Below are 55,747 nucleotides of genomic sequence, written 5' to 3'. Positions count from 1 at the left end.
AACGGCTTGTGGATCGACTTGGTGTCCTGCTCCACGTACAGGTCGACACCGCCGAGCGCGTCGGTGACCTCCTTGAAGCCGCCGAAGTCGATCGCCATCACGTGGTCGATGCGCACGTCGGTCATGCACTCGACGGTGCGGACCGCGCGGGGCAGGCCACCGAAGGCGAACGCCGCATTGATCTTGGCTCGGCTGCCGGAACTGCACGGCGCGTTGTTCCCGCTCGGGATGACCACCCACAGGTCCCGCGGAATCGAGATGAGCTGCGCGGATTTGTGGTCGGCCGGCACGTGCATGAGGATCAGCGTGTCCGCGCGCCACTGGTTCGCCTGGTCCTGCTTGGCGTCCGGGTCCCGGGAGTCGGTGCCGACCAACAGGATGTTGAAGGCGCCCTCGACCGTCTTGGCCGGCCGGTCCGTGGTGATGTCGGAGAAGGCGTTGGTGCGCTTCAGGTCGTCGTCCAGACCGGAGACGTAGCCCCACGCCGTGACGCCGGCGACCAGGGCGATCACCACGATCACCGCGCCGACCACCAGAGCGATCCGGCCCCAGCGGGGCCGCGGTCGGCGGCCGCGGTAGGAGCGGCCCCGGCCGGGACCGGCCGGGCCGCGCGGACCGCCCGGTGCGGCGGGCCCGGATCCACCTCGCGGGGGCCAGTCCCGGGAGTCGGGCCGGCCGGGCACGGACGCTCGTCCGGAAGAGTTGCCGCTGGGGGAGGTGGTGGCTGACATGACTCCAGGTTACGGAGTAAGAGCCGGTGATCTGTGACTCCGAGGCGCTTCGGCACGAAGGTGGGAGGAGAGTGACGACACGGTCACGGGCCGGCGTTGGCGACTACGCCGGCCCGTGCACTGGGATGAAGTCAACTGAGGATCGTTCGCGACGGTGGAGACGTGTTGCCTTCACACGCGCCGATCCCGGGTCAACGTAGGTCGCGAACGACCCTCAGTGCGCGCCGTGCCCGGTCAGGGACCGGACCTCCAGCTCCGCGTACTTCTCCGGGTCGGTCTCCTTGCTGATGACCGTGCCGAGCCAGCCGAAGAAGAAGCCGAGCGGGATGGAGATGATGCCGGGGTTGGACAGCGGGAACCAGTGCCAGTCCTGGTCCGGGAACATCGCGGTCGGCGAGCCGGAGACGACCGGCGAGAAGAACACCAGGACCACCGCGGTGGTGAGGCCGCCGTAGATGGACCAGAGCGCGCCCGCCGTGTTGAACCTCCGCCAGAACAGGCTGTAGAGGATCGCCGGCAGGTTCGCCGACGCCGCCACCGCGAACGCGAGCGCCACGAGGAATGCCACGTTCAGGCTCTGCGCGAAGATCGACAGGGCGATCGCGATGGCGCCGATGATCAGGGCGGCGATCCGGGCGACGCTGACCTCCTGCCGCTCCGACGCGGTGCCCCGCTTGATCACGCTGGCGTAGAAGTCGTGCGCGAGGCTCGACGACGATGCCAGGGTGAGGCCGGCGACCACGGCCAGGATGGTGGCGAAGGCGACGGCCGCGATGACGGCCAGCATGATCGCGCCGCCGGTGTCGCCGCCCAGGTAGTCGATGCCGAGTTGCTGGGCGAGCTGCGGGGCGGCGGTGTTGCCCGCCTTGTCCTGGGCGGTGATGTTCTTGCCGCCTACCAGAGCCGCCGCGCCGAAGCCCAGGGCCAGGGTGAACAGGTAGAACGTGCCGATGATGCCGATCGCCCAGAGCACGCTCTTGCGCGCGATCCGGCTGGTCGGCACGGTGTAGAACCGGGTCAGGATGTGCGGCAGGCCGGCCGTGCCGAGCACCAGCGCGAGGCCCAGCGAGAGCAGGTCCATCTTGCTGTAGAAGGTCTTCGCCGCGTCGCCGGCCGTCTCCACGCCGTACCGGAGTCCGGGTTCGAGGAAGGCGTCACCCTTGCCGGATTGCGCGGCCGCGTCGCCGAGCAGCGCCGACAGGTTGAACTTGTAGTGCGCCAGCACCAGCAGCACCATGATCAGGGCGCCGCCCATCAGCATGAACGCCTTGACGATCTGGACGTACGTGGTGCCCTTCATGCCGCCGACCGTCACGTAGATGATCATCAGGGCGCCGACCAGGATGATCGTGGCGACCTTGGCGGTGTCGGCGTCCATACCCAGGAAGGTGGCGCCCGGCTTGATGCCCAGCAGCAGCGAGACCAGCGCGCCGGCGCCGACCATCTGGGCGATCAGGTAGAAGACCGACACCACGATGGTGGAGACGCTGGCCGCGGTACGGACCGGGCGCTGGCGCATCCGGAAGGCCAGCACGTCGGCCATCGTGTAGCGGCCCGAGTTGCGCAGGAACTCGGCGACCAGCAGCAGCGCCACCAGCCACGCGACCAGGAAGCCGATCGAGTAGAGGAAGCCGTCGTAGCCGTACAGGGCGATGATGCCGGCGATGCCGAGGAAGGACGCCGCCGACATGTAGTCGCCACCGATGGCCATGCCGTTCTGGAACCCGGAGAACTGACGGCCACCGGCGTAGAAGTCGGTGGCGGTCTTGGTCTGCCGGCTGGCCCAGACGGTGATCCCCAGGGTGATCGCCACGAAGATCAGGAACAGCGTGATGGTCAGCGACCGGGAGCTGGACGCGGCCTCGGCGGCCAGGAGCTGTGGAGCGGCCATCAGTCCTGGCTCCCCTCGGCGGCGGTGGCGGCGGCCGCGGGCTTCTCATCGATGTCGTGCAGGATCTTGTCGGCCAGCGGGTCCAGCTTCTGCGCCGCGTACCGCGCGTAGTACCAGGCGATCAGGAACGTGGAGACGAACTGGAGGACGCCGAAGACCAGCGCGACGTTGATGTTGCCGACCAGCTTGATGGCCATGAAGTCCCGCGCGTACGCGGAGAGCAGCACATACAGCGCGTACCAGACGATGAACGCGACCGTCGTCGGGAAGATGAAGCTGCGCAAGCGGTGGCGCAGTTGAGCGAACTCCTCGGAGTTCTGCACTTCGAGATATCTCTCGGCGGATGCCGGCACGGGTTTTCACCACCTTCGTGGGGGCGGACTTTCCGGCACCGTACGAAGGAGTGAGCCGTGTCACCGGCCGCCGGTCGAGGTCTGCGCTGAGTGGCGGCCTGACTGCGCTGAGCGGCAATCAAGCCAGTTCGGTGTACCTGCCCCGATAGTGGATCAGAGGTGATCCCGCGCTTCCGGTCTCGACACGTTCGATCACCCCGTCGAGTAGCAGCGCCCACCCGCACGGACGGGTCTCCGTGAGCCGGCAGCCGGCCCAGGTGGCGGCGTGTGCGGGGACCGGCCCGAACTCGGTCCGGCGCCACTCCCCGGTCGCGAACGGGCCGCCCGGGGCGGGGAAGAGCCCGGCGAACCGGTCGGCCAGCTGCCGGTCGCCCGGCCCGAGCGGCGTCACCGCGAACCGGCCGGCCGCGGAGGCCGCCGCCCAGAACTCGCTCTCCTCGTCGATCAGCCCGAGCACCCGGCCGGGGTCCCCGTCGGCGACCACCGCGGACGAGACGGTCAGCCCGGCCGGTCCGGGCGTCGTCCACAGCGTCACGGTCGACGCGAACCGGCCCCGCAGCCGCCGGACCTGCGACTTGTCGGCATCCGGAACGGCGAACGGATCGGTGGAGTGGATGCGGCCACCCGGCGCGTCGGGATTCATCCGATCATTCTCCCGTTTACAGATTGCGCACGCCGCTATCCGCATTTATTGATCAACTACTATTTTTTTAGGCATGACTCAGGTGGTGCTGCGCCCGGGTGACATCGTCCACGTCGGTCCCGAGGCGAGCGTGCAGTTCTCCGGTGACCGGGCACTGAACCTGCGGATCATCCGGGTCGACCCGCGGATCACCTACGACGGGTGGATGTGGATAGACGGTTATGTGCTCGGCCCCGCAGGCAACGCGTTGCAGCGCCGCCGGATCTTCGTCCGCCGGGACGGACTACGGCCGGAACGCGTGTAGCGTTCCGGCCGCAGTGCCGAGGACAGCTTGGGCGGTCAGCCCACCCGTTCGATGACGGCCCGCCGGATCAGGAACTTCCCGGGCTCCCGAACCTCTTCGAAGGCGGCGTTGTTGAGCAGCACGCAGCTGCCGGAAACGCTTGTCACGGTCACCGTGATGCTCTTGTTGTTGTCCAGGTTCCGGACCCTCAGGACGGTGCCGACCGGGTGGGTGCCGCTGGACGCGGCGGGCGCGCCGCCCTCGCCGGAGAGGGTCACGGTCGAGCCCGGGCAGACGACCTGGCCGTTCCCGGCCGGAGCAGCCGGAGCAGCCGGAGCGGCCGGAGCGGCGGTGGTCGGCTTCGCGGCCGGTGCGGCCGTGGTGGGCTTTGCGGCCGGAGCGGTGGTGGTCGGCTTCGCGGCCGGGGCCTGAGCCTGGGCTCCGCCGCAGCCGCCCTGCGCCTTCTGCACGTTGATCAGATCGATGACCGCCTGCCGGTTCGCCAGGATCGCCTCGGTCTGCGAGTTCGGGTTGGCCCGCTGCTGGGCCATGAACTGCTGATTCTCCCGGATCCGCTCGTCCAGGCCGTCGCAGAAGGTCGAGGCGCTGCTCAGCCCGGTGCCGACCGCCAGGCCGCCACCGACCAGAGCGGCGACCGCCACGCCGATCACGATGTTGCGCTTGCGCTTGTCTTGACCGGGCCGCCGGTAGGTACGTGTCATGACCGGATCTACGAACGTGGTTCACCATCGGGCCGGGTGTTCTACCTTAAAGATCCTTAAATCAGGTCCGGAGCGACTCGGGGGCGTGCAGCCGCAGCATCGTGGCGCCCACGTCCGGCGGCACGCGGCGGCCGGTCATCAGCGACACACCGACCATGACCAGGAACGCCAGCGGCACGGTCCACGCCGCGGGCTGGCCCACGAACTCGGCGAAGGAACTGGGCAGCGGCGGGCCGAGCACCGTCACCAGCACCGCCGCCATGGCCGCGCCGCCGCCGGTGACCAGCCCGGCGATCGCACCGGCGTCGGTCAGCCCCCGCCACCAGATGCCGAGCACCAGCAGCGGGCAGAAGCTGGAGGCGGCCACCGCGAAGGCCAGGCCGACGACGCGGGAGACGTCCATGTCGGACACGTACAGGGCCAGGGTCGTGGGGACCAGCGCGGCCAGCACGGTGGCCAGCCGGAAGTCGCGGATCGAGCCGCTGCGGCCGGATCTGAGCACGTCCGTGAAGATCACCCCGGCGACGCTGGTGAGCAGGCCGGACGAGGTGGACAGGAAGGCGGCCAGCGCGCCCGCGGTGACCAGCGCGCCGAGCAGCCGGCCCAGGTGGCCGCCGCCGAGCGCCGCCTCGGGCAGCAGCAGCACCACGGCGTCGGTGTTGCCGGTCATCAGCAGTTGTGGGGTGTAGATCCGGCCGAGCACCCCGTACAGGGTGGGTAGCAGGTAGAACAGGCCGACCAGGGCGAGCACCACGAGCGTCGTGCGGCGGGCCGAGGCGCCGTCCGGATTCGTGTAGAACCGCACCAGCACGTGCGGTAGGCCCATGGTGCCGAGGAAGGTGGCCAGGATCAGGGAGTAGGTCGCGAAGAGGCCGGTCTTGCCGGGCAGGAGCCACTGGTCCCCGAACTCGGCGTCCACAGTGCTCACCGTCGGCACCGGGTCGCCCGCCGCGAAGTGCAGCGTCTCGCCCGCCTCGACCGGGCGGACACCGTCCAGGACCGCGTCCTGCTCCACCACGACGGTGGTGGCGGCCGGGAAGACTGCACCGGCCGGCGGCGTCACCTGCGGGCGGCCGTCCGACTGCCACTGCAGGATCAAGAAGATCATCGGTACGGCCAGCGCGGTCAACTTCAGCCAGTACTGGAACGCCTGCACGAAGGTGATCGCCCGCATCCCGCCGAACGCCACGTTCGCGGTCACCACCACGCTGACCACCAGCGCGCCCCAGGCGTAGGAGCCGCCGGTCAGCGTGCTGAACGTCAGCCCCGCGCCCTGCAACTGCGGCAGCAGGTAGAGACAGCCGATGAACAGCACGAAGGCGGTCGCCAGCCGCCGCAACGGCCGCGACCGGAGCCGGACCTGGCAGAAGTCGGGCAGGGTGAACGCACCGGAGCGGCGCAGCGGGGCCGCCACGAACAGCAGCAGGGCCAGGTAGCCGGCGGCGAAGCCGACCGGGTACCAGAGGACGTCGACGCCGTAGCGCAGGACCAGGCCGGCGACACCGAGGAAGGACGCGGCGGACAGGTACTCGCCGCTGATCGCGGCCGCGTTCCAGGACGGGCTCACCGACCGGGACGCAACCAGGAAGTCCGAGGTGGTCCGGGCGAAGCGCAGGCCGTACGCGCCGATCGCCACGGTCAGCAGCAGGACCAGGATCAGGCCGGGCGCCAGGTACGGGTTCACCGCTCCGGCCTGCGGATCAGCGCCGCGAAGTCCTGCTCGTTGCGCTCCGCCCAGCGGACGTACGCGGCGCCCACCCCGACCAGGAACGGGAACGACAGCAGCCCGAGCAGAACCCACGGCAGGTGCACGCCGAAGACCTTGAAACCGCCCACCGCCGGGGCCACGGCGAACAGCAGCGGCAGCGTCCCGAGGCCGGCCGCGACCACCAGAGCGAGCCGCAGCGCGAGCGCCAACTGGGCCCGCATCAGACCCTTGACCAGCGCCTCCCCGATCGGGGTCTGCTCGGTCAGGTCGGTGCCGGCCCGGTCGGCCCCGTCACGCCGGGGCGCGGCGTCAGCCAGCACCACCCGGGTCCGGGAGCGCGGGGACGGATCGGCGGCCATGTTCGGCAGTCTGTCCGTCCCGCGCTGATTGTCAATACCGGTTCACCTGTTCCCAGCACCAGGTGGGGCTGTCCTCGGGGTGCTCGGCGATCACCTCGCGGGCCGTCTCCCGGGCCAGGTTCCAGCCGCGCCAGGAGTCCTCCGGGGTGCGCTCGCCGATCACCATCAGCAGGCAGGACCGGTACGCCTCGTTCTCCAGCCCGGCGAGGGCCGGCACCGCGTCCGGGGACAGGTCGGACAGGTAGGGCAGGTCGATCCGCTGCGTCTCCTCGTACCGTTGCACGTGGTTCTCGGCGATCAGGCCGTCCGGGTTGGCCACCGACAGCCCGAGCAGGGCGAGCACACCGGCGGCGATCGCGACCCGGGGCAGCCACGGCGCCCGGATCCGGATCCCGGCCACCAGCACCATCACCAGGACCAGCCCGAACCACGCCTCGCAGCAGGCCACCAGCAGGCGCAGGCGGGTCAGCCCGTACGTGTCGGTGTAGACGTTCATCCGGTGCAGCGCCGAGGCCACGATGACCAGAGTGAGCGCGGCCAGGGCGCCGAGCACCACGCGCAGCAGGATCCGGTCGGCCCGCTCGGTGCGCGGCGCCCACCGGGCCGCCCCGGCCAGCACCACGAGGGTCAGGGCGGTCACCACGCAGAGCTGCCAGAAGCCGCTGCGGGCGTACTCGGCGTAGGTGAGGCCATCGGTCTCCACCACGTGCTGGTTGCCGCCGAACAGCACGGTCAACTGGATCACCACGAACGCCGCGAACAGCAGCACCAGGAGGCTGAGCGGCACCGCCCACTCCAGACGGTTCACCTTGCGGCCCTCGGTGCGGTCCAGGTCGCCGGTCGCCGGCGGGGCGGCGCGCAGGAAGGCGGCGGCGGTCAGCAGGACCGCCGTGACGCCACCCACGAACGCCCACCGGAAGATCGTGATCGGGCTGATCTCCGGGATCGCCGCCTCGAAGACCCGGGCGAACGCGGCGTCCGCCGAGATGAAGAGCCCGCCGAAGACGGCGAGCAGGGCGATCGAGACCGCGGTGGTGGCCAGCACCCGGATCGGGACGCCCGCCGAGCCCTGGCCGCGCATCCGGGTCACGCCGCGCAGGATCCACAGGCCGCCGCGGGTGGCGGCCGCCGGCGCGAGCAGGTAGGTCATCGCCACCGACCGCAACGACCGCCCGTGGGTGATCGCCAGCGCGCCGGTCAGCGTCGCCGTCAGCAGGCAGAGCGTGAACAGCCAGCCGGCCGCCCGGAAGGTGCCGGTCGCCAGCAGGACCACGGTGGCCGTACCCCAGAAGAAGCGGTCCCACGAGCCGTGGCCGGTGTCGCGCCGGACCGCGGCCGGGATCGCCTCGGGAACCCGGATGACCCGGGCCACGACCAGGGCCCCGGTGCCGGCCAGGGCGGTGACGAACCAGCCGAGGCCGGCCCGGTCCAGCGGGACGCTGAGCGCGGCCACGACGGAGGCGGTGAGGATCGCCACGACGGTGGCGGACGAGGCCGGGCGCCCCGGTCCCGGCCAGCGCCGGCCGAGCAGGGTGTAGGGCGGCCACGGGCCGTTAAGTTGTCCCAATTGTCCGGTAACGGGTTCGTTGGTGGCCGTCGACATGTTCCACTCCTCAGAGCGCTTGCAGCGGGAGTCGTACCTGGATGTGGCAGCCGCGCCGGTCGTCGGGCTCGACGACGGCGATCGTGCCGCGGTGCAGCTGCACCACCCAGCGGGCGATCGCCAGGCCGAGCCCGGTGCCGCCGCCGGTGGCCCGCTCGCCCCGGGTGAAGCGTTCGAAGACCCGCTCGCGCTCCGCGGGCGGGATGCCGCCACCCTGATCGGTGACGGCGAGCACCACGTGATCGCCGTGGCGCTCGGCGCGGACCGTCACGAGCCCACCGCGCGGGCTGTGCCGGGCCGCGTTGTCCAGCAGGTTCGCGAAGACCTGGTGCAGCCGCTCCCGGTCGCCGTGCATCAGCAGCCGGGGCGCGGACACCTCGAAGCGCACGTCGTGTCCGGTGCCCTCGGCGTTCACCGTCGCCTCCCGGACCACCTCCCCGAGGAAGGCCGGCACGTCGATCAGATCGCGGTCCATCGGCACCACCCCGGCGTCCAGCCGGGACAGGTCCAGCAGGTCGGCGACCAGGCGGCTGAGCCGCTCGGTCTGGGCCAGGGCGGTCTTCATCGTCTCCGGCTCGGCCTCGGCCACCCCGTCGACGATGTTCTCCAGCAGGCCACGCAGCGCGGTGATCGGCGTACGCAACTCGTGCGAGACGTTCGCGATCAGCTCACGCCGCTGCCGGTCCGCGGCGGCCAGGTCGGCGGCCATCTGGTTGAACGCGGTGGCCAGCTCGCCCACCTCGTCCTGTGACCGGGTCTCGATCCGGTGCGTGTAGTCGCCGCGCGCCATCTCCCGGGCCGCCACCGTCATCTCGCGCAGGGGCACCGTCGCGCCGTGCGCCATCACCTGGAGGGTGACCAGGCCGAGCGCCGCCGCGATGGCGATCCACAGCACGTCGACCCGGTAGAAGTCGATGCTCCACAGGAACACCAGCAGGCCGACGCCACCGGCGAAACCCAGGGCCAGGGAGAGCTTCGCCTTGATCGACCGGACCGGGTCGAGCGGCCGGGGAAGGTACGCGAAGACCGGCGCCACCAGGTTGTGGACGAACACCATCAGGCGGGTGATCACTTGTCCACCTCCAGGGCGTACCCGACCCCGTGCACGGTGCGGATCAGATCGGCGCCCAGTTTCCGGCGGAGGCCCTTGATGTGGCTGTCGACCGTACGCGTACCCGAAGTGTCCGCCCAGCCCCACACCTCGGCAAGGAGCCGTTCCCGGGGCAGGACCGTGCGCGGCCGCCCGGCCAGATGCACCAGCAGATCGAATTCGGTCGGGGTCAGATGCACCTCGGCCCCGCCCCGCAGCACCCGCCGTTCCGCCTGGTTGATCTCCACGTCGCCGAACCGCAGTGTCGGGGGCTGTGGACGAGCGGCGACCTGAGCCTTCTCGGCCCGTCGCAGCAGGGCGTGCACCCGGGCCGCCAGCTCACGCATCGAGAACGGCTTGGCCATGTAGTCGTCGGCGCCGACCGCGAGCCCGACGAGCAGGTCCGTCTCGTCGCCGCGGGCGGTCAGCATCAGCACCGGGACCGGCCGCTCCGCCTGGATCCGGCGGCACACCTCCAGGCCGTCAAAGCCGGGCAGCATGACATCCAGGACGATCACGTCCGGCGGCGTCTGCCGGGCCGCCGCGACCGCACTCGGCCCGTCGCCCACGACCTGCACCAGGAAGCCCTCGGCACGCAGCCGTGCGGCCACGGCGTCGGCGATCGCCCGCTCGTCCTCCACGACGAGAACCCGTCGCTCGACAGTCTCCACGCCGCCGTCACCCCATCCCAATAGCCCTGGTCCCGGTCGGTGCGCCCCCGTGGCCCACCGGCCGGTGCCCAGCAGCTTATTGACCACCTGGGCAGGCCAGGCGGTGGAGTTGTGAACAACCTGTGGAGATGGATCTTTGTGCCGGGAACGCCGGTGCGCCCGGGACCGGACAGTGATTGGCAGGAATTGGTGAGATACCGCGGAAGCCTGTGGATAACTCTGTGGAGAAAGCTGTGGGGCTGTGGATAACCGTGTGGATTAACGGGTCCAGTCGTGCTTCGCCGCGCGGATCAGCCGGTCCTTCAGCTCCCGGGTGTGCCGTCGGCTGACCGGCAACTCCGCCCCGTCCACCGCCACCACATAGCCCGAACCGGTCAGCCGCAGCTCGGTGACCAGGCGCAGCTGCACCAGATAGGACCGGTGGATGCGGACGAAACCGGCGTTCGCCCAGCGCTCGGCCAGCGTGGCGAGCGAGACCCGGACCAGATGCGAGGCGTCCCCGGTGTGCAGGCGGGCATAGTCGCCCTGCGCCTCCACCCAGCGCACCGACGAACGCGGCAGCATCCGGGTGGTGCCGGCCAGCTCGACCGGGATGGCCGGCTCGTCCGGTGGGGGCGGCGGCACCGACCGCAGGCCGGCCACCCGGCGCAGCGACTCGCCGAGCCGCTCGGCCCGGACCGGTTTGCGCACATAGTCGGTGACACCCAGGTCGAAGGCGTCCACGGCGCCGTCGTCGTACGCCGTCACGAACACGATGGCCGGGGGCTGGGCGAACCGCCGCAGGATTCGGGCCAGCTCCATGCCGTCCAGGCCGGGCATCCGGATGTCCAGGAAGACCGCGTCCACCTCGGTGTCGCGCAGCACCCGCAGCGCCTCGGTGGCGTCGCCGGCCCGGTGCACGTGCGCCACCCGGCCGTCCGCGTTCAACAGGTACGCCAGCTCGTCCAGCGCCGGAGGCTCGTCGTCGACGGCCAGCACCACGAGGCTCATGCCGTCACCTCGGCTGCGCTCCGGCGCCGGCATGATTTGCTCGCAAGCTCGCTCATTGCGACGCCCGGACCTGAGGATGGAACTTCGGCACCCGCATGCTCACCTTCGTACCCGCTCCGGGGGCCGTCTCCACGATCAGGCCGTTGTGGTCACCGAACACCGAACGCAGCCGCTCGTCCACATTGACCAGGCCGACGTGCTGCCCGTCCTCACTCTCCGAACCGTCCCGCCCGAAGACCGCCGGATCCATGCCGACCCCGTCGTCCTCGACCGTGATGTGGCACTCGGCACCAGCGTCGCGCGCCTCGATGCTCACCATACCGACGCCGGGCTTTCGGGACAGGCCGTGCCGGACCGCGTTCTCCACCAGCGGTTGCAGGCACAGGAACGGCAGACCGACCGGCAGCACCTCGGGCGCGATCTGCAACCGCACCTGGAGCCGGTCACCGAACCGGGCCCGCTCGATGGTCAGATAGCGATCGATGCTGCGCAGCTCCTCGGCGAGCGTCGTGAACTCACCGTGCGCCCGGAACGAATAGCGTGTGAACTCGGCGAACTCCAGGATCAGCTCCCGGGCCCGCTCCGGGTCGGTGCGCACGAACGAGGCGATCGCGGTCAGCGCGTTGTAGATGAAATGCGGGCTGATCTGGGCGCGCAGCGCACGCACCTCGGCCCTCGCCAGCCGCTCCCGCGACGAGTCGAGTTCGGCCAGCGCAAGCTGCGATCCGGCCCAGCGGGCGGTCTCCAGCGTCGCCTGCACCAGGCCCGGCGCCGGCGGCTCGTCGGCCACCGCGACCAGCGCGGCGTCCGCCTGACCGGCGGGCCCGGTCAGAGGCGCCACCACGGCGCCGCGGACCACACAGTCCACCCGGTCACAAACCAGATCAGACCCATTGAGTACGACCGAGCGCTGCGATCTCGTGGCCCGCCGGGCCGCCGCCGCGAACTGTTCGGTGTGGTGCCCACCCCGCCCGTCGAAGGCCAGGCAGTCCGTCCCGTCGATGATCGCCAGCCCCACCGCGCCGACCAGCACCCGCAGATGCCGGATCGCCTTCCCCGCGGATGCTGTCGAAAGCCCGGCACGCAGCGGTTCGGCGGCGAGAGAGGCGGTGTGCAGCACGTCGTAGGTGGCCCGCTGCATGGCCGTGGCGATGCCCCGCCGGGCCCGCAGGCGCAGGACGGCGACCACCGCGGCGGCGAGCGCGGCCAGCACGGCGACGACCGCCACCGCGCTTCCGATCTGACCCGCCACGGGACAGATCCTGACGCGTGGACGCCCGCCGCGCCATCCCCGAAAAAGTGTCGTACCCCGGTGGCAGTATGGCCTCCATGACGGACACGGGGTTCTGGAGCGCGACCACTCACGCACGTCGCACGGCGCGGCTCGCGTCATGGACGCGTCAGCGGCCAGCGAGCCGTGCCGGGCCCTCGGCGGGAGCGACGGTCCGCACCCACCACCCCGCTACGACCCCAAGCCTTTGATCTTGAAGGTTCGAGGTCTCGACGCCCGGAGGCTTAATACGCGCCCTTGCGCTTCAGGACCACCCAGATGGTGCGCCAGAGGATGCTCAGGTCGTAGGTGAGGGACCAGTTGTCGACGTAGTAGAGGTCCAGCCGGACCGCCTCGTCCCAGGACAGGTCGGAGCGGCCGCTCACCTGCCACAGGCCGGTCATGCCGGGGCGGACCAGTAGACGCCGGCGGACGTCGCCCAGGTAGTCGCCGTCGTCCGCGGGCAGCGGGCGCGGTCCGACCAGGGACATCTCACCCTTGAGCACGTTGATCAGCTGGGGCAGCTCGTCCATCGAGGTGGCCCGCAGCTTCGCGCCGAAGGTGAAGATGCGGGGGTCCTGCTTCATTTTGAAGAGCATGCCGTCGGACTCGTTGAGTTCGTCCAGCGTGGCCTTGCGCTCCTCGGCGTCCACGTACATGGTCCGGAACTTCCACACCCGGAAGGTGCGGCCGTCGTGGCCGACCCGGGTCTGCCGGAAGAAGACCGGACCGGGGTCGGAGAGGCGGATGCCGAGGGCGATGAAGGCCAGGATCGGGCTGATCATCAGCAGGCCGAGGCCCGCCGCGACCCGGTCCATCAGGTTCTTGACCAGCCAGCCGGGGCCGGAGAGCGTCGGCTCCTCGACGTGCAGCAGCGGCAGACCCTCGATCGGGCGGATGTGCACGCGCGGCCCGGCGATGTCGGTGAGCTGCGGCGCGACCACCAGGTCGACGCCGGTGCCCTCCAGCTGCCAGGCCAGGCGGCGGAGCTCACCGGGCTCGGCGCTGGCCGAACCGCAGACCGCGATCGTGTCGGCGCCGACCTCGCGGACCAGGGAGAGCACGTCCCGTCCGGCGTAGACCGGGACCGGCGTCTCGATGCCGCGGGCGGCCGCGTAGCCGTCGGTGAGGTGGATGGCGACCGGGATGAGGCCGGCGGCCGGGCTGCGGGTGACCGCGGTGTAGACCTCGAGCGCCTCGGGCAGCGTGCCGACCAGCACCATCCGGTGCGCGCCGTGCCCGGTGCTGCGCCGGGCGAAGTGCAGGAACTGCCGGGCGGTCACCCGGCAGATGAGGATCAGCAGCAGGGCGCTCAGCGACACGGTGGCGACGGTCCCGCGGGACAGGTCGGCCTTGGTGGCGAACGCCAGCAGCGACACGCAGGCCACGACGGTGACCGACGCGCGGACGACGCGCTTGAACTCCTCGCTGCCCAGCCCCAGGTAACGGCGGTCGTAGGTGCCGTTGGTCCAGAGCACCAGCAGCCAGCCGAGCGGCAGCACGATGTAGGCGTAGAGGAGGAACGACTCGGAGGTCGAGAAGCCGGCCCGCGACTTCTCGAGGAAGCTGGCGATGTAGCTGGCGCCGACCACCGAGAGCAGGTCGAGCACGATCAGAGCCAACGTGTAGGGCCGGTGCCAACGGGAGAGGCGACGGCTCGTGCGGCTCCAGACGTTGCGGGGCACCCCGTTGCTCGGTGGCTGTTCCTGCCACTCGAAGCTTTCGTACCGCACGGGTTTGCTCCGGCTGCTGTTGTCGGTAGATGGGCGATGCAGGCTAGTAGTCACTTCGCCTACGTCCTCCCGCATCCGGAAAAAGATTACGCACCGCCACGACCTTGGGATCGTCGGCGGGTCCGCCGCTACCCGTTCGCGTCACAACGGTTGCCATGGACCGGGCCACTATACCGATGGATCGGCCGGAGAGAAGGTGACGTTGCGGCCGCAATCCTTACATGTACGCACAGTGATGATTTCGTGGCAGGATCACCGCACCAGCTTGGAGAGCCGTCGATCAGCCAGCGGTTTTCCGCCGGTCTGACAGGTCGCGCAGTACTGCAGGCTCTTGTCGGCGAAGGACACCTCCCGGACCGTGTCGCCGCAGACCGGGCAGGGCAGGCCGGTTCGCGCGTGGACCCGCATCCCGGCTCGTTTCTCGCCCTTGAGCTCAGCGGCCTTCTGCCCCACCGACCGCTCGACGGCGTCGGTCTCGATCTCCCGCATCGCCGCGTAGAGCGTGTCGATCTGCTCGTCGGTCAGCTTTCCGGTAAGTGCGAAAGGGGACAACTTGGCCGCGTGCAGGATCTCGTCGGAGTAGGCGTTGCCGATCCCGGCGAGCACCTCCTGATCGACCAGGACACCCTTGATCTGCCCGTTGCGGCCGCGGATCCGCTCGGCGAACTCGTCCCGGGAGACGGCCAGCGCGTCCGGGCCGAGCCGGGCCACGCCGGGCACCTCGGCCGGGTCCCGCACCAGGTAGACGGCGAGGGACTTCTGGGTGCCGGCCTCGGTCAGGTCGAACCCGGAGCCGTCGTCCAGCCGCACCCGGACCGCGATCGGCCCGCTGCCCGGCTTGAGCGGGGCCGGCGACTTGAACGAGTCCCGGTAGTGCAGCCAGCCGGCCCGGGCCAGGTGGACGATCAGGTGCAGGTCGTCACCGAGGCCCACGTCGAGGAACTTGCCGTGCCGGCCGGCCGTGGTCAGCGGCATGCCGGCGAGTGCGGTGGGCGCCGGATCGTAGGTCTTCAGGGCGCTGAACGAGGCCACTTCGAAGCGCTGCACGGCGTGGCCGACGGCCCGCTCGCGCAGGTATGCCGCGAGCGCCTCGACCTCGGGGAGTTCGGGCATTCCCTCACGGTAGCGTTTGCCGGCATGAAGGTGGTGGTAGCGCACAACCGGTACCGCGAGGCGATCCCCTCCGGCGAGAACGTCATCGTCGACACGGAGATCGGTCAGCTCCGGGCGGCCGGGGTCGACGTGGTGCCGTTCCAGCGCAGTTCCGACTCGATCGGCTCGCTGTCATTGGCGGGGAAGGCGCTGCTCCCGATCTCGCCGGTCTACGGAGCCGAGGCCCAACGTGACCTGGCCGCACTGCTGGCCGCGGAGAAGCCGGACGCGCTGCACCTGCACAACCCGTACCCGTTGCTCTCGCCGTGGGTGATCCGGACCGCCCACGCGCAAGGCGTCCCGGTGGTCCAGACCGTGCACAACTACCGGCAGGTCTGCTCCTCGGGGCTGTACTTCCGGGACGGGCACAACTGCCAGGACTGCCGCGGCAAGCTGCTCGGCTGGCCGGCGGTCAAGAACCGCTGCTACCGCGGCTCGGCGGCACAGAGCGCGATCATGGCGACCACGCTGGCCGTGCACCGGCCGACCTGGCGCTCGGTGGACCGCTACATCGCCCTCACCGACAAGATCGCCGCGCACCTGGCCGACTACGGCATCCCGGACGACCGCATCGTGATCAAGCCGAACGGCCTGCCTGACCCCGGCACCCCCGCACCGCTGGGCGAAGGCTTCCTCTACGGCGCCCGGCTGTCCCCCGAGAAGGGCCTCGGCCTGCTCCTCGACGCCTGGCGACGGCACCCCGACGGCAGCCTCGGCACCCTGCGCATCGCCGGTGACGGCGAACTTCGGCCGCTCGCCGAGCAGGCTGACCGGGATCGGTCCGACGTCACCTACCTGGGCCCGCTGGACCGGGCCGGGATGACCGCGGCCCGCCGTGACTCAGCCGTGGTGATCGCTGTCCCCACCTGGGAAGACGTCCTGCCCACGGTGATCCTGGAGGCGATGTCCACCGGCCGCGCGGTCCTCGGCACCGCGGTGGGCGGCATCCCCTACATGGTCGGTAGCGGTCCCGACGCCGCCGGCTGGCTGGCCGAGCCCGACCCCGCCGCCCTGGCCGCCGCGCTCCCGCTGGCCCGGGCCGGCGCCCCCGCCGCGGCGGTCGCCGCCCGTGCCCGCTACCAGCAGCACTTCCACCCCGACGTCCTCACACCCCGCCTGATCTCCATCTACGAGGACATGTCCCGCCACGCCCACAAATAACCCCATCCCCGGTACGAGGAAGCCCGCGCCCACCGAAACGCCCGCCGCCGTCACACGCTCCCCTCCCCGTGTGCGCGGGCTGCGGTTGTCGCGTGAGTGGGCGCGCACGGGTGGGGGATTGTGTGGGCTCGGCTCAGGCCTTTAGGGACTCTCGGCCGGCGAAGGCGATGCTTGCCGCGAGGAAACCGCCGTTGATCAGGGTGAAGAGGGCGACGAACCACACCGCGAACTGGGGTGCCACCGTGAGCACCACGCCGGCCAGGGCGATGACCGCGCCGTAGTCGCGGACCAGCTTGGCCGCGCGGATCGGCAGCGACCTGCCGGTCACCATGCTGGCGGCCTGGCTGCCGGTCTGCATGACCGAGGTGACCAGGTTGACCATCCAGGTGGCGGCGAAGGCGGCGAGCAGCCACGCCGGGGTGTCCGGTTCCTGGGCGGCGGCGGTCGCGGACAGCGCGGCCACCAGCGACGCCTGGACGGCCACGTCGCAGAGCACGTCCAGCCGGCCACCGGCGGGGCTGCTCTGCCCGGTGACCCGGGCCAGCTGGCCGTCGGAGCAGTCGAACGCGTACGCCATCTGCCAGCCGATCAGCGCGAGCAGGCCGATCGGCGCGGCCCAGACGCGGCCGTCGGCGACCGGGCCGGCGGCCGCGATGACGATGAACGACGTCAGGCAGCCGAGTCCCAGGTTGAGGATGGTCAGCACGGTCGGCGTGAGGCGGCGCTTGTGTGCGCTGACCGCGATCCGCGCGCCGATGCGCTGGCTGATCGCCTCGCTGAAGAGGCCGCCGCCACGGTTGACCGCGTAGTAGTCGGCGGCGGTGGGCGTACCGGTGAAGGGTTTGCCCGAAGGCCCGGGAGAGCCGGCGTTCGGCGTACCGGTGAAGGGTCTGCCGGAAGGTCCGGGCGGCCCGGTGGCGGGAGACGGCGCGGGATTGTCGATCCGGGTGGGATTGACCGGAGCGGACCGGGCCGTCGGCGGCCGGCCACCCTCGACGGGAGGGTGACCGGCGCCGTGGCCGGACTCAGAGGGTCGCGAGGGCATCGTTGTATTCGGCCAGCTTCTGCCGGGTCTGCTCCGGCGTCATGGCGAGGTGTTCCAGGATGGTGTAGCGGTCCGGCCGGGTCCGCGGCGCGAACTCGATGGCCTGGACGAACTGCTCGACGTCGAGCCCGACGTCGGACGGCGTACGCGGAAGCTGGTGCCGCAGCAGGCAGTCGGACATCTGCTTGAGCCGCCGCTCGTCGCCGCGCAGGAAGGTGCAGAACAGCGCACCGAGCCCGGCGAGCTCACCGTGTGAGGCGGTGGCCGGGAAGAGCGAGTCGATGGCGTGCATGATCTCGTGGCAGCCGCCGCTGGACGGCCGACTGCTGCCGCACACCGCCATCGCCAGACCGCTGGAGATCAGCGCCTCGGCCAGGACGGTGACGAACGCGTCGTCGGACATGTCGCCGGGCATGGTCAGCACCGCCTCGGCGCCCATTCGGGCGAGGGAGGCGGCCAGGCCGTCGACGGGTTCGCCGCGGACCCGGCGGGCGAGTTCCCAGTCGGCGAGCGCGCTGATGTTGCTGATCACGTCGCCGATGCCAGCCCGGTTGACCAGCTCCGGCCCGTTCTCCACGAAGTCGAGGTCGACGACGACGCCGAACGGGATGTGCACCCCGTACGACCCCTTGATGCCGTCGTTGATCAGGCTGGCCACCGGCGAGGCGATGCCGTCGTTGGCGAGGCTGGTCGCGACCGACACCATCGGCAGGCCCCAGCGGCTCGCCGCGTACTTGGCGGTGTCGACGGTCTTGCCGCCGCCGATGCCGACGACCGCGTCGAAGTGGCCGGAGCGCAGCTTGCCGGAGAGCTCCAGCGCCGCGTCGAGGGTGCCGCCGCCGGTCACGAAGATCTCGGCCGAGGTGAGCGACGGGCGGAGCAGGTCGACGACCTTCTCGCCCAGGCCCGGCCCGACCACCACGGCGACCTCGCCACCGGAGGAGATCCGGCCGTCGGCGAGGATCTTGCCGAGGTCGGCGACCGCGCCCCGCCGCACCTCGATGTGCAGCGGGGTCTGGACGCTACGGGCTAGTAGCGGCATGCGATGTCCCGGGCCTTCGCCAGGTCCTCGTGGTTGTCCACCTCGACCCAGGGCACGTCGCCGATCTGTGCGGCCCGGACCTCGCCGCCGCGGTCCGCGTACAGCTGGAAGCCGTCCTCGTAGAACTGGTTGGGGTCGCGCTCGAAGGTCGCCTTCAGCGCGTCGGCCAGCTTGCCGGCCGCGGCCGGCTCGATGATGTTGGCGCCGATGTACTCGCCGTACGCCTCGGCCGGGTCCATCAGCTTCGTGATTTTGGTGAGCTGTCCATCTTCATTGAAGATGGTCTTCATCTCCTCGTCAGCCAGCTTCTTCACAGTGTCTACGGCGAGGAGGATGCTCGAGCCGCGCGCGGCCAGCAGGGTGTGCTCCACGCTGACCGGGTGGACGGTGTCGCCGTTCACCATGAGCGCGCCCTGGGCGAAGTGGTCCCGGGCGAGCCACAGGGAGTAGGCGTTGTTCCACTCCTCGGCCTTGTCGTTGTGCACCAGGGAGATCTTCACGCCGTACTTCTGCTCGAAGCCCTCGACGCGCTCCTCGACCGCGCCGGCGCAGTAGCCGACGACGATGGTCACGTCCTTGAGGCCGGCGGCCGCGAGGTTCCGGAGCGAGATGTCCATGATCGTGGTCTCCCCGTCAACGGGGACCAGCGCCTTCGGGAGCGTGTCGGTGTACGGGCGAAGCCTGCGCCCGGCCCCGGCGGCGAGTACCAGACCGATCATGGGGTGGTTCCTTCCAGCGATGTGAGGGGTGCCCAGCGAGGATAGCGGCAGGTGTCCCATCCGTAGGACTCGCGAGGGCCGCTGGGGAAATGGTATAGACCCGGCTTCTAAGCTGATGGGCATGACCGCTGAGCAGCTGATCTCCTTCGCCCGTGGAGCCCCTTCCCTGGACATCGTCGACGTGGAGGGCCTGAAGGCCGCCGCCGCCCGTGCCTTCGACGCCGACCCGGCCGGTGTGACCGCGTACGGCACCTCCGTCGGCTACCTCCCGCTGCGGAAGTGGATCGCCGACAAGCACAACGTCTCCCCGGACCAGGTCATCGTCACGAACGGCTCGCTCCAGGCGGACGCCTTCCTGTTCGGCCACCTGGTGAAGCCGGGTGACGACGTCGTGGTGGAGAAGCCGACGTACGACCGGACGCTGCTCAACCTCCAGAACCTGGGCGCCAAGGTGCACCAGGTGACGGTCCAGCCGGACGGTATCGACGTCGAGGAGCTGCGCGCGCTGCTCGAGTCCGGGGTGCGGCCGAAGCTGGCGCACATCATCCCGAACTACCAGAACCCGGCCGGTGTCACGCTCTCCGAGGAGAAGCGGCGTGTACTGCTCGCCCTGGCCGAGCAGTACGAGTTCATCATCTTCGAGGACGACCCGTACGTGGACATCCGGTTCCGTGGCGAGCCGCTGCCCTCGATGCTGTCGCTGGACTCGAACAGCCTGGTCGTGCACGCCTCCAGCTTCACCAAGACGGTCTGCCCCGGCGTCCGCGTCGGCTACCTGGTCGGCCCGGCCGCGCTGATCGACGCGATCGCGAAGAAGGCCACCAACCTCTACATCTCTCCGGGCATGGTGTCCGAGGCGATCGTCCACCAGTTCTGTGTGTCCGGCGACATCGAGGAGTCGGTCCAGACGGTCAGCGCGGCGCTGGGCGAACGGGCCCGGGTGCTGGCCGAGTCGATCCGCAAGCACATCCCCGGCGCCACCTTCACCGAGCCGGACGGTGGTTACTTCCTCTGGGTCGACCTGCCGTCGGACGTCGACGTGGACAAGCTGTTCCCGGCCGCGATGAAGAAGGGCGTCGCGGTCGTGAAGGGCAGCGACTTCCTGCTCGAGGGCGGTAAGAGCTCGCTGCGGCTGGCGTACTCCGCGGTCACCGTCGACCAGATCGACGAGGGTGTGCGCCGGATCGCCGAGGCGATCGAAGAGGTACGCGGCTGACGGACCCGCACGCCGGGTGGGCCGTCGTCCACCCGGCGTGGGTACCCTCGGTTGGTTTGTCGTCGCCGGGGGAGGTTGGCATGACGGAACGCAGTTGGACCCGTGGCCGGCCCCTGGGCGCCGCCTGGGCGGCCCGGATGCGCGGGCTGCTGAACAACGGCGAGCACACCGAGCCCGGCGCCGCGGACACCGGCGAGCCGACCTCGGTGGTGGACTGCGGGGTGTACGCGGACGGCCGCCGGATGCCCGGTGAGTTCACTCCCGTCCAGGCGCTGGCCGAGGCCCGCCGACGGGACGGCGCCTTCGTCTGGCTGGGCCTGCACGAGCCGTCCGAGGCGGAGATGGCCGCCATCGCCAGCACCTACGGCCTGCACGAGCTGGCCGTGGAGGACGCGGTCAAGGCGGAGCAGCGGCCCAAGCTGGAGCAGTTCGGCGACGTGCACTTCCTGGTGCTGCGCACCGCCCGGTACGTGCCGCACACCGAGCTGACCGAAAGCTCCCAGGTGGTCGAGACCGGCCAGATGATGATCTTCATCGGCGAGCAGTTCGTGATCACGGTCCGGCACGGGGACGCGTCCGAGATGGCGCCGGTCCGGGCCGACCTGGAGAGCCAGCGGGCGGTGCTGCTGGAGCAGGGCCCGTGGGCGGTGGCCTACGCGGTGACCGACCGGGTCGTCGACCACTACCTCGAGGTGGCCGACGAGGTCGAGGCCGACCTGGACATCATCGAGGAGGGCGTCTTCTCCCGCGAGCGCAGCGCCCCGATCCAGCAGGTCTACCAGCTCAAGCGGGAGCTCGTGGAGTTCCGCCGGGCGGTGGTGCCGCTGCAACGGCCGCTCGCCTCGATCACGTCGAGCCAGGGCGTGGTGCCCAAGGAGATCCGGCGCTACTTCCGGGACGTTCAAGACCATTTGACGCGTACGGTCGAGCAGGTCTCCTCCTACGACGACCTGCTCAACTCGATCCTCCAGGCCCGGCTCGCCCAGGTGACCGTCGACCAGAACAACGACATGCGCAAGATCGCCTCGTGGGCCGCGATCGCCACGGTCTGGACCGCGTTCGCGGGGGTCTACGGCATGAACTTCGACTACATGCCGGAGACCGATTGGCGGTACGGCTACCCGGCCCTGATCGCCCTGCTGTCCGGCGTCACCGTGCTGCTCTACCGGGCGCTGCGGCGCAACGGTTGGCTTTGAGCCCCACGAGGGCCCCACGAGAATTGCCCGGAACCCCTAGAGTGTCGGGGTGCCGTCGCGTCAGGATGAGCTGCACTCGTATCAGTACTCGGTGCAGCGTGTGGTGGCGGCGCTGGTGTCGCATGACCCGGACCCGCATCGTTCGCCGCTGCGCAGGGCCGGTGTCACGGCCCTGATCGGGCTGCTGGTCGCGGCGCTCGCGGTGGGCGGTTTCGCGGCGTACGGGCTGTTCAACGGCCACACCATGGCGAAGGCCACCGACGCCACCTCGGTGCTGGTCGAGAAGAAGACCGGAGCGAGGTATGTCTACCTGCCCGCCGACGGCAGGCTGCATCCGGTGCTCAACTACACCTCCGGCCTGCTGCTGGCCACCGGCAACCCGCCGCAGCTGAAGACGGTCCCGGCCGACGAGCTGGCGAAGGTGCCGCTCGGCGCGCCGCTCGGCATCCCGAACGCCCCGGACGCCCTGCCCGCCTCGGGGGACCTGATCACCGGCGCCTGGTCGGTCTGCACCGACACGTCCGGCGGGCGCCCGCGCAGCACCCTGCTGATCGGCACGGCCCCGGCGGGTGGCACCGCTCCGACGGCCGGGCTGCTGGTTCGGGACACCGCCGGGCGTACGCATCTGGTGCACGGCGGCAAGCGGTTCCTGATCCCGGCCGCCCGGGTGGACGCCGTCCAGCGGGCCCTCGGGTGGTACGGCACCCGCCCCTGGCAGGTCTCCGCGGCCTGGGTCGACGCCGTCCCGGCCGGTCCCGACCTGGACGCCCCGGTCATCCCGAACTTCCGGCGGGCCTCGACGGCGGTCACCGGCCGCAGGGTGGGACAGGTGCTCACCGCGGACGGCAAGACCTTCGCGCTGGTGCTGTCGGACGGCATCGTGCCGCTGACGGTGATGCAGGCGCGGCTGCTGGCCGCCGTCTACAACCTGTCGGCGCCGGTCACCGTGGGCGCCGAGTTCCTGGAGCTGCCCGAGTCGCGTACCGGGACGAGCCGGTTCGCCGACGGCCTGCCGGCAGGAGTGCCGACGCTGGCCGAGGCCCCGAAGAGCGCGTGCATCGCCGCCACCGGCGACACCCTGCGGGTGAACAGCACCTACCCGGCCGGCAGCGCGCCCGGCACCGGCGCCCGGGTCGACCTCGTGCACATCGCCCGAGGCAAGGGGGCGCTGGTCGAGGCGGCCGGATCACCGGACGCCCCGGCCGGCAGCGGCACGGTCAGCCTGGTCACCGACGCGGGCCGGTTCTATCCGCTGGCGAGCCGCGAACTGCTGGGCCGGCTCGGGTACTCGAGCGCCCGCCCGGTACGCGTTCCGGCCCAGTTCATCGCCTACCTGCCGGCCGGACCGGCGTTGGATCCGGTCCGGGCCGCCAAGTCGTAGCGCTACCGAGGGGTCTGCTTGGTCTGATCCGACACGGTGCCGTTGGACGTCGTGTAGACGGTCGGCTCCATCGGCTCGAAAGCGGCGTCGTCGGCCCCGCCGGAATGCGGGCCGGGCTCGTACTCCGCCCACTGCGCCTCACGGCGACGGCGGACGAGGTACGCGGCGCTGATCCCGATCGCGGTGCCGAGCAGCGCCCAACCGGCCAGTTGGCCGCCCCGCCTCTTCTTGTGCCCGACCGCCTTGTCGGCCTTCTTCTGTAGCTTGCGGGCCTGCTTCATCTCCTTGCGGCTGGAATTCTTGGCTGTCTTGCCGGCGTTCCGGACGTTCTCCGACGCGGCGACCAGCGCGGCGAGCGCGCTGTCCCAGCTCTGTGTGGCGGCGTCCCGCGCGGCCGTGGCGGCCGGCTGGACCTTGTCCCGGGCGGCATTGATCGTGGGTGCGACGGTCGCGCTGGTCTCATGTGCCGCGATCGTGGCTGCGCGCTTGAAGTGATCCACACTCTGCCCGAGCTCGTTGCGCATCCGAGCCCTCCGGCTCCGACGGCGAATGGTTGCGAACACCAGTGCCCACCTCCTGTGGTCTCTCCAGCCATGTTGCCTTCTCGGGTACCCCCGCGCGACCGGATCCACGACATGGGGGAGGATCCGAATTGCACGAGATAAGCCCATCACCGCAGACGGGAGTACCCGTGGCCGAGAACCTTTACGCCACCCTTCACACCAATCACGGCGCGATCCGGGTCCAGCTCTTCCCGGATCACGCCCCGGCGACCGTTCGCAACTTCGTGGAGCTGGCCGAAGGCACCAAGGAATACAAGGACCCGCGCACCAATCAGCCGGGCAGTGGGCCGTACTACGACGGCACCATCTCGCACCGGGTCATCGCCGGGTTCATGGTCCAGATGGGTGACCCGACCGGCACCGGCCGTGGCGGCCCCGGCTACCAGTTCGGCGACGAGTTCCACCCGGAGCTCTTCTTCGACCGGCCGTACCTGCTCGCCATGGCGAACGCGGGACCGGGCACCAACGGCTCGCAGTTCTTCATCACGGTCGCGCCGACGCCGCACCTGAACCGCCGGCACACGATCTTCGGCCAGGTGGCCGACGAGCAGTCCGCCAAGGTCGTCGACTCGATCGCGAACACTCCGACCGGCCCCGGTGACCGTCCCCGTGAGGACGTCGTCATTCAGCGGGTGGAGATCTCGCGGGACTGAGCGCTCAAGGTACCTTTGGGTCATGAGTGAGGCTCCGTCGACGGCACCGGTGTGCTACCGCCATCCGTCCCGGAAGACCCTGCTCAGTTGCAGTCGTTGTGACCGTCCGATCTGCACCAGTTGCATGAACGACGCGGTCGTGGGCCACCAGTGCCCCGAGTGCGTCAAGGAGGGTCGTCGCAGCCAGCGGTCGGCGCGGACCGCCTTCGGGGGCAGCCGCGCCGGCCAGCTGGGCTATGTCACGACCGCCATCATCGCGGTCAACTCGCTCGTCATGATCGCCTCGGCCGTCCTCGGTGGCCCGCGGGCCATCATCGGCGGTGGCGGGGGCGGCTTCGGCAGCCTGCTCGGCAGCGGCACCCCGCTCACCGACTTCGGTGCGGTGCTCGGCCACGCCATCTACGGCGGCGAGATCCACGGTGTCGCCGAGGGCGAGTGGTACCGGCTGGTCACCGCCATGTTCCTGCACTACGGCGTGGTGCACCTGCTGCTCAACATGATGCTGGTGGCCCAGGTCGGCCGCTATCTGGAGGCCCAGCTCGGCCCGATGCGGTTCGCCGCGCTCTACCTGCTGGGCGGGTTGGGTGGCAACGTGGCGGCCTACGTCTTCCAGCCTGCCAACCAGGCGTCCGCCGGCGCCTCCACGGCCACGTTCGGCCTGGTCGTCGGTGCCATCGTGATCAATCGCCGGCTGGTGAAGGACAACAGCGCGTTCACATCGCTGCTGATCATGAATCTGATCTACACCTTCTTCATCCCGAACATCTCGATCGCCGGGCACCTCGGCGGCCTGGTGGCGGGTGGCGCGACGGCCGTCGTGCTGGCCTACTCCCACCAGCCGCACAGGTCCATCAAGCAGGCCGCCGGCTGCGCGGTCATCCTGGCGCTGATCGTGGCCGCCGCGATCGCCCGGACCGCGTCGCTGCTCAGCTGACGGGGCGCAGGGTGGCCAGCTGGGCGGCCACGTCGTCCGGGTCGGCGCCCAGCTCGTTCGCGCCGAGCATGTAGATGGCGTCGCCGGTGTCGATCTCCAGAAGGGCGCCGCGGAGGATTCGCCGGTGGGCGCGATCCACCCGTACCCTCTCGATCTTCGCCCAGGGCACCTGCCGGCGGCGGGCGACTCCGGTGACCACCGTGATGCCCTCGTCGTCCGCCGTGAGGCGGACCCGCACCACCAGGTCGCGGATCGCCCAGAGGACCAGGATCGCCGCGGTGACCGCGGCGACCGCCCAGCGTGACGGGTCACCCCCGGCGAACCCGGCGGCGAGAGCGAGCACGGCGCCCGCGGTGATCAATTTTGCGGCCGGGAGGGCCGGTTTGGCGCGCCATTGCATCGCACCACTATCCCAGAATGATCAGCATTAAATCGGAGCTACCGCTGTAATTCGATATTCAGTGGCGACGGCCGACTCCTTGCTCATTCATCTTCCGTTAACACTTGCATGGACGTGTTCGCCAGTACGTTTCACGCCGCGGCCCTCCCGGGCGCCAACCAGCACCTGCCGATCTTCCGGAACTGTGTGGACCCGGACGATCCCGCCATCCTGGTGGCCCGGTGTGTCCGCCCCGGAGCGCCGCTCTCCGGCGACTGGTTCCTGCTGCTGACCCGGCGCCGGATGGTCGTCACCCAGGACACCCGGCCGCTGCACCGGACCCGCCTGCACCTGAACGCCCACCTGCGCCAGGTGAGCAACGTGACCTGGCGGCTCGACCTGTCCAAGCCGGGCATCGAGCTGGCCTTCACCGCGATGGACGGGGTCCGGGAGCGGCTCCGGATGCGGCTGGGCGACTCCGACACGGTGTGGCGCGTCGAGCAACTGCTCCGCGACACGTTCGTGAACAAGCCCGCCCTGGTTTAGAGCAGGAACGCACTGATCGAGCGGCGTAGCCCGGCCGGATCCAGGCCGTGCGCGCGGGCGTGGTCCCGCCAGTCGCCGTAGCGGCGGACCTCGGCCCGGCCCACGCCCAGGTGCAGCGCCCGGTGCGGCATCCCGTTCAGCGCCTGGCCGACCAGGTGCGCCGAGGTGCCGGCCAGGTACGGCTCGACCACCACCACCTCACCCTCGACGAGCGCCCGCAGCCCGTCGGTGTCCAGCGGCCGGGGCGTGTTCGTGTACGCCACCGTCACGTCCATCCCGAGAGTCGCCTCCAGCACCGGGTCCAGCATCGGCCCGACCGCCACCACCAGCGGCCCACCCCGGCGCAGCACCCGCAGGCCACCGGCGTCCGGGTGGGCGTGGGCGTTCTCCTGCGTGGAGAGGCGCACGTAGACGCGGTCGTCGTGCCGGGCCGCCGCCCGCAGCAGCGCGGCCACCTCGTCGCGGTGCCCGGGCACGTGCACGGTCCAGCCGTCGAGGGTGTCCAGCAGCGCCACGTCACCCGGTGACTGGTGGGTGTAGCCCTCGGCCGCGGCGTCGTACGAAGCGCCGATGCTGACCAGCACGGCGCCCGTCTCCTGGTGCCCGAGGTCGAGCTTGATCTGCTCGTACGCCCGGTCGATCAGGAACGGCGCGTACGAGTGCAGGTAGGGCCGCATCCCGGTGAGCGCGAGCCCGCCGCCCACCCCGGCCATCAGCTGCTCCCGGATGCCGACGTTGAAGACCCGGTCCGGGTGCCGGCGCCGCGCCGCGGTGAACGACGCCGCCGAGATGTCCGCGACCACCAGGGCGGTACGCGGGTCCTCGTCCAGGATCGCGGTGGTCGTGTCGATGAACGTCTCCCTCATACCGACGCCACCACCAGGCGCGGCCGGTCGGAAACGACCCGCAGGGCCCGCTTGATCTCGTCGTGATCCCGCCCGTTCACCACGGACACGCTCCAGTTCGGGAACCGGACAGGGATTCCTGCGTATAGTCCGGCGCGCGGTTGGTTGCCCTGGCCGGAAACGTCACTGTGTGCGTTGCTCCCGGTAGGCGCCCCGGACCATTCGCCCGGCCCTCCGTGGGTCGCGGACCGGTTGTCGATGACGATCGCGGTGATCGGCAGGCGGATCGCGGCCGCGTACGCGATCGCCTCGTGATTCGATCCCTCGTCCAGCTCCGCGTCGCCGAGCAGCACGAACGTCCGGGTGTCGAGGAATCCCTGTGCCCGCAGCCCGAGCGCGGTGCCGACGGCGAGGCCGAGCCCGTGGCCCAGCGAGCCGGTGCCGATCTCGACGCCCGGGATCAGCACCCGGTCCGGGTGGTGGCCGAGCGGGCTGTCCCACCCGCCCATGTCGTCGAGCCACTCCTCGGGGATGAACCCCTTGGCGGCCAGCACCGCGTAGTAGGCGGCCGGCCCGTGACCCTTGGAGAGCAGGAAGCGGTCCCGGTCCGGCGCGTCGACCGTCTCCGGGGTGATGCGTAACACACGATCGTAGAGAACCCACAGGACGTCCAGCGTGGAGTGCGCGCTGGGCGTGTGTTTGACGTCGGCGGTCACTCGGCTGAGCAGCTTCATGTGCATAGACTGCAACTTGAAGTTCACTTCAACTCAAGGGAGTGGGGATGGAGCACCTCACCATCGGGGAACTCTCCGCCCGCAGCGGTGTGGCGCCCTCCGCGTTGCGCTTCTACGAGCGGGAGGGCCTGATCCACGCCTCCCGCACCAGCGGCAACCAGCGACGGTACGACCGGGCCGAACTGCGCCGGGTCGCCTTCATCAAGATCGCCCAACAGGTCGGGGTCTCGCTCGACGAGATCCGCGAGGCGCTCGCCTCCCTGCCGGAGAACCGAACCCCCACGAAGGCCGACTGGTCCCGGCTCTCGGCCCGCTGGCGTTACCGCCTCCAGGAGCGGATCGGCGTACTGGAACGCCTCCGTGACCAGCTCAGCGGCTGCATCGGCTGCGGCTGCCTGTCGCTGCAACGTTGCAAGCTGGTCAACCCGAGCGACCGTCTCGCGGTCAGCGGCGCCGGCCCCCAGATGATCCTCAACCCGCCAACAGAGTGACCGCCGCCCGGCGATCGAAGCCGTGGTGACCGCACACGAACGACGTCGCGTGCGTGGCCAGCATGGCTGTATGCCACGTCGGCGACCACGACGCTGCCATCGTGTGCGCCGGCCTCGAGGGCCAAGACGAAGCGGCCCGCCGTCGCGTTGAAGCGGCGCTGAACAGGGAGGAATGGCCCACCGCGTGACGTGAGGCTGCCTGGCTTCGTGGTCGCACTATGGTCGCGACGAGCGAGATCGAGCGGTCCGGAGCGAGATCGAGTGAAACTCGGCGTCTCACACAGAAAACCCCCGTCTTCCTGCATTCGTGCAGGTCGGCGGGGGTTATTGCTGCTCATGATCGAGCGGAGGGCGTGGGATTCGAACCCACGAAGAGTTTCCCCTTACCGGTTTTCAAGACCGGCGCCATCGGCCACTAGGCGAGCCCTCCCGTAGTGCCGCTCCAGTCTGCCACCCGCCTCTGGTTCTTGTCGTACCGGTGGGGCAGAGTCGGCCCCATGCACGCGATCGTGATCGAGGACAAGGGTCTGAGCTGGGCTGAGGTGCCGGATCCGGAAGCCGGCGCCGGGGAGGTCGTCGTCGACGTGACGGCGTCCGCGGTGAACCGGGCCGATGTGCTGCAACGGCAGGGGTTCTATCCGCCGCCACCGGGTGCGCCGGAGTTTCCGGGGCTGGAGTGCTCGGGGGTGATCAGTGCGCTCGGGCCGGGCGTGACCGGGCACCACGTGGGTGAGCGGGTGTGCGCGCTGCTCGCCGGTGGTGGCTACGCCGAGCGGGTGGCCGTCCCGGTGGGGCAGCTGCTGCCGGTCCCGGCCGGGTTGTCGCTGGTCGAGGCGGCGGCGCTGCCCGAGGTGGCCTGCACGGTGTGGTCCAACGTGGTGGATCGGGACAGGCTCCGCCCCGGCGAGACGCTGTTGGTGCACGGTGGCGGCAGCGGGATCGGCACCTTCGCGGTGCAGCTGGGTGTGGCGCTGGGCGCGTCGGTGCTGGTGACGGCGCGGGCGGACAAGCACGAGCGGCTGCGTGCGCTGGGCGCCGCGCTGACCGTCGACTATCAAAACCACGATTTCGTACGGGCGGTGCTGGACCACACCGGCGGCCGTGGCGCGGATGTGGTGCTGGACATCATCGGCGCGAAGTACCTGGCCCGCAACGTGGAGGTGCTCGCGCCGGAGGGGCGGATCACGGTGATCGGGATGCAGGGCGGCCGGAGTGCCGAGCTCGATCTCGGGCAGTTGATGGCGAAGCGGGGCCGGGTGTCGTCGACGTCGTTGCGGGCCCGTCCGGCGGCGGACAAGGCGCGGATCGTGGCCGGTGTCCGGGACCAGGTGTGGCCGCTGGTTGCCGCCGGGCTGGTGAAGCCGGTCATCAACAGCACGTTTCCGCTGGCCGAGGCGGCGCGGGCGCATGAGCTGATGGAGTCCGGCGACCACTTCGGGAAGATTCTGTTGCAACGCTGACCACCCGTACGAGTGACCGATCGGGAGCTGTATGACCGATTAGTCAGGATATGCGGCGAGTCGCCAGCGTGTCGCGGTCCGGCGATCCCAGCATGGACGGACAGCGCGGCCGGTCCCCGGCCGCGCCCGTATCCGAACCACTGGGGGACACGTGACGTACGCACCGCATCGTTCCGCTCCGGCCCGGGATCTGCCGTCGATCGAGGACGACTGGGACGCGGGCCCCCACCGGCGGAGTAGCCGGTCCTGGATCGCCGGCGGCGTCGCCGTCTCGGCCGTGCTGGTCGCCTTCGGGGCGTGGGCGGTGGCGACCAGCCCGGCGGCGACGGTCACCGGCGTCCTCGCGGGCGCACCCCCGACCGCTCAGTTCACCGTCGCCCCCACCGGACTGCGGTGCGGCGTGTCCTCGGTCGGCCCGAGCGGCCTGGAACAGCGGGCCACGGGCCAGTTCTGCCTGCTCGACGTCATCGTGACGAACAACGGCCGGGAACCGGAGCTGTTCGACAGTGGCGCGCAGCGCGTTCACGACGCCAACGGCGAAGCCTACGCCGTCGCGGAACAGGCCGCGGTGTTTCTCAACGATCGCAGTCCGGCCCTGCTCGACCGGATCGGTCCGGGCCAGACCGTGGCCGGCGTCCTGCCCTTCGACGTGCCGGTGGACGCGCGGCTCAGTGCGGCCACCCTCGGCGGCGGGCGGTCCACTCCGGGCGTACGCGTGACACTGCCGGATCCGAGCTGAACACCGCGCCGACCAGTTCGTGATGGAGGATCAATTATGTGAATCACGCCCCGGCGGATTCGATGTTGTGTTGGCATGGTCCACGGAATACGCATGGTTGTCCGGGTTCCCATTGCCCACCTTCGACGGCGGCACAAACGTGACCAGCGGCATCGGCCACGTTCGGATGGGATTCGCGTGAGTGCCCCGGGCCAATTTCGGAGGCAACACTGCACGGTACGTCCACCCGCCGGGTCCTGGCAGTCGGCGCGCTCGCGCTGGCCGTCATCGCACCGGCCCTAGACTCCGTCGACCACGGCCCGGAGACGGTCACCGCACCAAGCGGCCTGCCGGCCACACCGGAACTCGCGGAGCGCCCGCAGTCCGGCGGGCTCCACACCCGACCGGCTGGCATCGAGCAGTTCGTGGCCGTCGTTCCACGCGAGATCGGGTCGGACGCGAGCACCGTGCCCGGGCCGGTGCACGCCGGCCTCCTGCACCGCCGGGCGAACGCCGAACGCGCCTCGCGAACGCTCCCGCGGCGGATCGTGGGTCCCGCGCCGGGTGTGCGCCGCCCGGCGGCCACCGTGGTCCGGCTGGTGGCCCGCACGGTCGAGCGCCCGGTGGCCCGGGAAGCGCGCACCGTCCGGGCCCGGATGCCGCGGTCGGCCCCCAAGAACATCCGCGGCGCCACCGAGCGGCGGCCGCAGACGGCCAGTGACCGAGGGAGCCTGCGGGCGGTGGTCGCGTTCGCCAAGTCCCAGGTCGGCAAGCGCTACGTCCGCGGCGGTGAGGGGCCGGGCGGCTTCGACTGCTCCGGGTTCACCAAGCGCGCGTACGCCCGGGCCGGTTACCGTCTGCCGCACTCGTCCGGTGCCCAGGCGCGCCGTGCCCGGTCCGTCTCCCGCTCGGTGGCCCGCCCCGGCGACCTGGTGGTGGGCCGTGGACACGTGGGCATCTACATGGGCGACGGGATGATGATCGACGCGGGGAACCGCCGTACCGGGGTGGTGTACCGCAAGCTCTACCGGGGGCTCAGTGTCGCGCGGCTGGGCTGACGGCGGTGATCCGTGCCCGTACAGCAGTCAGCACCCGCCGGTCTGACGGGTGCCGACTCGCTGTGGCCACCGAATGCCTCACGGCAGCCGATCGCAACCGGGCGCGGGGATCTCGGCCGCACACACCCGGTCGGATGTCTGACAGAAGCATGACCTGCGAGGGCTCGAGGCATGCGCACCACCTGTGCGTTTACCCGTTCGTGTGACGGCGTGCGGCAATGCGGACGAAAGGCGCCCGACACGTCGAACGGTTAGTCTCTGCCCATCGTGGGAAAACCTGATCAGTTACTCACCACGCCGCCGGAGGCCAACCAATGAGTCTTGACGACCGCGCCCTGGCGCCCGACCCGTACGATCTCCTGCCACCGGTCCCGTCCTTCACGGTGACCAGCACGGACATGACGGACGGGCAGCCCCTCGACGAGCTCTACGTGCACACCAGCGTGGGCGGGAAGAACCTGTCGCCCCAGCTGACCTGGTCCGGTTTCCCGGACGAGACACGTGGCTTCGTGGTCACCTGCTTCGACCCGGACGCGCCGACCGGGAGCGGGTTCTGGCACTGGGTGCTGGTGAACCTGCCGGTCACGGTCACATCCCTGGACCGCGGTGTGGATCCGCTGCCGGACGGCGCCTTCTGCGTGCGCAACGACTACGGCTCCCGCGACTACGGCGGTTCGGCGCCGCCGCCCGGCGACCGCCCGCACCGGTACGTGTTCGCGGTGCACGCGATCGACGTCGACCGGCTCGAGGTGACGCCGGACGCGTCCCCCGCCTACGTCGGCTTCAACCTGGCCTTCCACACCCTGGCCCGGGCCACGGTCCGCCCCACGTATCAGGTGCGGGGCTGAGCCACCTACGGATGAGGCCGCCGGCAGCGCCGGCGGCCTCGGTTGCCCACCCGGTCAGCGGGGAGAGCGGGCCACGCAGAAGACCGACTGCCCGAACGGCGGGCGGACGATCCGCTCGGCGGCCTTGGTCACCGGCAGCACCAGGCTGTCGTAGATCTTGACCATCGGCCCCTCCTTGGGGGCCAGCTTGAAGATGCTGGTGGCGGTGTAGTAGCCGAGCAGACCAAGCGCATTCGCGTAGTGGATCTTCTCGATCTCCAGGCCGGCCTCGACGAAGGCGGCGCCCAGCGTCTTCTTGGTGTAGCGGCGGATGTGCCCGGTGGCGATGTCCACCTGGCTCATCGCGAACATGAAGGCCGGCACGATGATGATCACGCGGCCGCCGGGGCGGACCAGTTCCTTCATGCTGCTGAGCGCGCCGACGTGATCCTCGATGTGCTCCAGCACGTTGTACGAGACGGCCGCGCTGTACTCGGCGGCGGCGTCCTGTGCCGGAAGCAGCATCTGCTTCACGTCGATGTTGGGGTGCTCCGCCATCCGCTCCTTGAGCAGGACGAGCCGGTCGGGGTCTGCCTCGGTCGCGGTGAACTTCGGCAGGTGTTCCGCCCACTCGATCGCGTAGTCACCGAGGCCGCTGCCGATCTCGATGGGGTTGTCCCCCAGGTACGGGAGCGCGAGCTCGACGAACCACCGGCGGTGGTTCACCGCCATGGCGAGGCCTTCGAGCACTTCGGACTGGATCCGCTGGTCTCCAGTGATGTCTGCCATAGGTGAGGTTCCCTCATCTTGCCGGATCTGAGCTGACAGCGGGACCAGCGAAGTTAACCATCTGAAGCGCCTAACCGAAAGTTGAGTGCTGGTCACCACTGATTTTTTGGCCTGATTGAGACATAGGTGAGCTGGGCACTCGGATGGGTTACCCCCGCCGGAAGTCCACAGGAAGGACACGCGGAAAACACGCGTACATATCGGCTCTATCACGCCTGGGGCGCACACCGCTGGCTTCTTGGAAACCTCGGTTAGGCTCGCCGATGCTATGACGATTACGGGTTTTGACTCGACAGGCCAGTCGACCGCCGAGAACGATCTGTCGCGAGGCCGAGTGGCCGCCGACGACGACCTGGACGCGGAGCTGATAGCCCTCGGTTCAAGTGGCACGGTGGTCACTCGCGCGACCACGTCCGCCGCCCGGGAAGCCGTGGATGAGCAGGTCATACGCCTGCGGTGGCGGCGCCTGCTCACGTGGCGTGACGTCGTGGCCGTCGGCACTTTCGTCGTCTTCGCGGTCATGCTGACTCTGCCGTTGTGGCTCAATCTTGATCATGAACTGCGTGATGATCCGCAGGATCAAGCTTTCTTCGAGTGGATGCTGGCGCACGGTGCCCGAGTGCTCACGGATGGCGTCTATCCGTTCTTCTCGGACCGCATGAATTACCCCGACGGGGTGAACATGATGGCCAACACCTCGGTGTTGGCCGTTTCGTTGCCACTGACGCCGATCACTCTTCTGTTCGGTCCCCATGTGGCGTTCAACGTATTTCTCACCGGTGCATTGGCATTTACCGGCGCGTCGTGGTATCTCGTGCTCTCCCGCCGGTTCGTCACCTCCCGGCTGGCCGCCTGGGTGGGCGCGCTCTTCTGCACCTTCGCGCCGAGCATGGTGTCGCACGCCGGCGGCCACCCGAACATCGTCTCCCAGTTCCTCGTCCCGCTGATCATCTGGCGGACGCTGGAGCTCCGGGTTCGCGGCCGTGCGCTGCGCAACGGGCTGATCCTGGCCGGCCTGCTGATCTGGCAGGCGTTCATCAACCTCGAGATCCTCTTCATGACCGCGGTCGGCCTCGGCCTGTTCTGCGCGGTCATGGCGGTGGTCCGGCGGCGCGCACACCGGGGCGACTTCCTGCCGTTCGTGCGGGCGCTCGGGGTCACCGCGGCGGTCACCCTCGCGGTGCTCGCCTACCCGCTCAGCGTCCAGTTCTTCGGCCCGCAGAGCTACCAGGGCCTGGCCGAGTTCGTCCGGAACTTCGGGGCCGACCTGGCCTCGTTCGCCGCCTACTCCCGGCACTCGATGGCCGGCGAAACGGCCATCGCGTCGCGCCTCACGCAGAACGCGGCGGAGGAGAATGCCTTCTTCGGCTGGGGCCTGATCGTCCTCTTCCTCGGCCTGCTCGTCTGGCTGCGCCGCTCCCGGGCGGTGCTGACCCTCGGCGGGATCGCGATCCTCTTCGCGGCCATGTCGCTCGGCCCGCGCATCGTGCTCAACGGCGTGGACACCGGCATCCCCGGCATCTGGGCGCTGCTGCACCGGATCCCGGTGCTGGACTCCGCGGTGCCGACCCGCTGGGCGATGGCGATCGCGCCGATCGTCGGCATCGTGCTGGCGCTCGGCGTCCAGCGGGCCGCCGACATGATGCGCAGCCAGCCGGCCTCGCGCGGGCCGGTCCGGGTCGCGATGATCACCGCGGTGGCGATGGCGCTGGTGCCGCTGATCCCCCGGCCGATGGCCACGGTGCAGATGGATCCGGTGCCCGAGTTCGTCACCACCGGCGCCTGGCGCGACTACGTCGACGACCGGCACACCATGGTCACCCTGCCGCTGCCGGACAGCAGCTACCCGGACCCGCTGCGCTGGACCGCCACCACCGGCCAGGACCTGCGGATCGCCGGGGCGTACGCGCTGCTGCCGAACCAGAACCCGCAGGACCCGAGCGACCGGACCGCGATGTTCTCGCCGCCGTGGCGCCCGACCAGCGGCCTGGTCGCCTCGATCAAGCAGGGCAACCCGATCCCGGAGATCACCGACGAGCGGCGCGAGATGACCCTCGCCGACCTCCGCTTCTGGCGGGCCGGCGTGGTGGTGCTGACCCCGCAGAGCCACGACATCGAACTCCTGCGCACCATGTCCGACCTGCTGGGCTTCCGTCCGACGTGGATCGGCGGCGCCTGGGTCTGGGACGTCCGCGAGCTGGTCGACGACCCGGACACCGTCCTCACCGGCGGCGAGCCCTACTGACCCGCCGGGGCCGTACGTCGGAACGATGCCGTTCTATGATCTTGGCGTCGTCGATGGCCCTGGAGGGACCGCGTGCCTCGTCATATCCGGCTTGCCGGCTTCGGTGTTGTATTGCTGACCACCGTCTCCGTCGGGATGGTCGCCACACCCGCGCAGGCGGCCGCCCAGGGAGCCGTCAAGGTCACCCATGGCTACCGGGTCACCTACCACGCCCGGTGGGGTCAGGAGAACAAGGTCGTTGTGACCGGGTCGGGCACCTCGGTCACGATCGACGACCGGGTGGCAATCATCCCCGGGAAGGGCTGTAAGCAGGTCGGGGGCGACAAGACCAAGGTTCGCTGCCGGACGCCGTCCGAGGCTCGGGTGTGGATCCAGACCTACGACCGAAACGACTCCGTGGTGAACCGGTCGGGGCTGCCGACGAGCATCGACGGTGGAAGCGGCCGGGACCTGCTGGTCGGCGGACCACGGCGGGACATCATCGACGGCGACACCGGTGCGGACCGGATCTACGGGAATGCTGGCGACGACAAGCTCGACGGCTATCTGGGCGACGACCGGATCTGGGGCGGAGACGGCGGCGATTCGCTGATCGGGTCTTACGGTGACGACGTGATCTCCGGCGGGGACGGCGGCGACACCTTCACCAGTGGTGACGGGAACGACCGGGAGTACGGCGGGCCCGGGAATGACCTGTTCCTAGCCGGCCCGCCGCTGGTGACCGGAGCAGCGGACGCCGACATCTATCTCGGCGGTAGTGGCCGTGATGCGGTCAGTTTCGGTGCGCAGAATCGCCCGGTGACGGCCGACGCCGACGGTGTCCAAGGCGACGACGGCGTGCGTGGTGAGCACGACACGATCGGCGCCGACATCGAGGAGATCCAGGGCGGGTACGGCAATGACCGCCTCTACGGCACCGAGCGGGCCGACAATCTTTACGGTGCCGAGGGCGACGACGTCATCATCGGCAACGGTGGTGCGGACTTCATGGTCGGTGACGCCGGACGCGACAGCCTGTACGGCGGCGCCGGGAACGACCGTCTCGACGGTTACGAGTACAGGACGGCGGCGGCGGACCGGCTGGACGGCGGCGCGAATGATGATGCGGCCGGCGATCAGTGCCTGGCCTACGGCGGAGACGTCAAGGTCGCCTGCGAGAGCTGAAGGGTGACCACCGATCTACGCCCGGCGCGGGCGGCACTGGCCGGTGTTCTACGGCCTTGCCGTCTGCCCACGGCGGTAGGCGTAGCCCGTACCGCTAAATGGTTTTGATGCAGCAGCCCGAGCAGACCTTGGGCTGCGGCAGGGTGAAGGCCAGGCAGCAGGTCTTGCGGCGGACGTCGAGCCGGCCGTTCGGGCCGGACTCGAGATCGATCAGGTCGCGGATGCCGAGCGCGCCGAGCAGCCGGTCGATGGTCGCGGCGGAGGAGCCGGGGACGGTGTCGGCGGAGCGCAGGACGCCGTGGGCGATGCCGGAGGCGAGCGAGCCGAGCAGCGGGCGCCGGCCCAGGCGGACCCGGCCGTGGATGGCGTCGAGCAGCGGTTCCAGATGCTGTTCGAGGAGGGCGTGGCGGAATTCGGCGAGCAGTGCGTCCTCGTCGGCGACGACCTTGACCTGCGGCAGGCCGGAGAGGGCCAGCGGGTCGTGCGGCAGGACCGCGACCGGGATGTCCGGGCGCATGCCGAGTGTGACCAGCGGGCGCGGGTCGTCGAAGTGCATGACCGCGTCGGTGGAGGTGAGCAGCGGCACCCGGCGCGCCGAGGCCCAGCCGAGGACGGCCGGGAGGGCGAGCCAGTAGGTGTAGGCCTTCCAGGCGAGCGCGGCGGCGGCGTGCGCCTGCGCGTTCCAGCGACGGCGGGCCGCGTCGAGCAGGGTGTCCAGGTGTACGTCGGCCAGGCGCGCGGTCGGCGTCCAGCCGGCCAGGTCGCGCACCACCAGGTCGGGCGCCAGTCCGGGGACCTCGGTGCTGGTGCCGAACATGGCGCGCAGCGTCGCGTTGACCGGCGCCAGCAGTGGTGGCCGGATCTGCCTGAGTTCGAGCGTGGGGCTGGTCACGGGCGGCCGTCCCGCGGCACTCGTCGCTGAGGCACCGCACTCTCCTCGCGGATGATCTTGCAGAAGGGGGCGAGCCGGCTCTTGTGGAGCGACGGGGGCTCGCGAGAGACCCACGGTACCCGGTTAAGGGTAGCCTAACCACACTGACCCGGGGATCTTTCGGGCGAATACCCTCAGCCATGATTACTTTACGTAGCGTGGCGGCGTTGCCGGGTTCGTCAAGGTATCTGTCGGCAAAACGCTACTAGCTCCTTGCAGACACGCGGTCCCGGCGACACTGAACGTGCCGTCGCGAAGGGGACATCCGTGATGACCACCTCGCCCATCGAAAGGGCCGCAGACAAGTTCGTCTCAGCCCTTGCGCAGTGGCGGGTCGAGCGCGGGATGACCAAGAAGCAGCTGGCCGCGCGCATGGGCTTCGATCCCTCCTACGTCAGCCACGTCGAGGGCCGCCGCCACAAACCCACCGAGGACTTCGCCCGCCGGGCCGAGGCCGTCCTCGGTGCCGGCGGCGTCATCTGGCAGCGTTTCCAGGAGTACGACGAGTTGCGCAACGCCCGCAACGCCGGCCTGCACCGCGACCCGCCCGTGCCGGTCCAGTGGCTGCCGCCGGGCACCGGGCTCATCGTCGAACGCGAGATCGCCGACCTGGTCTACACCGACGGCGCCTACCGCTGCCGGGTGCGGCGCTCCCTCTACAACGCCGGCGTCGAACCGGTCACCCGGTACCTCGCGAAGATCTCCGTGGACCGCTACCCGCACGACCCGGCCGGCTCCAACCGCCACCACAGGGAGAACCCGCTCACCTTCGACGAGATGGACGTGCGGGCGTTCGCCGGTGAGGGCGAGGCGGCCGAGCCCATGCTGTGGCGGGTCAAGCTGGACCGGGACGCGTCCAAGGAGATCTGGCTCATGTTCGCGAACTCGCGCGGCCAGTTCCCGCTCTATCCCGGCGAACGGACCACCATCGAGTACGCGTACACGGTCGGCGAAGAGAAGTGGGGCCAGTGGTTCCAGCGCGCCGTCCGCCTGCCGACCCGGTCGCTGACCGTCCGGCTGAACTTCCCGGAGAGCTTCGAACCCCAGGTCTGGGGTGTGGAGGCGTCCCTCGCCGCCGAGGTGCCCGTCCGCACCCCGTTGGAACGCCGCACCGAGGGAGGTCGCGCCATTTTCGAGTGGTCAACCGACGCGCCCCTGCTCAACGCCCGGTACCGGCTGGAATGGCGGTTCCGCGGCGCCGACGCCCCGCTCTACGAGGAGACCGGCCCGCCCGAGCCGGCCCTGCCCCGAGCCTCGCACCGGATGCGTGGCATCGGCATCATCCAGCGCGGATCCGACCTGCTCCGGCAGCGGGCCCGCCACTTCCAGCTGCCCCGCGAGGGGGCGGCCGCCCGGACCGCGGTCACCCGGCTGCTGACCTCGCTCGGGCGGCTCGAGGATCTGCACGAGTTCAGCAAGGGCGTGGGTCTCGCCGCGCCCCAGATCGGGGTTCCGGTGGCGGCCGCCGTCGTCCGGCCGCCGGAGCGCGACACCGAACCGGTCGTCCTGCTCAACCCCCGGGTCGTCGGCGAGTCCGGCGAGACCGACGAGCAGTACGAAGGCTGCCTGTCGTTCTTCGACTACCGGGGCCTGGTGCCGCGCCCGCTGCGGATCGACGTGGAGCACGCCCGGTTCGACGGGACCCGGGTGGTCACCACTTTCGAGCGGGCCCTGGCCCGGCTGATCAGCCACGAGATCGACCACCTGGAGGGCCGGCTCTACGTGGACCGGATGAAGGCCGACGCCAAGCTCGTGCCGGTCGCCCAGTACCAGCAGACCGGCCGTCCTTGGGACTACTAGTCGCTAAAACTGTCGTACTTTATCCGGACAGAGGGCACCTGTAGCTCGGCGAGGCGCTTCAAGGTGGCCTTCACCATCCGTCCCGAACCGGAGACGAAGAAGTCGTGCTCCTTCCACGGGCCGTACTTCGCCACCACGTCCGAGATGTAGCCCTGCTCGCCGGGGAAGGTCGGGTCGTCGCTGCACGCGGTCACCACCGACAGCCACGGGTAGCGGGCGGCCAGCCGGTTCAGGTCGGCCAGGTCGTACAGGTCCTCCCGGGTCTGCGCGCCGAAGAAGACGTGCACCCAGCGGGTCCGGTTGTACCGGGTGAGCTCCTCGAGCAGCGACTTGATCGGGGCGAGCCCGGTGCCGCCGGCCACGAAGACGGCGTCCCGGGTCGACCTGCGGTCCAGCGTCATCGAGCCCATCGGCGCGGCCAGCTTCACCATGTCGCCCACCTGCAGCCGCCGGACCAGCGCGCTGGACACCCAGCCGGCGCCCACCGCGCGGACGTGGAAATCCAGCGTGTTGTCCCGGCGTGGCGCGTTCGCGGGTGAGTAGGTGCGCCACAGCCGTGGCTGGTAGCGCGGGCATTCGAGGCTCAGGTACTGGCCGGCCCGGTACTCCAGCGGCTGCAACGGCAGCACGGTGAACACCGCGATGTCGCGGGACCGGCGCTCGTGCGCCACCACCTCGCCGTACCAGTACGGGGGGTTCGGGTCAGCGTCGGCGCCAGCCAGCATCTTCGAGGCGATCACCGCGTACGCGTCGGCCCAGGCCTGGTCGTACTCGATGCTCCAGTCCTCGCCGGCGAACGCCCGCATCGACTCGATCAAGGCGCCGCCCACCACCTCGTAGTGCTCGGGTTCCACGTGGAACTTGCGGTGGTCCCGGCCCAGCGCTCGCAGGTACTCGTCGAACCGCTCCGGATCCTCCAGCGTCTGCACCGCGGTCACGATCGCCCCGAGCAGACGGGCCCGCTGCACATCCATCTGCACCGGGAACAGATCGCGCAGGTCCGGGTACCTCAGGAAGATGCGCGCGTAGAAATAGCCGGCGACCTTGTCCTGATGTTCCTCGACCAGGCTCCAGCTCTCCTTGAGCAAGCTTGCGAGGTCTCCCATGCCATTCAGGGTGGTCAGCGCAGTCGGGAACACGACGCACGAGAAGTGCGACTCACCACCCTCCGCGGCGCGTCGCTTGCCGAATTGGGCCAATTTGTGCCTGGCCTAGAGTTGGCGGGTGACCGTGGAAGAACAGCAGCTGACCACCCGTCCGCGCTACGGGACCGAGATCGCCATCGTGTTACTGCTGTCGCTCGGGCAGTCGGCCGTCTACTCCGTGGTGTCGCTGACCGCGAAACTCACCGCCGACCGGCCGCTGGCCCAGCAGACCGCCACACTCAACGCCTCGGTGTCGCCACGGCCCTACCTGGACCTGACGTACCAGCTGCTCGGCATCTTCTTCGCGCTGATCCCGGTCGCCCTGGCGCTGTTCCTGCTCGCCCGCTCCTTCGGCGCGGCGGCCCGGGAGCTCGGCATCGACTACCGGCGGCCGGCCTACGACCTCGGCTGGGGCGCCGGACTTGCCGCCGGCATCGGGCTGCCCGGCCTCCTTCTCGTGTACGGCGCCCTGCAACTCGGCGTCAACGCGCAGATCGTGCCATCCGGGCTCCAGCCGTACTGGTGGTCGGTGCCCGTACTGGTCCTCGCCGCCTTGCAGAACGCCGTCCTCGAAGAGGTCATCGTCGTCGGCTACTTGATCACCCGGCTCCGGGCGCTCTCCCTGTCACCAGCGTGGATCATCGCCGCGTCCGCCGTACTGCGCGGCTCCTACCACCTCTACCAGGGCTTCGGCGCCTTCCTCGGCAACGCCGTGATGGGCGTGATCTTCGCGCTGTTCTACCTGCGGACGAAACGCGTGATGCCGCTCATCGTGGCGCACAGCCTCCTCGACATCACCGCGTTCGTCGGCTACGAACTGCTGCCCGACTCCTGGCTGTCCTGGCTCGAATACTCCGCATAGAACCGGCGCGCCCGCACCGCCACCATCTCGGTCGTGGCACGGGCGCCCAGCACGGCGGTGAGCAGGCTCACGCCCGGCAGGCGGACCAGCTTCAGCGCGGCCCAGAGCGCGATCGGGCCCTTCCCCGGGGCCGCCAGCGCCAGCAGATCGTCGGCGCGGCGCGGATCCGCGGGATCCAGGCCGTAGACCGCGGCCAGGTGCAACACCAGCTCCGCGTGCGTGATCACGGTCGTCGCGACAAGAGCGATCGGGGCGTACGGGCCAGCCAGGGCACCCAGGCCGCCCCGAATTCCCGCCGAGCGGGTGAACCGCTGAACGGCCAGGCGGGCGATCGCCTCCGTCGTGGCCGTCGGATAGGACGCGCGCGTCTGCGCTGCCCAGGACCGGGCTCGGGGCCCGATGTGCTGGACCGCCGTGTGGGCGAGGATCTCCGGGGTGCGGGCCGGGTCGGCCAGCAACTCCTCGGTGAGCGAGCCCAGCCCTTCCCCCGCGTCGCCCGTCGGTTCTTCCGTGGCCGGTGCGACCGCTCCAGGGCCGGAAAGATCGGCCGGCTTGCCGCTGGTGGGTTCGCTTGCGCCCGGCTCAGGGGCGGTCGATTCGCCCGCTCCGCGCAAGGTCGGCGATGCTCCGCCCGCGGTCGGTTCGGCCGTGTCGTCTTCGGTCGGCGCCGTTTCGGTCGCGGTTGGTTTGGCCGCGTTGTCTTGGGTCGGTGCTGTTTCGGTCGCGGTTGGTTTGGCCGCGTTGCCTTCGGCCGGCGCCGTTTCGGTGACGAGCGGCTCGCTCCCCGCCGAGGTGGGGACCGCATTCCGCGCCGCGGTGTCCGCCTCTCGAGGCGGCAGGGTGGGTTGCACCGGCCGGGATGCCGGGCGCTTGGCCGGCGTCCGAACGGTCAACTCGACGGGCGGCACCGCCTTGGCCGCGGCTCGCTTGGCAGCCGTCTTCTTTGCGGCCGTCTGCTTGGCCGGCGCCTTTTTCGCAGGCGCGGCCGCCTCTGCCGAAGGTGCGTTCCTCCCGGCCGGGTTGTCCCCGGGTGGCGGGATCTGCTCGGATGCGTCCTTCGCTACCGGGCTCACCCCGCGCGCCGGGGCCGCCTTCTCTGCCTTCTTCGCTCGCCTAGCCGGAGGCGCGGGCTCTCCGGTGGGAGCGGCCTTTCGTGGCGGTGCTGCCTTCTTCGCGGGGGTGGCCTTCTTCGCCGCCGCTCGTTTGGCGGGCGTGCGGGCTGCGGCCGGACCCGATGCCGCAGATTGCGGGGTCTCCGGCGTGGGCTCGGCCGCGGACGGTTCGGCGGTGCGCGCCGGCTGCGGAGGAACCGGGCGGGCTCCGCCCCCGGAAGAGTGACCTTCGGCACTCAAGCCGGATGGCGGGGGTTGGAAGGTGACCGCCGGCGGTGCTCCGCGGCGCGAGGGCGCCGCTTCCGGCTCCTCGCCGGAGGGCTTCTGCTCGGGCGTGCTGAACGGGCTGCGCGGACCCCGAGCCCGCGGAGCCTCCCGGCGCGTGTTCTCCTCCATCGCACGAAGCCTAGCCTCATCCGCGACGTTTCGCCTGTTCGTAGCCGCTCGCGAAGATCCTTGGCGTGCCAGATGGCAACCTCTTTGTGCGGCGCTGAGCGGGTCCGGTATTGTCAAGCCTCGGTGGCCCCCGGGTCACCGGGGAGACTTCGCCTAGTCTGGTCTATGGCGCCGCACTGCTAATGCGGTTGGGGTTTTAAAGCCCCTCCCGGGTTCGAATCCCGGAGTCTCCGCGCAAAAGTCGGTGTTGTAGGCTGACTGAGCACTGAGAGAGCGCCCGTAGCTCAATGGATAGAGCATCTGACTACGGATCAGAAGGTTAGGGGTTCGAGTCCCTTCGGGCGCACAAGATCGACAGAGGCCTGAGCTGCGGTTACGCGGTTCGGGTCTTTCTCGTTGTCCGGCCTTTGTGGAGGTTGGGTGGCGTGTGGGTGGCACATGGGTGTCGTCACTTTCCGTAGCGGAGGGGGTTGCGGCGGCTGCGTGACCTGCGGCTTCGCTTCTTGCCGGTGGGTCGTTTCTCCGAAGGTGCTTCTTTTTCGGCGCGCCCCGTGGGCCGGTTCTTCGCGGCCTTTTCCTTGATGCGTTTGCGGGTGTGCCGGGCCGCAGCGAGGACGAGCGCGGCGGTCGCGTCCGCGCAGCGGCGCTGGCTGTCGGGTAGCACGCTGGTGTAGGTGTCGGCGGTGACCACGATGCTGGAGTGCCCGAGTAGATCCTGCAGGGTCTTCAGGTCCGCGCCGGCTTCATGTGCGAGGGAGGCGGCCCCGTGGCGGAGGTCGTGGAGCCGGACCGGGGGTAGCCCGGCGCGTTCGGTGAGTTTCCGGAAGCGGGTGGTGGCGTAGCTCGGATTGATCGGTTCGCCGTCCTTGCGGGTGAAGACATAGCCGGAGTCGATCCACACCTGGCCGTTGTCGTGCCGCTTGTCGCGGTGGGCGAACTGCCGGCTGCGGTGCGCGCGCAGGATCGCGACGGTGTGCTTGTCCAGGGCGACGGCCCGGCGGCCGGCGGCGGTCTTGGGTTCGCCTTCGACGACGGTGTAGCCGGCCGTGGTGCGCTGGCGTTCGACGAACAGCAGCCCGCGGTCGAGGTCGACGGCCGCCCATTTGAGGCCGCAGATCTCGCCGCGGCGCAGCCCGCGCAGGGCGGCGAGCCACCAGAACGCGAACAGCGAGTCCTCGACGGTGGCTTCCAGGAACGTGGCGAGCTGCGCGGCGGTCCACACGGCGACCGCCGGGTGTTCGCCGGTGAGTTGCCACTGCTCGACGCGGCCGTCGGTCCAGACCTGGGCGTGTGGGCGCCGGTAGCCGGCGATCTCGATGTGCCGGGCGGGGTTGCTGCCGATCAGGTCCTCGCGGACGGCCAGGTTCAGCGCTGCGCGCAGGGTGGTGCGCAGGTGGTTGAGCGCGGACGGCGACTGGGGGTTGCCCTTGGCGTTGGTGGTCTGGGCGATCTCGGCGAACACGGCGCGCAGCAGTGGCCCGTCGAGCTCGGAGAGCCGGTAGTGGCCGAGCCGGGGAATGAGGACGAGCTCGACGTCACGGGTGTAGTGCAGCCGGGTCGTCGGCCGGATTCGGGTGCGGGTGTCGAGCCAGTGCCGCAGCCAGCGTTCGACGGTCCAGCCGTCACCGCATCGTCGAGCTGCGCTGTCGGCCAGGCACTCCTCACGCGCGGCCCGGGCCGCGGCCTGGGAGACGAACCCACCTCGGCGGATCCGCTCGGAGCGGCCGAACAGGTCCGGCGCGAAGCACTGAAAATACCATGTTCCGTGGCCGCGCTCGGGCAGCCGCGGGCAGTTCTGCTCCAGCCGTTTGCCCTGCTGGTTGCGGCATCCGCATCGTTTGAAGGTCTTGTTCGTGCTGGCCATGGCTATCCTCCGCCGTCGCGCTCGTTGTATCGAGCGTGATACCTGCGGCCCCCAAGAGGATTCCCCCGAGGGAGGGACCTGACGGGTTCCGACAGCCAGCCGAGCCTACGGAAGACGCCTCACTCAATTGCCGATGAGAGTGCACTCGGTAATGGCCGGCGAAGAATGTTTTTCATGCGCTCTGAATTGAGTCCCTGATTCGTGCGCTCGGACTTCGGACGCCAACTGTAGCCGCCCGCCTAAACGGTCTTGAATCATTTCCTGAGCTGACCGCGACGCGAGATGTGGGTTCCGTACAACCACGGGCACAGCGGCTCGAACAAACCGTGACCGGCTCGAAGCGTCAGCCGGGCAGGTGCGACCAGCGTCCGTGCCTGGGCTCGGCGCGGCCAGCCGACGGGAAACCGGTGAAGCCGGCCTCCGTGGCGACGACCGCCTACCCCGCCGTCGGACGGCGGCTGGCCCGCCCACAGCTGGCCGAGCGGCTGGAAGGCATCACCCGGCTACACGCGCTGATCGCCGAGCGCCTGCCGGCGTCCTGGACCGACCTGGACCCGATGGAGGCGTCCGGGCAGGTGGGATCGGTATCGAGACCGATCGCGGCACTTGGGTCTAGGCGCTGCGCGCGGCGGGCTACCGGGTCTATGCGATCGATCCGATGTTGTCGGCCCCGTATCGAGAACGGCACCCCACCTCGGGCGCGACGTCCGGCGCCGGCGACGCCCAGGTGCGGGGGCTGCGGGGCTGTCGAGAGTGCGAGAAGGCCCCCAGCTCGGCTAGCAGGATGAGCGTTTCTTGGGGAGGTAGAGGGCGTAGGCGTGGTCGGAGGATTGGGGGTCCTCGACGTAGGTGGCCGTGATCAGGTGGGTGTCGTCCAGCGACTGCAAGTAGGTGACGGTCTTACCGGTGGGGACGTCGGCGCACGAGAGGACTCGGCCGGTCTTGGCGTCGAGCTTAGCGAGGAGGCGGTCGCCGCCGTACCAGGAGGGGGAACTGACCCAGATCGATTTATCCTCGGGGCGCAGTTCCCGATGGTTGAAGGCACCGAACTGGTAGCCCGTCTCGCGGGTTTCCCCGGTCACCTTCCAACGGGTCTTGTCGGATGGCTGATCGACGATGAGCATCTCGCCGCCACCCTGGACGTGGGCGTAGCCGCGGTAGTCGACCCCGACACCGGTGGCGACCAGCTTGCCGCTGTCATTCATCGCGTAGAAGCGCGCCTTGTAGTCGTTGCCGTCGGAATTGTGGTGTTCGAGGAGCAGGCAGTCCGAGCCGTCCGCCGCGCAGCCGTGCACCGCCACGCTGTCGGGACCTGTGCTGCCGGGGGTTTGCGGCCAGGATGTGGGGTGGAGCTCACTGGTGATGGCGCCGGTGCGCGCGTCCAGCACCTTGACGTGGATGTCGGGGGAGGTCTCGCAGCCCGCGTCGACCACGACGAAGGCGCCCATCGGGTTCCAGTTGGCGTCGCGGTCGCAGCCGGCCTGCTCGGTCTGCCACAGTTTCCTGCCGGTCGCGAGGTCGTAGCCGGCCAGTTGCCAGGCCCAGCCGACCAGCAGCGTCGAACCGGCGGTCGTGAATCCGGCGCCGGAGTAGTAGCCGCTGACGCTCGACGCGTTGAACCTGCCGGTGATGACGCCCTCGCCCTGCGGCTCGAACTCCGCGTGCCACACGATCTTCCCGGTCAGCGCCTCCAGAGCCACCAGGCCGCCGTCGTCCCAGCCGGCCACCACGAGCTTGCGTCCGTCCAGCTCGACCACTCGCACGTCGGAGACGGCGGGATCACCGGCACGCTCGTACGACCAATGGGCAGCGGCGTCCAGCGGGGCGTCGATCGGCTGGGCGACCACCTTGTGTTCGAACACGGTGACCCGAAGGGTGTCGTCGACGGCCAGCGGCGGCGCCGGGAAATTATCGATGACCGTGCCAGGCGGTACGGACACGGCGACGACCGTACCGGACGCGGTATGCACCGTCTCATCCCAATCGAAGCTGCTGCCTTTCGCGCCGAGGCTGCAAGCGGTAAGAGACAGTGTGAAACCGGCGGCCGCCACGGCCGCGGTCAACCTTCGCAACATGTGTAGTTGTCCTCCCGTGAAGGGAGGACCTTAACGCGCCTGGAAGGTCTGACCGGCGACGAGGTGGCGGCGCCGAGGCCGGCGACCTCGCTGGTGCGGTACAAATGCGCCGAGCATCGCATTACCCGACGTGCTCGTCGGGCCCTGCCGCAGCCGTTCCAGGTCCGATACCCGGGCCTGTCCGCGACGTCGAGCAGAACGGTGGAAATCGCTAATCGGCTCGACGGGCGGCATGCGACATTCGCCAGTCCCGACAACAGGCGCCCGGGGCGCCCGAGGCCATAGGCCGATCTGGTATCAGTACGAGACGACTCACGGGGCGGTCATACGCGTGATGTACGAACGGCATCCTGAATAGGCGCACCGGATCCCGGGCTGATTTGTGCGTACCCGTACTCTGCTGCCGCAGCCCGGGCACTCATGGACGCCATCGCCGTTGCGGCCGGTCGCGTGCATGGCTGGACCGCTGGTTTAGGCTGCCGGAGTGAGTACGCCGGATGTTCTGAGCATTGGCAGGTTGTCGAAAGGGCTCTTCGTCGAGTATCTCGGCGAGACGACCACCGACGATTTGATGGTGGGTATGGGCGATCCAGAGCCCGTGTGCGACCGTCTCTGGCACGGACATCCCGGAGTCATTTGGGAGCCGGCACCGCAGCATGTCCAAGTGACGTGGGTGGGGTTGGAGGACACGGTCCAAAGCTTCGGGTTCGGTTACAGCTGCAATGACGCCGGCCTGTATGGCCTGGGTGTCATCACAGCCTCCGACTACGAGGAGCGACGCTGTCGCGTTCTAGCAGGGCATGCACCCCAGGAATGAACGACTGCAGCGGCAGAACTTACTTACCTGCCGCGATCCGAGCGCTACGCACCGTAACGGCGGGTCGGCTCGTCAAGCAGGTGGATCTGCCGCCCTGCTCCGAGGAGATCGAGGAACGTCACCACGCAGATGCGTGGGCGACGGAACCGAGCTAAAACTCCAGCGCACTGCTCTGGAAACCCTCACGTTCACCTTGGTCGAACATACGGATGCTTGCCGCCGCTCATGCCCGTTGGTACCCCAGCCGACAGTCACGCCCAATGGCTCGCCTTCGATTTGGTCTGTGCTGCGGAGGCATGACCTGAACCGGCCGGTGGAGATCCTCTTGGAGATACTGGGGCACATGACGCAGCTTGGTTGGACGGCGGAACGAGTTCGGGAGTTCGCGCAGCTGCGCGGTCAACAGATCAAGTCCTGGGCAGGCGTTGAGATGGCGCTGCGCGAGGAAGGGCCTGGTGGCGTTCCGCAGTTCGACGATCCTGTCGTGCCATGTCTGCAACTGGATCCCCTTGTTGCCTTGTTCGACGACGGGGGCTTCGTGACCGTCGGTACCTACGAGAGTGACACGGCATGCGGCCTTTGGCTGCGCCGAGCAGCTACCGACCAGTCTTCGAACTGGGAGGATGAGACGGACGGCATCTATCGCACGCGGGCGCTCCCGGAGTTGCCCACCGGCATTATTGACGACGTCTCGGCGTTTCTCGACGATGGAGTCTTGGCCGAGGTGGTTCTGCAAATTCAGGGCCGGCCTCTGCTGTTGATGGCGGGTGAACTGCGCGAGTCGATGCAGGGATCACTGGTGTTCACTCGCCGTGACGAGTCCGTCCTCGTATTCACTGACCCGTCGACAGCCACATCGGTGGACTGGGTTCCTGAACGACGAGGGCTGATCCGAAGCTAAACCTCGCTGGGCCATGAACTTCATGGCACCATGCCGTAGCAGCATGCATCTCATTTGCCGCCGATCGTGTGCGGCGCTCGGTGCGACCGTCACGCTGCGTACGGTCCGCTACGGCCCGGTGCGCGCTCGTGCCGAGAGTCGGACGTGCTGTGCTGCCAATACTGTTGAGTCCCGTTTCGGCTGACACCTCAGATTTTCCCGCGACCCTGCGCCATGGCAGGGCTAACGTTTGCTGCTGACGCGATCCACTCGGAGCTATGGAGCGTTACCGGTTGCCCGGGCATCGTCAACCCGGCACTGCTGGGGGCAGGACGTCGAGGAACGGGTGGAGGATGTCGAGATGACTACACCCGTGTCTCCTCCTGGCGCTTCTACCTTGACCCACCCAAGTCCGACATCGTCATGACTTCGCCGGGGCCCTGGGTGGTCGTGGCGATCAGGTGCTGATACAGCGTCGGCCTTGACCGGCAACGCCGGCGGCAGCGCCGGCCCTCGCTGCTTCAGGGAATCGACGTGCCTCATCACTGTCCCATGCCTTCCCGGGCTTCTTGCGGGGGGACGCGGAGTTCAGAACACCGCTGAGGAACGCATTCATCTCGACCTTGAGTCCGAAGATGTCGAAGCCGAGGTTCGTCGATTTTGAGTCGCTTGGGGCCAAACGTTGGGATCGCCAGCAAACACGCGGCTTCGACTTCTGGGTTATGCGCGACCCATGGGATAACGAGTTCTGCGTGCTCCAGACGGTATTCCCGGAGTTGCTCGACAAGCGGAAGCCGATAAACGACTGAGTGGGGGCCTGGCTCGGCCGCCTGGAATGTCGAGTGTCATGGACATGCATGATAGAGGAGTCTCCGGACGTGGGTGACTTTCCGGCTAGATGACCTACGGTTTGAGAACATCATTTAGATATGTCCTGGCTAGTCCGGGTTCGCCGTCTGCGGATCGGGTGAGGTCTCCGGTAGCCCGAAAAATGCGGAAATGTATGGCCGATCAGGCCGCTAGTTGACCACGCCACGGTGGGCTGCGCTACCGTCGCTCCGGCCACCCGCTCACCACGGCGGCAACGCTGCAGCAGGGTGGTGGACATGCGGCCACCGGTCGTCACGGCACTCACGCGGCGCTCGAAACGAAAGACTATTTGTGGGGTATTTGGCCCCGCAGGGACGGAGTCATAGGATGCGTTTTTCTATTGCCCGAGCATTGCGCGCAGGGATTGCTGCGACATTGCTCACTGCTGGACTCGGCGTCGCCACGGCCCAGCCGGCATTCGCCGCGTGCGGCTTTAGTTATGTCCCGAGCACGAACGGCGACGGATCCGCGATCGTTAAGTCGGGCACCTGGAATCTCAAGGACGCTTACTACGCGGATTGCGCGAATGTCGGCAAAGTCTACGGCTACGACAGGGTTTGGCTCCGCTGCTACGTGGTTAATGACTACAACAATACCTGGTGGTATGTGCGACGGGATGGCACTAGTCTTAAGGGCTGGATTTCGGGGGACAATATTCGGATCGAGGAAGACATCAGCGCAGACTATGCGTATTGCTGATTCCTCCCATCCCACGCTCGGGAGCCCGTAGTGCCGCAAGGTCACCTGAACGGCAGGGCCCCGGCAAAGTCATGACGATGTCCGACTTGGGTGGACCAAGGTAGAAGCACCTTGGTTGGCGGCAGCAAGACGGGCATGACCGGTTCGGAAGATCATCAAGGTTCCTACGCCACGATGATCTATCCGAAGTGAGTCATGCCCGCACTGCCATCATCGCTGATCTCGTCCTTGTTCGATGCGCCGGCTCTGAACGTGCCGGAAACCGCTGCCGGGTTGCCCGCTGTACTGGCCGCGATGCGTGATCCGCGGGCACGGCGGGGTATCCGGCACCAGCACAGCGTGGTGGTGACCACGGCGGTGTGCGCCGTGGTGGCCGGATACCGTTCGTACACCGCGATCGCGGAATGGGTGGCCGATGTGCCAGACGCGACGGTCCAGGCCCTGGGCATCGCCGCTGATCGACGCCCGTCCGAAGCGATGATCCGCCGGCTGCTGCAGGCCCTGGACCCGGATCTGCTGACCATGGTGATCGGCGCGTGGCTCGCCGGCCAGACCCGGGCGGACATCCCCGCCGGTCGGCGGGCGATCGCGGTCGACGGCAAGGCCCTGCGCGGCTCCCGCACCGCCGACACGGCTGCCGATCACGTGATGGCCGCCTGCGACCAGGCTGCCGGCGTGGTCCTGGCCAGCACCGACGTCGACGGCAAGACCAATGAAATCACCCGGTTCGCACCCCTGCTCGACCAGATCAGCGACCTGCCCGACACCGTGATCACCGCCGACGCCATGCACTGCCAACGCGAACACGTCACCTACCTCGCCGAACGCGGCGCCCACTGGATCCTGACCGTCAAAGGCAACCAGCCCCACCTGCACAGACAGCTCACCCGCCTGCCCTGGAAAACGGTCCCGGACGCCACCCGTGACGACGACCGCGGACACGGCCGCCGCGAGATCCGCACCCTGATGATCCTGACCGTCTCCACCGGCATCGACTTCCCGCACGCCGCCCAGGCCCTGCAGATCCGACGCCGCCGCCGACGCCCCGACGAGCCGAAACGCTTCACCACCGAGACCGTCTACGCCATCACCGACCTGCACGTCCACCAAGCCAAACCGGCCCAGCTGGCCGCGTGGATCCGCGGACACTGGTCCATCGAGAACAAGATCCACTGGGTACGGGACGTCACCTACGACGAAGACCGCTCGCAGATCCGCACCGGAACCGGACAACAGGTCATGGCCGCTCTACGCAACGCCGCGATCGGCGCCTTACGCCCCGCCGGCGTCACCAACATCGCCGTCGCCAACCGCCATCACGCCCGCGACAGCACCCGCCCACTCGCCCTGCTCGGAATCACCTGACGACTTTGCCGGGGCCCTGGTCCGCCCTGCAACCGCACGCCTACGTAGCCGTTCACTATCTCGCCGCGAAGCCAGCGCCTAATGAGTTCCAGGTGCGAGTCAGTGACCGACATACCTGCATTTGACCACGCTGCGATAAGCTCAAGCCATCCAAAGTTGCTGGTCAATGAGGCGGCAAACTCACATGCCGCCGAGCGCGAGGGCGACTCGCAGGCTGTGACGCTCGGTGACCGGCCTCCGGACCGTCAGAAGCGTTGTCCTGCCGAGGAGCGGACGTTGGCTGACGTCGAGATAATGGGGCTCTTCGAAGTTGAGCGGGGTTCGCGGCAAAGTTCGGCCCAGGCGTGAGGGCTCGCAGCTCATCAGTGATCATCTGAGTGTCTAGATCGGATAGAGCTGCGAGCATGGTCAACGATACGACCCGGTTGCTGGGCCTGGACGGCCTGGTGGCCGATCGGGTCGAGCTGCACCCGGACGGTTCTCCCGTCGTCCACCTGTCCACCGGTGATGAGCAGGCACGATGCTGCCCGCAGTGCGGGTTCCGGGCCGTACGGGTGAAGCAGTGGACCACTACTCGGCCGCGAGATCTACCGATGGCCGGACGGACAACTCGGCTCCGGTGGCGCAAACGACGCTGGCACTGCGACCAGCCCGGATGCCCACGCAAGTCGTTCACCGAGCAGGTACCGCAGGTCCCGGCACGGGCCCGGATCACCGTCCGGCTGCGCCAAGCCGCCGGTGCAGCGGTCGCCGACGGTAACCGCACGATCGTGCAGACAGCCGTGACCTTGCCCTGTCCTGGCCGATCGTCGCTGCCGCGTTCACCGTACACGCTACGACGGTGTTGCCGGCCGAACCCGAGCCGGTGACGGTGCTGGGCATCGACGAGGTCCGCCGGGGCAGACCCCACTGGAGTTTCGACGAGGCCACCGCGTCGTGGACCACACTCGTCGACCGCTGGCACGTCGGATTCTGCGATCTCGGCGGCGGGCAAGGGCTACTCGCCCAAGTCGAAGGCCGCACCAGCAGGGCAGTGACCGACTGGCTCACTGCTCGTCCCGCCGCCTGGCGCGAGCAGGTCCAAGCCGTCGCGATCGACATGTGCACCGTGTTCAAGGCCGCCGTCCGCGAGGCGCTGCCGCAGGCGCTGCTGGTCGTGGACCACTTCCACGTCGTGCAGCTGGCCAACCGGGCCGTCACCGAGGTCCGCCGCCGCATGACCGTCACACACCGTGGCCGGCGCGGCCGGGCCAGCGATCCAGAATGGCAGCAACGCAACCGGCTGACCAGGTCAGCCGCCCGGATGCGCGCCGAGCACGTCGACCGCCTCGCCGACACTCTCGAGAACCTGCCGACAAAGATCGGCACACCGATCCTGGCCGCCTGGAACGCGAAAGAGGACCTGCTCGACCTGCTCGCGCTGGCCCGCTCCCGCCCGGATCGGGAAACCACCGCCCGGCTGCTGCACCGCTTCTACGCCCGCTGCGCCGCCACTGACCTGCCCGAACTCCACCGCCTCGCCACCACGATCGAGACCTGGTGGCCGGAAATCCTCGCCTTCCTGCACACCGGCATCACCAACGCCGGCTCCGAAGGAACCAACCGCGTCATCAAAACCGTCGCCCGCGACGCCTACGGATTTCGGAATCCGGAGAACCAACGGCTACGGACCCGCACCGCCACTACCCGCCGCCACCGCGGACACCTCAACCCCGCTTAACTTCGAGGAGCCGATAATGGATGACGGCTTCGCCAGGGTGCCGCTCAGCGACGTCGGTAGATCAATCGGGCCTTGCCGTCCTGGACGGCGTAGTTCACCAGGCTCAGGTCGAGTGGCGGGTATCCGCCGAGGAAGAGCGGCCGGCCGCTTCCGAGTAGCACCGGGACGATGCCCACGGTCAGCATGTCGACGGCGTTGGCTGCGAGGAAGGACTGCACCAGGACACCACCGCCGAAGATGAAACAGTGCTGCCCCTGACCCCGGTAGGCCTTCACCACCTCCACCACGTCGCGACCGACGAAGTCGACTCCTTCCTCCGGTGTTGCGATGAGCTTGGGTGCCGAGGTGGCGACTATGACCTTCTTGCCCAGGGCCACGTAGTCGCGGTGTTGTTTCTGGTCGAAGCAGTGACGACCCATCACGACGATGTCGACATCGGCGAGGAAATCATCGAACGGAAGCTGGTGTTCGGTGTCGAGCGTGGGGCTCGGGACCGGGACTATCCACTCGTAACCGCCGTCGTCGTCAGCGATGTAGCCGTCAAGGCTCATGGCAAGCCGCAAACTGATCTGCCCGGCTGATGCGCTCATAGCGGCGATTGAAGCATGACGATCAGACGAACTCCGTCCGCTGGCCGTGCAGGCATCCGGATCTGCCGCAGAGCGCGCGGCTGCTGAACTATAAAAGCCTGCGGCCGGCCTCGGTGATGTGAGCGGCCAGCACGACGCCCTCTGGGCTGTCGGACCAGACTGCAGCGCGGGTGCTCTCCCGCGCAAGGTCGTCGCCGGTCAGCGGGAGGCCTTCATCCCACTGCGCGGGCCAATTGTGGAACCGGCGCACTTCGACGAACCCTCGTGTCGCCAGCGAGATCAAACCGGGCGCGAGAATGTCAGCGAGTTGCTGCACCGTCGTCACCTCGTGCCAGCGAAGTTCCCACAGCGGCAGTGGCGAGTCTTCAAGGGGCTGCAGGACCAACACCTCGGCGTTGTCCAGCCATTCGTCGGACATGCATCCCTCCAGATGGATCGAGGGAGAGAAGCATGTCACCTCAGCGTCCAGGATCGATGCGGCGGCAACTTGGGCGACCGTTTCTGCCATAGATCGAGCGCGCCGGGCCAGCGGATTCGGGGACCGGCTTACCCCTGACTGCCCGGGTGCACAGCGTAAGCGAAGCGCACTTTCCCATCTGCTTGACCCGGCGCGCGAGCGGGCAATCCGCCGACACCGCTGCCCGTCGCCCGAACGGTCTCCGGAGCTCACTCTCTTGCCGCGTAGTGCGCTCGGTTGCGAGGTGGACGTCGGTGCCATCGCGGGCTGCGCCGGTCTCGGCAACGGCTCGCGTGGCAGACGGTCAGTTCCTGCGCTTCACAGGCAGCCACACGGCGAGTTCTGGGACGAGCGCCTCGGTCAGATCGCCGCCGAACACGCAGATCGTTTGCTCCCAGGGGTGGGCGAAGGTCCCCTGTTCGAGATCCTGGGTAAGGAACGCGTGGTAGTCGCCGTTGGGGAAAGCAGAAATACGCCACGACTGCCCTTCGACGGCCTGTCGATGAGGCCAGAACCAGTAGGACGTGTGCTGCCAGTCCAGAGCGACAAGAGGAAGATCAGCAGGGAAGACAGCAGTCATGGCGGCGAGAACCTGTTCGTTCAGCGCGTCCTCGTCGGCAGAGAAGTCACCAGCGCGTTCGCAGACAGCACCGAGGTCGAACGTCACCGATCCGGCTGGCTCCTTGATTGCCGGCCATGTGGAGGGCGCCATCCCCGGCCGGAAGTGGAAACGCTCATCGAACGGCGCCCAGAACTGCTCATAGTTTCGGATCTGCTGCCACGCAGCGTTGTCCCACCCCGGCCCGTTCACGCGACAGATCGTCGCATCTCGGCACGCTTCGATCATCCGGGATCCGACTTGGCCTATGAGCGAGGCACTCATTTGCCGCCGTACGGACGACAGTCGACGCTCCAGCGCTGATGCAGCCCGAGAAGGCTTCACCTGCCCAGCAGTCCTCGAGATCGCGAACAATATCGCGCACCTCGGGTGCCCGCCTATTCAACTGACTTGTACGCCGATATGCCCCGTCATCGGTCGTCGCGCAGTCGCAGCTTGGTGCGCGTGTGCTCGACGTTCTCCCGTATGGCCCTCAGCACTAGCTCCCTGTCGCTTGCCACGGCCGCGGTTGCCCTGGCCGCATGATCCGATAGTTCGAGGACCCACGGGCTCGGATCGTCCCGCCCGGTGATGTACGCAGCGATCGTCTCAGCAGTGTTCAGAGCGGCGGGCACGTCATCGTTCAGCAGATGTGCGTAGAACAACTTCTCGTGGAAGCGCAGGTTAGCCGGGCTGTTCCGAACCTCCTTCTGCATGAAAGAGGTGAATCCCGCCATGGTGCCGTGTTCGGCGAAGAAGGGCGTCGCCACGTCAACGATCCGCTGGTAAACCTTATCCATGACCGGCCCAGCCTCGTCCAGGTCCTCCGGCAGCTCCCATGACTCGCAGCCACCCGCATGCTGAAGATTCACCGAACAGGTCGCATCGAAGGCGGGGAACGGAACGGCCAGCAGTTGCACAACACCGCTTACTTGGAAGTTCTGCGATCCTGGCCTCGTACTCATCACCAAGCCGCACCACAGCCATTCGAACGGGACCGGGTAGAGGAGCGCTCCGTGAGCCCGCCAGCCGTCTCCTAGCCGTGGAAGCAGATACCGTTTAACCGCGCGATGCCATTCTATCGACTTCAACCCGATACCGCCTTCGCAGTCTCTGGCAGGCGCACCCCACAACGGGAAAGCTGGGGACTGTACGAATAACGGTGTAACTCCTGATCAAGGAGACACTGATGACCGTGACG

The 55,747-nt window shown here is 69.1% G+C and carries 53 protein-coding genes, 3 tRNA genes and 1 pseudogene (1 of these 57 cut by a window edge); 25 read left to right on the top strand and 32 right to left on the bottom strand.

Annotated elements, in window-relative coordinates; genetic code table 11:
- The 4 genes from IEZ13_RS20145 to IEZ13_RS20130 all read right to left on the bottom strand — a co-directional run.
- Positions 1-731, bottom strand: the 5' portion of a protein-coding gene (locus IEZ13_RS20145) for an LCP family protein (protein WP_183226478.1). 430 nt of this gene lie to the left of the window's left edge; 731 of the gene's 1,161 nt are visible here — the first part of the coding sequence; the start codon lies at positions 729-731; its stop codon lies beyond the left edge, outside the window.
- 214 nt (positions 732-945) lie between these two features.
- On the bottom strand, positions 946-2,622 hold the full coding sequence (locus IEZ13_RS20140) for a solute symporter family protein (protein ID WP_183226477.1): 1,677 nt from the start codon (positions 2,620-2,622) through the stop codon (positions 946-948).
- Positions 2,622-2,975, bottom strand: a complete 354-nt coding sequence (locus IEZ13_RS20135) for a DUF485 domain-containing protein (RefSeq protein WP_183226476.1) — start codon at positions 2,973-2,975, stop codon at positions 2,622-2,624. Before IEZ13_RS20135 ends, IEZ13_RS20140 begins: the two co-directional genes overlap by 1 nt.
- 118 nt (positions 2,976-3,093) lie before the next feature.
- Positions 3,094-3,618, bottom strand: coding sequence for a flavin reductase family protein (locus IEZ13_RS20130; RefSeq protein WP_183226475.1), 525 nt, complete (start codon positions 3,616-3,618; stop codon positions 3,094-3,096).
- A 73-nt stretch (positions 3,619-3,691) separates the two neighbouring features.
- On the opposite strand from IEZ13_RS20130, the gene IEZ13_RS20125 reads away from it, so the two are divergent.
- Positions 3,692-3,922: a hypothetical protein gene (locus tag IEZ13_RS20125; RefSeq protein ID WP_183226474.1), complete on the top strand. Its 231-nt coding sequence runs from the start codon at positions 3,692-3,694 to the stop codon at positions 3,920-3,922.
- A 35-nt stretch (positions 3,923-3,957) separates the two neighbouring features.
- Here the strand turns inward: IEZ13_RS20125 and IEZ13_RS20120 are convergent, their stop codons facing one another.
- From IEZ13_RS20120 to IEZ13_RS20075, 10 genes are all read right to left on the bottom strand, one after another.
- Complete coding sequence (locus IEZ13_RS20120; protein ID WP_183226473.1) at positions 3,958-4,623, bottom strand: hypothetical protein; 666 nt, start codon at positions 4,621-4,623, stop codon at positions 3,958-3,960.
- Positions 4,624-4,684: 61 nt separating this feature from the next.
- On the bottom strand, positions 4,685-6,307 hold the full coding sequence (locus IEZ13_RS20115; RefSeq protein WP_183226472.1) for a sodium/solute symporter: 1,623 nt from the start codon (positions 6,305-6,307) through the stop codon (positions 4,685-4,687).
- On the bottom strand, positions 6,304-6,690 hold the full coding sequence (locus IEZ13_RS20110; RefSeq protein ID WP_183226471.1) for a DUF485 domain-containing protein: 387 nt from the start codon (positions 6,688-6,690) through the stop codon (positions 6,304-6,306). The genes IEZ13_RS20115 and IEZ13_RS20110 overlap by 4 nt, the downstream gene beginning before the upstream one ends.
- Positions 6,691-6,721: 31 nt before the next feature.
- Positions 6,722-8,293: a DUF4153 domain-containing protein gene (locus IEZ13_RS20105; RefSeq protein WP_183226470.1), complete on the bottom strand. Its 1,572-nt coding sequence runs from the start codon at positions 8,291-8,293 to the stop codon at positions 6,722-6,724.
- A 10-nt stretch (positions 8,294-8,303) separates the two neighbouring features.
- Complete coding sequence (locus tag IEZ13_RS20100) at positions 8,304-9,350, bottom strand: HAMP domain-containing sensor histidine kinase (RefSeq protein ID WP_183226548.1); 1,047 nt, start codon at positions 9,348-9,350, stop codon at positions 8,304-8,306.
- Between the two features lie 11 nt (positions 9,351-9,361).
- On the bottom strand, positions 9,362-10,054 hold the full coding sequence (locus IEZ13_RS20095) for a response regulator transcription factor (RefSeq protein ID WP_183226469.1): 693 nt from the start codon (positions 10,052-10,054) through the stop codon (positions 9,362-9,364).
- 258 nt (positions 10,055-10,312) lie between these two features.
- Entirely contained in the window at positions 10,313-11,044 is a 732-nt protein-coding gene (locus tag IEZ13_RS20090; RefSeq protein WP_183226468.1) for a LytR/AlgR family response regulator transcription factor, read from the bottom strand.
- 52 nt (positions 11,045-11,096) lie between these two features.
- On the bottom strand, positions 11,097-12,296 hold the full coding sequence (locus IEZ13_RS20085; protein WP_183226467.1) for a sensor histidine kinase: 1,200 nt from the start codon (positions 12,294-12,296) through the stop codon (positions 11,097-11,099).
- A 263-nt stretch (positions 12,297-12,559) separates the two neighbouring features.
- Positions 12,560-14,122, bottom strand: coding sequence for a sugar transferase (locus IEZ13_RS20080; RefSeq protein ID WP_183226466.1), 1,563 nt, complete (start codon positions 14,120-14,122; stop codon positions 12,560-12,562).
- A gap of 177 nt (positions 14,123-14,299) precedes the next feature.
- Positions 14,300-15,160: an Fpg/Nei family DNA glycosylase gene (locus IEZ13_RS20075; protein WP_183226465.1), complete on the bottom strand. Its 861-nt coding sequence runs from the start codon at positions 15,158-15,160 to the stop codon at positions 14,300-14,302.
- 24 nt (positions 15,161-15,184) lie between these two features.
- Here IEZ13_RS20075 and IEZ13_RS20070 point away from each other — a divergent pair, with 24 nt between their 5' ends.
- Positions 15,185-16,360 (top strand): glycosyltransferase family 4 protein, encoded by a 1,176-nt coding sequence (locus IEZ13_RS20070; RefSeq protein WP_183226464.1) that lies wholly within the window; start codon positions 15,185-15,187, stop codon positions 16,358-16,360.
- A gap of 133 nt (positions 16,361-16,493) precedes the next feature.
- Here the strand turns inward: IEZ13_RS20070 and IEZ13_RS20065 are convergent, their stop codons facing one another.
- From IEZ13_RS20065 to IEZ13_RS20055, 3 genes are all read right to left on the bottom strand, one after another.
- Positions 16,494-17,129, bottom strand: coding sequence for a CDP-alcohol phosphatidyltransferase family protein (locus IEZ13_RS20065; protein WP_183226547.1), 636 nt, complete (start codon positions 17,127-17,129; stop codon positions 16,494-16,496).
- A 256-nt stretch (positions 17,130-17,385) separates the two neighbouring features.
- Positions 17,386-18,447: an iron-containing alcohol dehydrogenase family protein gene (locus IEZ13_RS20060; protein ID WP_183226463.1), complete on the bottom strand. Its 1,062-nt coding sequence runs from the start codon at positions 18,445-18,447 to the stop codon at positions 17,386-17,388.
- Positions 18,435-19,166 (bottom strand): phosphocholine cytidylyltransferase family protein, encoded by a 732-nt coding sequence (locus IEZ13_RS20055; RefSeq protein ID WP_183226462.1) that lies wholly within the window; start codon positions 19,164-19,166, stop codon positions 18,435-18,437. The genes IEZ13_RS20060 and IEZ13_RS20055 overlap by 13 nt, the downstream gene beginning before the upstream one ends.
- A gap of 121 nt (positions 19,167-19,287) precedes the next feature.
- Here IEZ13_RS20055 and IEZ13_RS20050 point away from each other — a divergent pair, with 121 nt between their 5' ends.
- From IEZ13_RS20050 to eccB, 3 genes are all read left to right on the top strand, one after another.
- The gene (locus IEZ13_RS20050) at positions 19,288-20,382 is read left to right on the top strand and encodes an aminotransferase-like domain-containing protein (RefSeq protein WP_183226461.1); all 1,095 of its coding nucleotides are present in this window, start codon (positions 19,288-19,290) and stop codon (positions 20,380-20,382) included.
- 80 nt (positions 20,383-20,462) lie between these two features.
- Positions 20,463-21,578 (top strand): magnesium and cobalt transport protein CorA, encoded by a 1,116-nt coding sequence (locus IEZ13_RS20045; protein ID WP_183226460.1) that lies wholly within the window; start codon positions 20,463-20,465, stop codon positions 21,576-21,578.
- Between the two features lie 49 nt (positions 21,579-21,627).
- A complete protein-coding gene (gene eccB, locus IEZ13_RS20040) occupies positions 21,628-22,959 on the top strand; it encodes a type VII secretion protein EccB (protein WP_183226459.1) in 1,332 nt (443 codons plus the stop codon).
- A 2-nt stretch (positions 22,960-22,961) separates the two neighbouring features.
- Here eccB and IEZ13_RS20035 read toward each other — a convergent pair whose 3' ends face one another.
- A complete protein-coding gene (locus tag IEZ13_RS20035) occupies positions 22,962-23,483 on the bottom strand; it encodes a hypothetical protein (RefSeq protein WP_183226458.1) in 522 nt (173 codons plus the stop codon).
- A gap of 167 nt (positions 23,484-23,650) precedes the next feature.
- On the opposite strand from IEZ13_RS20035, the gene IEZ13_RS20030 reads away from it, so the two are divergent.
- Together IEZ13_RS20030 and IEZ13_RS20025 are read left to right on the top strand one after the other, a co-directional pair.
- Positions 23,651-24,175, top strand: a complete 525-nt coding sequence (locus IEZ13_RS20030) for a peptidylprolyl isomerase (RefSeq protein WP_183226457.1) — start codon at positions 23,651-23,653, stop codon at positions 24,173-24,175.
- Between the two features lie 22 nt (positions 24,176-24,197).
- Complete coding sequence (locus tag IEZ13_RS20025; RefSeq protein ID WP_183226456.1) at positions 24,198-25,109, top strand: rhomboid family intramembrane serine protease; 912 nt, start codon at positions 24,198-24,200, stop codon at positions 25,107-25,109.
- Here IEZ13_RS20025 and IEZ13_RS20020 read toward each other — a convergent pair.
- Positions 25,102-25,509, bottom strand: coding sequence for a PH domain-containing protein (locus IEZ13_RS20020; RefSeq protein ID WP_183226455.1), 408 nt, complete (start codon positions 25,507-25,509; stop codon positions 25,102-25,104). The genes IEZ13_RS20025 and IEZ13_RS20020 overlap by 8 nt on opposite strands.
- Positions 25,510-25,617: 108 nt before the next feature.
- On the opposite strand from IEZ13_RS20020, the gene IEZ13_RS20015 reads away from it, so the two are divergent.
- Positions 25,618-26,034 (top strand): hypothetical protein, encoded by a 417-nt coding sequence (locus IEZ13_RS20015; RefSeq protein WP_183226454.1) that lies wholly within the window; start codon positions 25,618-25,620, stop codon positions 26,032-26,034.
- Here IEZ13_RS20015 and IEZ13_RS20010 read toward each other — a convergent pair.
- Both IEZ13_RS20010 and IEZ13_RS20005 read right to left on the bottom strand, forming a co-directional pair.
- Positions 26,031-26,900, bottom strand: a complete 870-nt coding sequence (locus tag IEZ13_RS20010; RefSeq protein ID WP_183226453.1) for a transketolase family protein — start codon at positions 26,898-26,900, stop codon at positions 26,031-26,033. The two genes, IEZ13_RS20015 and IEZ13_RS20010, sit on opposite strands and share 4 nt — an antisense overlap.
- The gene (locus IEZ13_RS20005; RefSeq protein WP_183226452.1) at positions 26,897-27,613 is read right to left on the bottom strand and encodes a thiamine pyrophosphate-dependent enzyme; all 717 of its coding nucleotides are present in this window, start codon (positions 27,611-27,613) and stop codon (positions 26,897-26,899) included. Before IEZ13_RS20005 ends, IEZ13_RS20010 begins: the two co-directional genes overlap by 4 nt.
- Before the next feature lie 47 nt (positions 27,614-27,660).
- Between IEZ13_RS20005 and soxR the strand changes: the two genes are divergently transcribed.
- Positions 27,661-28,104, top strand: coding sequence for a redox-sensitive transcriptional activator SoxR (gene soxR, locus IEZ13_RS20000; RefSeq protein WP_183226451.1), 444 nt, complete (start codon positions 27,661-27,663; stop codon positions 28,102-28,104).
- A 345-nt stretch (positions 28,105-28,449) separates the two neighbouring features.
- Here soxR and IEZ13_RS19995 read toward each other — a convergent pair.
- Positions 28,450-28,534 (bottom strand) — tRNA-Ser (locus tag IEZ13_RS19995).
- Between the two features lie 67 nt (positions 28,535-28,601).
- Between IEZ13_RS19995 and IEZ13_RS19990 the strand changes: the two genes are divergently transcribed.
- The 4 genes from IEZ13_RS19990 (at position 28,602) to IEZ13_RS19975 (ending at position 32,188) form a co-directional block, all read left to right on the top strand.
- Positions 28,602-29,564 (top strand): NAD(P)H-quinone oxidoreductase, encoded by a 963-nt coding sequence (locus IEZ13_RS19990; protein ID WP_183226450.1) that lies wholly within the window; start codon positions 28,602-28,604, stop codon positions 29,562-29,564.
- Between the two features lie 151 nt (positions 29,565-29,715).
- A complete protein-coding gene (locus IEZ13_RS19985) occupies positions 29,716-30,303 on the top strand; it encodes a DUF4352 domain-containing protein (protein ID WP_183226449.1) in 588 nt (195 codons plus the stop codon).
- Positions 30,304-30,707: 404 nt separating this feature from the next.
- A complete protein-coding gene (locus IEZ13_RS46625; protein WP_229794808.1) occupies positions 30,708-31,340 on the top strand; it encodes a C40 family peptidase in 633 nt (210 codons plus the stop codon).
- Positions 31,341-31,654: 314 nt separating this feature from the next.
- Positions 31,655-32,188, top strand: coding sequence for a YbhB/YbcL family Raf kinase inhibitor-like protein (locus tag IEZ13_RS19975; RefSeq protein ID WP_183226448.1), 534 nt, complete (start codon positions 31,655-31,657; stop codon positions 32,186-32,188).
- Positions 32,189-32,242: 54 nt separating this feature from the next.
- Here IEZ13_RS19975 and IEZ13_RS19970 read toward each other — a convergent pair whose 3' ends face one another.
- Positions 32,243-32,956, bottom strand: coding sequence for a class I SAM-dependent methyltransferase (locus IEZ13_RS19970; RefSeq protein WP_183226447.1), 714 nt, complete (start codon positions 32,954-32,956; stop codon positions 32,243-32,245).
- Positions 32,957-33,224: 268 nt separating this feature from the next.
- Between IEZ13_RS19970 and IEZ13_RS19965 the strand changes: the two genes are divergently transcribed.
- Both IEZ13_RS19965 and IEZ13_RS19960 read left to right on the top strand, forming a co-directional pair.
- Complete coding sequence (locus IEZ13_RS19965; RefSeq protein WP_183226446.1) at positions 33,225-35,201, top strand: DUF6311 domain-containing protein; 1,977 nt, start codon at positions 33,225-33,227, stop codon at positions 35,199-35,201.
- A gap of 111 nt (positions 35,202-35,312) precedes the next feature.
- Positions 35,313-36,365 carry a calcium-binding protein gene (locus IEZ13_RS19960; RefSeq protein ID WP_183226445.1) on the top strand — a complete coding sequence of 351 codons (1,053 nt, stop codon included), beginning with the start codon at positions 35,313-35,315 and terminating at the stop codon, positions 36,363-36,365.
- Positions 36,366-36,459: 94 nt separating this feature from the next.
- Here IEZ13_RS19960 and IEZ13_RS19955 read toward each other — a convergent pair whose 3' ends face one another.
- Positions 36,460-37,182 (bottom strand): IucA/IucC family C-terminal-domain containing protein, encoded by a 723-nt coding sequence (locus IEZ13_RS19955; protein ID WP_183226545.1) that lies wholly within the window; start codon positions 37,180-37,182, stop codon positions 36,460-36,462.
- A gap of 384 nt (positions 37,183-37,566) precedes the next feature.
- Here IEZ13_RS19955 and IEZ13_RS19950 point away from each other — a divergent pair, with 384 nt between their 5' ends.
- Complete coding sequence (locus tag IEZ13_RS19950; RefSeq protein ID WP_183226444.1) at positions 37,567-39,096, top strand: peptide deformylase; 1,530 nt, start codon at positions 37,567-37,569, stop codon at positions 39,094-39,096.
- Here IEZ13_RS19950 and IEZ13_RS19945 read toward each other — a convergent pair.
- Positions 39,093-40,202, bottom strand: coding sequence for a globin domain-containing protein (locus IEZ13_RS19945; RefSeq protein ID WP_183226443.1), 1,110 nt, complete (start codon positions 40,200-40,202; stop codon positions 39,093-39,095). The genes IEZ13_RS19950 and IEZ13_RS19945 overlap by 4 nt on opposite strands.
- A gap of 118 nt (positions 40,203-40,320) precedes the next feature.
- Here IEZ13_RS19945 and IEZ13_RS19940 point away from each other — a divergent pair, with 118 nt between their 5' ends.
- Entirely contained in the window at positions 40,321-41,103 is a 783-nt protein-coding gene (locus IEZ13_RS19940) for a CPBP family intramembrane glutamic endopeptidase (RefSeq protein WP_183226442.1), read from the top strand.
- Here IEZ13_RS19940 and IEZ13_RS19935 read toward each other — a convergent pair.
- Positions 41,052-42,176, bottom strand: coding sequence for a hypothetical protein (locus IEZ13_RS19935; RefSeq protein WP_183226441.1), 1,125 nt, complete (start codon positions 42,174-42,176; stop codon positions 41,052-41,054). The two genes, IEZ13_RS19940 and IEZ13_RS19935, sit on opposite strands and share 52 nt — an antisense overlap.
- Before the next feature lie 577 nt (positions 42,177-42,753).
- On the opposite strand from IEZ13_RS19935, the gene IEZ13_RS19930 reads away from it, so the two are divergent.
- Together IEZ13_RS19930 and IEZ13_RS19925 are read left to right on the top strand one after the other, a co-directional pair.
- Positions 42,754-42,844, top strand: a tRNA-Ser gene (locus IEZ13_RS19930).
- Between the two features lie 40 nt (positions 42,845-42,884).
- Positions 42,885-42,957 (top strand) — tRNA-Arg (locus IEZ13_RS19925).
- Between the two features lie 102 nt (positions 42,958-43,059).
- Here the strand turns inward: IEZ13_RS19925 and IEZ13_RS19920 are convergent.
- Both IEZ13_RS19920 and IEZ13_RS19915 read right to left on the bottom strand, forming a co-directional pair.
- Positions 43,060-44,475, bottom strand: a complete 1,416-nt coding sequence (locus IEZ13_RS19920; protein ID WP_229794807.1) for a tyrosine-type recombinase/integrase — start codon at positions 44,473-44,475, stop codon at positions 43,060-43,062.
- Positions 44,476-45,251: 776 nt separating this feature from the next.
- Positions 45,252-46,538, bottom strand: coding sequence for an outer membrane protein assembly factor BamB family protein (locus IEZ13_RS19915; RefSeq protein ID WP_183226440.1), 1,287 nt, complete (start codon positions 46,536-46,538; stop codon positions 45,252-45,254).
- Positions 46,539-47,034: 496 nt separating this feature from the next.
- On the opposite strand from IEZ13_RS19915, the gene IEZ13_RS19910 reads away from it, so the two are divergent.
- The 6 genes and pseudogenes from IEZ13_RS19910 to IEZ13_RS19885 all read left to right on the top strand — a co-directional run bounded on the left by IEZ13_RS19910 (position 47,035) and on the right by IEZ13_RS19885 (position 52,901).
- Positions 47,035-47,367, top strand: a complete 333-nt coding sequence (locus IEZ13_RS19910) for a hypothetical protein (protein WP_183226439.1) — start codon at positions 47,035-47,037, stop codon at positions 47,365-47,367.
- Positions 47,368-47,500: 133 nt separating this feature from the next.
- Positions 47,501-48,268 (top strand): hypothetical protein, encoded by a 768-nt coding sequence (locus IEZ13_RS19905; protein ID WP_229794806.1) that lies wholly within the window; start codon positions 47,501-47,503, stop codon positions 48,266-48,268.
- Between the two features lie 614 nt (positions 48,269-48,882).
- Positions 48,883-49,056: a VOC family protein gene (locus IEZ13_RS19900; protein ID WP_183226438.1), complete on the top strand. Its 174-nt coding sequence runs from the start codon at positions 48,883-48,885 to the stop codon at positions 49,054-49,056.
- Between the two features lie 388 nt (positions 49,057-49,444).
- On the top strand, positions 49,445-49,816 hold the full coding sequence (locus IEZ13_RS19895) for a hypothetical protein (RefSeq protein WP_183226437.1): 372 nt from the start codon (positions 49,445-49,447) through the stop codon (positions 49,814-49,816).
- A 252-nt stretch (positions 49,817-50,068) separates the two neighbouring features.
- Positions 50,069-51,181 carry an ISAs1 family transposase gene (locus IEZ13_RS19890; RefSeq protein ID WP_183226436.1) on the top strand — a complete coding sequence of 371 codons (1,113 nt, stop codon included), beginning with the start codon at positions 50,069-50,071 and terminating at the stop codon, positions 51,179-51,181.
- Between the two features lie 404 nt (positions 51,182-51,585).
- Positions 51,586-52,901 (top strand): annotated as a pseudogene (locus IEZ13_RS19885) (ISL3 family transposase).
- A gap of 44 nt (positions 52,902-52,945) precedes the next feature.
- Here the strand turns inward: IEZ13_RS19885 and IEZ13_RS19880 are convergent.
- From IEZ13_RS19880 to IEZ13_RS19865, 4 genes are all read right to left on the bottom strand, one after another.
- A complete protein-coding gene (locus tag IEZ13_RS19880; protein ID WP_183226434.1) occupies positions 52,946-53,491 on the bottom strand; it encodes a dihydrofolate reductase family protein in 546 nt (181 codons plus the stop codon).
- 88 nt (positions 53,492-53,579) lie between these two features.
- Positions 53,580-53,909 (bottom strand): hypothetical protein, encoded by a 330-nt coding sequence (locus IEZ13_RS19875; protein WP_183226433.1) that lies wholly within the window; start codon positions 53,907-53,909, stop codon positions 53,580-53,582.
- A gap of 343 nt (positions 53,910-54,252) precedes the next feature.
- Positions 54,253-54,795, bottom strand: a complete 543-nt coding sequence (locus IEZ13_RS19870; RefSeq protein WP_183226432.1) for a DUF2716 domain-containing protein — start codon at positions 54,793-54,795, stop codon at positions 54,253-54,255.
- Between the two features lie 182 nt (positions 54,796-54,977).
- The gene (locus IEZ13_RS19865) at positions 54,978-55,466 is read right to left on the bottom strand and encodes a hypothetical protein (RefSeq protein ID WP_183226431.1); all 489 of its coding nucleotides are present in this window, start codon (positions 55,464-55,466) and stop codon (positions 54,978-54,980) included.
- Positions 55,467-55,747 lie beyond the last annotated feature (281 nt).

Origin of the sequence: Actinoplanes campanulatus (assembly GCF_014647795.1) — a bacterium.
In the GTDB taxonomy this organism is placed as follows: domain Bacteria; phylum Actinomycetota; class Actinomycetes; order Mycobacteriales; family Micromonosporaceae; genus Actinoplanes; species Actinoplanes campanulatus.
The sequence above is the reverse complement of the archived record's forward strand: the minus strand, read 5'-3'. Positions and strand labels throughout refer to the sequence as shown.

Excerpts from the sequence above, each read along its gene's own strand:
- IEZ13_RS20110 (WP_183226471.1), bottom strand. The coding sequence starts at position 6,690 with ATGGCCGCCGATCCGTCCCCGCGCTCCCGGACCCGGGTGGTGCTGGCT.
- IEZ13_RS20125 (WP_183226474.1), top strand. The coding sequence starts at position 3,692 with ATGACTCAGGTGGTGCTGCGCCCGGGTGACATCGTCCACGTCGGTCCC.
- IEZ13_RS20105 (WP_183226470.1), bottom strand. The coding sequence starts at position 8,293 with ATGTCGACGGCCACCAACGAACCCGTTACCGGACAATTGGGACAACTT.
- IEZ13_RS20090 (WP_183226468.1), bottom strand. The coding sequence starts at position 11,044 with ATGAGCCTCGTGGTGCTGGCCGTCGACGACGAGCCTCCGGCGCTGGAC.
- IEZ13_RS20140 (WP_183226477.1), bottom strand. The coding sequence starts at position 2,622 with ATGGCCGCTCCACAGCTCCTGGCCGCCGAGGCCGCGTCCAGCTCCCGG.
- IEZ13_RS19970 (WP_183226447.1), bottom strand. The coding sequence starts at position 32,956 with ATGGCAGACATCACTGGAGACCAGCGGATCCAGTCCGAAGTGCTCGAA.
- soxR (WP_183226451.1), top strand. The coding sequence starts at position 27,661 with ATGGAGCACCTCACCATCGGGGAACTCTCCGCCCGCAGCGGTGTGGCG.
- IEZ13_RS20010 (WP_183226453.1), bottom strand. The coding sequence starts at position 26,900 with ATGAGGGAGACGTTCATCGACACGACCACCGCGATCCTGGACGAGGAC.
- IEZ13_RS19945 (WP_183226443.1), bottom strand. The coding sequence starts at position 40,202 with ATGGGAGACCTCGCAAGCTTGCTCAAGGAGAGCTGGAGCCTGGTCGAG.
- IEZ13_RS20120 (WP_183226473.1), bottom strand. The coding sequence starts at position 4,623 with ATGACACGTACCTACCGGCGGCCCGGTCAAGACAAGCGCAAGCGCAAC.
- IEZ13_RS20130 (WP_183226475.1), bottom strand. The coding sequence starts at position 3,618 with ATGAATCCCGACGCGCCGGGTGGCCGCATCCACTCCACCGATCCGTTC.
- IEZ13_RS20025 (WP_183226456.1), top strand. The coding sequence starts at position 24,198 with ATGAGTGAGGCTCCGTCGACGGCACCGGTGTGCTACCGCCATCCGTCC.
- IEZ13_RS20070 (WP_183226464.1), top strand. The coding sequence starts at position 15,185 with ATGAAGGTGGTGGTAGCGCACAACCGGTACCGCGAGGCGATCCCCTCC.
- IEZ13_RS20035 (WP_183226458.1), bottom strand. The coding sequence starts at position 23,483 with ATGCGCAACGAGCTCGGGCAGAGTGTGGATCACTTCAAGCGCGCAGCC.
- IEZ13_RS19895 (WP_183226437.1), top strand. The coding sequence starts at position 49,445 with ATGCGTTTTTCTATTGCCCGAGCATTGCGCGCAGGGATTGCTGCGACA.
- IEZ13_RS19975 (WP_183226448.1), top strand. The coding sequence starts at position 31,655 with ATGAGTCTTGACGACCGCGCCCTGGCGCCCGACCCGTACGATCTCCTG.
- IEZ13_RS20005 (WP_183226452.1), bottom strand. The coding sequence starts at position 27,613 with ATGAAGCTGCTCAGCCGAGTGACCGCCGACGTCAAACACACGCCCAGC.
- IEZ13_RS20045 (WP_183226460.1), top strand. The coding sequence starts at position 20,463 with ATGACGGAACGCAGTTGGACCCGTGGCCGGCCCCTGGGCGCCGCCTGG.
- IEZ13_RS20075 (WP_183226465.1), bottom strand. The coding sequence starts at position 15,160 with ATGCCCGAACTCCCCGAGGTCGAGGCGCTCGCGGCATACCTGCGCGAG.
- IEZ13_RS20060 (WP_183226463.1), bottom strand. The coding sequence starts at position 18,447 with ATGCCGCTACTAGCCCGTAGCGTCCAGACCCCGCTGCACATCGAGGTG.
- IEZ13_RS19880 (WP_183226434.1), bottom strand. The coding sequence starts at position 53,491 with ATGAGCGCATCAGCCGGGCAGATCAGTTTGCGGCTTGCCATGAGCCTT.
- IEZ13_RS19870 (WP_183226432.1), bottom strand. The coding sequence starts at position 54,795 with ATGATCGAAGCGTGCCGAGATGCGACGATCTGTCGCGTGAACGGGCCG.
- IEZ13_RS20050 (WP_183226461.1), top strand. The coding sequence starts at position 19,288 with ATGACCGCTGAGCAGCTGATCTCCTTCGCCCGTGGAGCCCCTTCCCTG.
- IEZ13_RS20080 (WP_183226466.1), bottom strand. The coding sequence starts at position 14,122 with ATGCGGGAGGACGTAGGCGAAGTGACTACTAGCCTGCATCGCCCATCT.
- IEZ13_RS19965 (WP_183226446.1), top strand. The coding sequence starts at position 33,225 with ATGACGATTACGGGTTTTGACTCGACAGGCCAGTCGACCGCCGAGAAC.
- IEZ13_RS20020 (WP_183226455.1), bottom strand. The coding sequence starts at position 25,509 with ATGCAATGGCGCGCCAAACCGGCCCTCCCGGCCGCAAAATTGATCACC.
- IEZ13_RS19950 (WP_183226444.1), top strand. The coding sequence starts at position 37,567 with ATGACCACCTCGCCCATCGAAAGGGCCGCAGACAAGTTCGTCTCAGCC.
- IEZ13_RS19990 (WP_183226450.1), top strand. The coding sequence starts at position 28,602 with ATGCACGCGATCGTGATCGAGGACAAGGGTCTGAGCTGGGCTGAGGTG.
- IEZ13_RS19920 (WP_229794807.1), bottom strand. The coding sequence starts at position 44,475 with ATGGCCAGCACGAACAAGACCTTCAAACGATGCGGATGCCGCAACCAG.
- IEZ13_RS19900 (WP_183226438.1), top strand. The coding sequence starts at position 48,883 with ATGTCGAAGCCGAGGTTCGTCGATTTTGAGTCGCTTGGGGCCAAACGT.
- IEZ13_RS20055 (WP_183226462.1), bottom strand. The coding sequence starts at position 19,166 with ATGATCGGTCTGGTACTCGCCGCCGGGGCCGGGCGCAGGCTTCGCCCG.
- IEZ13_RS19955 (WP_183226545.1), bottom strand. The coding sequence starts at position 37,182 with ATGTTCGGCACCAGCACCGAGGTCCCCGGACTGGCGCCCGACCTGGTG.
- IEZ13_RS20100 (WP_183226548.1), bottom strand. The coding sequence starts at position 9,350 with ATGGTGTTCGTCCACAACCTGGTGGCGCCGGTCTTCGCGTACCTTCCC.
- IEZ13_RS20015 (WP_183226454.1), top strand. The coding sequence starts at position 25,618 with ATGGACGTGTTCGCCAGTACGTTTCACGCCGCGGCCCTCCCGGGCGCC.
- IEZ13_RS19875 (WP_183226433.1), bottom strand. The coding sequence starts at position 53,909 with ATGTCCGACGAATGGCTGGACAACGCCGAGGTGTTGGTCCTGCAGCCC.